This window comes from Kiloniella antarctica, assembly GCF_042682825.1.
Lineage (GTDB): Bacteria > Pseudomonadota > Alphaproteobacteria > Kiloniellales > Kiloniellaceae > Kiloniella > Kiloniella antarctica.
In genome coordinates this window covers 288,357-345,362 of record NZ_JBHUII010000004.1, presented here as the reverse complement: position 1 = coordinate 345,362, position 57,006 = coordinate 288,357, and the positions used below count along the sequence as shown (strand labels likewise).

Annotated in this window: 56 protein-coding genes (2 of these 56 running past the window's edge); 32 read left to right on the top strand and 24 right to left on the bottom strand. The window is 44.0% G+C overall.

Going from position 1 to position 57,006, the window contains the following annotated elements:
• Positions 1-661 carry the 5' portion of a LysR family transcriptional regulator gene (locus tag ACFSKO_RS08580; protein ID WP_380250489.1) on the bottom strand. 245 nt of this gene lie to the left of the window's left edge, so the window shows 661 of its 906 coding nt (coding positions 1-661); it begins with the start codon at positions 659-661; its stop codon lies beyond the left edge, outside the window.
• Positions 662-767: 106 nt separating this feature from the next.
• Between ACFSKO_RS08580 and ACFSKO_RS08575 the strand changes: the two genes are divergently transcribed.
• A complete protein-coding gene (locus ACFSKO_RS08575; RefSeq protein WP_380250487.1) occupies positions 768-1,574 on the top strand; it encodes a phytanoyl-CoA dioxygenase family protein in 807 nt (268 codons plus the stop codon).
• A gap of 128 nt (positions 1,575-1,702) precedes the next feature.
• Positions 1,703-2,824, top strand: a complete 1,122-nt coding sequence (locus ACFSKO_RS08570) for a DmpA family aminopeptidase (protein ID WP_380250485.1) — start codon at positions 1,703-1,705, stop codon at positions 2,822-2,824.
• A gap of 180 nt (positions 2,825-3,004) precedes the next feature.
• Here the strand turns inward: ACFSKO_RS08570 and ACFSKO_RS08565 are convergent, their stop codons facing one another.
• Positions 3,005-3,436, bottom strand: coding sequence for a hypothetical protein (locus tag ACFSKO_RS08565; RefSeq protein WP_380250483.1), 432 nt, complete (start codon positions 3,434-3,436; stop codon positions 3,005-3,007).
• Positions 3,437-3,686: 250 nt separating this feature from the next.
• On the opposite strand from ACFSKO_RS08565, the gene ACFSKO_RS08560 reads away from it, so the two are divergent.
• The 5 genes from ACFSKO_RS08560 (at position 3,687) to ACFSKO_RS08540 (ending at position 8,939) form a co-directional block, all read left to right on the top strand.
• Complete coding sequence (locus ACFSKO_RS08560; RefSeq protein WP_380250481.1) at positions 3,687-4,511, top strand: class I SAM-dependent methyltransferase; 825 nt, start codon at positions 3,687-3,689, stop codon at positions 4,509-4,511.
• A gap of 128 nt (positions 4,512-4,639) precedes the next feature.
• Entirely contained in the window at positions 4,640-5,128 is a 489-nt protein-coding gene (locus ACFSKO_RS08555) for a DUF1499 domain-containing protein (RefSeq protein ID WP_380250479.1), read from the top strand.
• Positions 5,129-5,298: 170 nt separating this feature from the next.
• A complete protein-coding gene (locus ACFSKO_RS08550) occupies positions 5,299-5,922 on the top strand; it encodes a hypothetical protein (RefSeq protein ID WP_380250477.1) in 624 nt (207 codons plus the stop codon).
• A gap of 50 nt (positions 5,923-5,972) precedes the next feature.
• On the top strand, positions 5,973-7,658 hold the full coding sequence (locus ACFSKO_RS08545; protein WP_380250475.1) for a methyl-accepting chemotaxis protein: 1,686 nt from the start codon (positions 5,973-5,975) through the stop codon (positions 7,656-7,658).
• A 36-nt stretch (positions 7,659-7,694) separates the two neighbouring features.
• Entirely contained in the window at positions 7,695-8,939 is a 1,245-nt protein-coding gene (locus ACFSKO_RS08540; protein WP_380250473.1) for a hypothetical protein, read from the top strand.
• Positions 8,940-8,967: 28 nt separating this feature from the next.
• Here ACFSKO_RS08540 and ACFSKO_RS08535 read toward each other — a convergent pair whose 3' ends face one another.
• Both ACFSKO_RS08535 and ACFSKO_RS08530 read right to left on the bottom strand, forming a co-directional pair.
• Positions 8,968-9,561: a DUF6151 family protein gene (locus ACFSKO_RS08535; protein WP_380250471.1), complete on the bottom strand. Its 594-nt coding sequence runs from the start codon at positions 9,559-9,561 to the stop codon at positions 8,968-8,970.
• 224 nt (positions 9,562-9,785) lie between these two features.
• Positions 9,786-11,375 (bottom strand): BCCT family transporter, encoded by a 1,590-nt coding sequence (locus ACFSKO_RS08530; protein WP_380250469.1) that lies wholly within the window; start codon positions 11,373-11,375, stop codon positions 9,786-9,788.
• A 756-nt stretch (positions 11,376-12,131) separates the two neighbouring features.
• On the opposite strand from ACFSKO_RS08530, the gene speA reads away from it, so the two are divergent.
• Positions 12,132-14,021 (top strand): biosynthetic arginine decarboxylase, encoded by a 1,890-nt coding sequence (speA, locus tag ACFSKO_RS08525; protein ID WP_380250467.1) that lies wholly within the window; start codon positions 12,132-12,134, stop codon positions 14,019-14,021.
• 107 nt (positions 14,022-14,128) lie between these two features.
• On the opposite strand, the gene ACFSKO_RS08520 is transcribed toward speA, so the two are convergent.
• The gene (locus ACFSKO_RS08520; RefSeq protein WP_380250465.1) at positions 14,129-15,343 is read right to left on the bottom strand and encodes a type II restriction endonuclease; all 1,215 of its coding nucleotides are present in this window, start codon (positions 15,341-15,343) and stop codon (positions 14,129-14,131) included.
• 68 nt (positions 15,344-15,411) lie between these two features.
• Entirely contained in the window at positions 15,412-16,671 is a 1,260-nt protein-coding gene (dcm, locus tag ACFSKO_RS08515; protein WP_380250463.1) for a DNA (cytosine-5-)-methyltransferase, read from the bottom strand.
• A 292-nt stretch (positions 16,672-16,963) separates the two neighbouring features.
• Here dcm and ACFSKO_RS08510 point away from each other — a divergent pair, with 292 nt between their 5' ends.
• Both ACFSKO_RS08510 and ACFSKO_RS08505 read left to right on the top strand, forming a co-directional pair.
• A complete protein-coding gene (locus ACFSKO_RS08510) occupies positions 16,964-18,478 on the top strand; it encodes an ABC-F family ATP-binding cassette domain-containing protein (RefSeq protein ID WP_380250461.1) in 1,515 nt (504 codons plus the stop codon).
• Between the two features lie 86 nt (positions 18,479-18,564).
• Positions 18,565-19,101 (top strand): hypothetical protein, encoded by a 537-nt coding sequence (locus ACFSKO_RS08505; protein ID WP_380250459.1) that lies wholly within the window; start codon positions 18,565-18,567, stop codon positions 19,099-19,101.
• 22 nt (positions 19,102-19,123) lie between these two features.
• On the opposite strand, the gene ACFSKO_RS08500 is transcribed toward ACFSKO_RS08505, so the two are convergent.
• Complete coding sequence (locus ACFSKO_RS08500; protein WP_380250457.1) at positions 19,124-19,564, bottom strand: VOC family protein; 441 nt, start codon at positions 19,562-19,564, stop codon at positions 19,124-19,126.
• A 200-nt stretch (positions 19,565-19,764) separates the two neighbouring features.
• Between ACFSKO_RS08500 and ACFSKO_RS08495 the strand changes: the two genes are divergently transcribed.
• Positions 19,765-20,400, top strand: a complete 636-nt coding sequence (locus ACFSKO_RS08495) for an FAD-binding oxidoreductase/lyase (protein WP_380250455.1) — start codon at positions 19,765-19,767, stop codon at positions 20,398-20,400.
• A gap of 139 nt (positions 20,401-20,539) precedes the next feature.
• A complete protein-coding gene (locus tag ACFSKO_RS08490) occupies positions 20,540-21,352 on the top strand; it encodes a substrate-binding periplasmic protein (RefSeq protein WP_380250453.1) in 813 nt (270 codons plus the stop codon).
• Positions 21,353-21,495: 143 nt separating this feature from the next.
• Here ACFSKO_RS08490 and ACFSKO_RS08485 read toward each other — a convergent pair whose 3' ends face one another.
• A complete protein-coding gene (locus ACFSKO_RS08485; RefSeq protein WP_380250451.1) occupies positions 21,496-22,401 on the bottom strand; it encodes a dihydrodipicolinate synthase family protein in 906 nt (301 codons plus the stop codon).
• Positions 22,402-22,758: 357 nt separating this feature from the next.
• On the opposite strand from ACFSKO_RS08485, the gene ACFSKO_RS08480 reads away from it, so the two are divergent.
• A complete protein-coding gene (locus ACFSKO_RS08480) occupies positions 22,759-23,292 on the top strand; it encodes a hypothetical protein (RefSeq protein ID WP_380250449.1) in 534 nt (177 codons plus the stop codon).
• Positions 23,293-23,565: 273 nt separating this feature from the next.
• Positions 23,566-24,990, top strand: a complete 1,425-nt coding sequence (locus tag ACFSKO_RS08475; RefSeq protein ID WP_380250447.1) for an HlyD family type I secretion periplasmic adaptor subunit — start codon at positions 23,566-23,568, stop codon at positions 24,988-24,990.
• Positions 24,991-25,052: 62 nt separating this feature from the next.
• Here the strand turns inward: ACFSKO_RS08475 and ACFSKO_RS08470 are convergent, their stop codons facing one another.
• On the bottom strand, positions 25,053-25,853 hold the full coding sequence (locus ACFSKO_RS08470) for an FCD domain-containing protein (RefSeq protein WP_380250445.1): 801 nt from the start codon (positions 25,851-25,853) through the stop codon (positions 25,053-25,055).
• 122 nt (positions 25,854-25,975) lie between these two features.
• Here ACFSKO_RS08470 and ACFSKO_RS08465 point away from each other — a divergent pair, with 122 nt between their 5' ends.
• The gene (locus ACFSKO_RS08465) at positions 25,976-27,109 is read left to right on the top strand and encodes an alpha-hydroxy acid oxidase (protein ID WP_380250443.1); all 1,134 of its coding nucleotides are present in this window, start codon (positions 25,976-25,978) and stop codon (positions 27,107-27,109) included.
• Positions 27,110-27,214: 105 nt separating this feature from the next.
• Here ACFSKO_RS08465 and ACFSKO_RS08460 read toward each other — a convergent pair whose 3' ends face one another.
• From ACFSKO_RS08460 to ACFSKO_RS08445, 4 genes are all read right to left on the bottom strand, one after another.
• A complete protein-coding gene (locus ACFSKO_RS08460; RefSeq protein ID WP_380250441.1) occupies positions 27,215-28,174 on the bottom strand; it encodes a tetratricopeptide repeat protein in 960 nt (319 codons plus the stop codon).
• Positions 28,175-28,342: 168 nt separating this feature from the next.
• A complete protein-coding gene (locus tag ACFSKO_RS08455; RefSeq protein WP_380250439.1) occupies positions 28,343-28,810 on the bottom strand; it encodes a GDYXXLXY domain-containing protein in 468 nt (155 codons plus the stop codon).
• Positions 28,801-29,958 (bottom strand): DUF4401 domain-containing protein, encoded by a 1,158-nt coding sequence (locus tag ACFSKO_RS08450; RefSeq protein ID WP_380250437.1) that lies wholly within the window; start codon positions 29,956-29,958, stop codon positions 28,801-28,803. Before ACFSKO_RS08450 ends, ACFSKO_RS08455 begins: the two co-directional genes overlap by 10 nt.
• Positions 29,951-30,985: a DUF2157 domain-containing protein gene (locus ACFSKO_RS08445; protein ID WP_380250435.1), complete on the bottom strand. Its 1,035-nt coding sequence runs from the start codon at positions 30,983-30,985 to the stop codon at positions 29,951-29,953. The genes ACFSKO_RS08450 and ACFSKO_RS08445 overlap by 8 nt, the downstream gene beginning before the upstream one ends.
• A gap of 214 nt (positions 30,986-31,199) precedes the next feature.
• Here ACFSKO_RS08445 and ACFSKO_RS08440 point away from each other — a divergent pair, with 214 nt between their 5' ends.
• Entirely contained in the window at positions 31,200-31,694 is a 495-nt protein-coding gene (locus tag ACFSKO_RS08440) for a P-loop nucleotide/nucleoside kinase family protein (RefSeq protein WP_380250434.1), read from the top strand.
• A gap of 8 nt (positions 31,695-31,702) precedes the next feature.
• Here the strand turns inward: ACFSKO_RS08440 and ACFSKO_RS08435 are convergent, their stop codons facing one another.
• Positions 31,703-32,503, bottom strand: a complete 801-nt coding sequence (locus tag ACFSKO_RS08435; RefSeq protein WP_380250432.1) for an RDD family protein — start codon at positions 32,501-32,503, stop codon at positions 31,703-31,705.
• A 373-nt stretch (positions 32,504-32,876) separates the two neighbouring features.
• Between ACFSKO_RS08435 and ACFSKO_RS08430 the strand changes: the two genes are divergently transcribed.
• The 3 genes from ACFSKO_RS08430 to ACFSKO_RS08420 are packed head-to-tail and all read left to right on the top strand — an operon-like array spanning position 32,877 to position 35,154.
• A complete protein-coding gene (locus ACFSKO_RS08430) occupies positions 32,877-34,268 on the top strand; it encodes a histidine kinase dimerization/phospho-acceptor domain-containing protein (protein ID WP_380250430.1) in 1,392 nt (463 codons plus the stop codon).
• Between the two features lie 15 nt (positions 34,269-34,283).
• Positions 34,284-34,427, top strand: a complete 144-nt coding sequence (locus ACFSKO_RS08425; RefSeq protein WP_380252247.1) for an ATP-binding protein — start codon at positions 34,284-34,286, stop codon at positions 34,425-34,427.
• Positions 34,375-35,154: an ATP-binding response regulator gene (locus ACFSKO_RS08420; RefSeq protein ID WP_380250428.1), complete on the top strand. Its 780-nt coding sequence runs from the start codon at positions 34,375-34,377 to the stop codon at positions 35,152-35,154. The genes ACFSKO_RS08425 and ACFSKO_RS08420 overlap by 53 nt, the downstream gene beginning before the upstream one ends.
• 195 nt (positions 35,155-35,349) lie before the next feature.
• On the opposite strand, the gene ACFSKO_RS08415 is transcribed toward ACFSKO_RS08420, so the two are convergent.
• Positions 35,350-35,982, bottom strand: a complete 633-nt coding sequence (locus ACFSKO_RS08415; RefSeq protein WP_380250426.1) for a hypothetical protein — start codon at positions 35,980-35,982, stop codon at positions 35,350-35,352.
• Between the two features lie 146 nt (positions 35,983-36,128).
• On the opposite strand from ACFSKO_RS08415, the gene ACFSKO_RS08410 reads away from it, so the two are divergent.
• Complete coding sequence (locus ACFSKO_RS08410) at positions 36,129-36,806, top strand: helix-turn-helix transcriptional regulator (RefSeq protein ID WP_380250424.1); 678 nt, start codon at positions 36,129-36,131, stop codon at positions 36,804-36,806.
• 67 nt (positions 36,807-36,873) lie between these two features.
• Here the strand turns inward: ACFSKO_RS08410 and ACFSKO_RS08405 are convergent, their stop codons facing one another.
• Complete coding sequence (locus tag ACFSKO_RS08405; protein WP_380250422.1) at positions 36,874-37,317, bottom strand: hypothetical protein; 444 nt, start codon at positions 37,315-37,317, stop codon at positions 36,874-36,876.
• 210 nt (positions 37,318-37,527) lie between these two features.
• Positions 37,528-39,030, bottom strand: coding sequence for a pyridoxal phosphate-dependent decarboxylase family protein (locus tag ACFSKO_RS08400; RefSeq protein WP_380250420.1), 1,503 nt, complete (start codon positions 39,028-39,030; stop codon positions 37,528-37,530).
• Between the two features lie 326 nt (positions 39,031-39,356).
• Here ACFSKO_RS08400 and ACFSKO_RS08395 point away from each other — a divergent pair, with 326 nt between their 5' ends.
• From ACFSKO_RS08395 to ACFSKO_RS08370, 6 genes are all read left to right on the top strand, one after another.
• Positions 39,357-39,776, top strand: a complete 420-nt coding sequence (locus tag ACFSKO_RS08395) for a VOC family protein (protein WP_380250418.1) — start codon at positions 39,357-39,359, stop codon at positions 39,774-39,776.
• A 115-nt stretch (positions 39,777-39,891) separates the two neighbouring features.
• Complete coding sequence (locus ACFSKO_RS08390; protein ID WP_380250416.1) at positions 39,892-40,578, top strand: LysE family translocator; 687 nt, start codon at positions 39,892-39,894, stop codon at positions 40,576-40,578.
• A gap of 115 nt (positions 40,579-40,693) precedes the next feature.
• Positions 40,694-40,858, top strand: coding sequence for a hypothetical protein (locus ACFSKO_RS08385; protein WP_380250414.1), 165 nt, complete (start codon positions 40,694-40,696; stop codon positions 40,856-40,858).
• Between the two features lie 252 nt (positions 40,859-41,110).
• A complete protein-coding gene (locus tag ACFSKO_RS08380) occupies positions 41,111-41,902 on the top strand; it encodes a substrate-binding periplasmic protein (RefSeq protein ID WP_380250412.1) in 792 nt (263 codons plus the stop codon).
• A gap of 317 nt (positions 41,903-42,219) precedes the next feature.
• Positions 42,220-43,146, top strand: a complete 927-nt coding sequence (locus tag ACFSKO_RS08375; RefSeq protein ID WP_380250410.1) for a pirin family protein — start codon at positions 42,220-42,222, stop codon at positions 43,144-43,146.
• Between the two features lie 34 nt (positions 43,147-43,180).
• Positions 43,181-43,627, top strand: a complete 447-nt coding sequence (locus tag ACFSKO_RS08370; RefSeq protein ID WP_380250408.1) for a PAS domain-containing protein — start codon at positions 43,181-43,183, stop codon at positions 43,625-43,627.
• A 72-nt stretch (positions 43,628-43,699) separates the two neighbouring features.
• Here ACFSKO_RS08370 and ACFSKO_RS08365 read toward each other — a convergent pair whose 3' ends face one another.
• Entirely contained in the window at positions 43,700-44,236 is a 537-nt protein-coding gene (locus ACFSKO_RS08365; protein WP_380250406.1) for a carboxymuconolactone decarboxylase family protein, read from the bottom strand.
• 420 nt (positions 44,237-44,656) lie between these two features.
• Between ACFSKO_RS08365 and ACFSKO_RS08360 the strand changes: the two genes are divergently transcribed.
• The 3 genes from ACFSKO_RS08360 to ACFSKO_RS08350 all read left to right on the top strand — a co-directional run bounded on the left by ACFSKO_RS08360 (position 44,657) and on the right by ACFSKO_RS08350 (position 49,266).
• Entirely contained in the window at positions 44,657-46,906 is a 2,250-nt protein-coding gene (locus ACFSKO_RS08360; protein WP_380250404.1) for a mechanosensitive ion channel family protein, read from the top strand.
• Between the two features lie 117 nt (positions 46,907-47,023).
• Positions 47,024-48,562, top strand: coding sequence for a hypothetical protein (locus tag ACFSKO_RS08355; protein ID WP_380250402.1), 1,539 nt, complete (start codon positions 47,024-47,026; stop codon positions 48,560-48,562).
• A 2-nt stretch (positions 48,563-48,564) separates the two neighbouring features.
• Positions 48,565-49,266 (top strand): helix-turn-helix domain-containing protein, encoded by a 702-nt coding sequence (locus ACFSKO_RS08350; protein WP_380250400.1) that lies wholly within the window; start codon positions 48,565-48,567, stop codon positions 49,264-49,266.
• A 37-nt stretch (positions 49,267-49,303) separates the two neighbouring features.
• On the opposite strand, the gene ACFSKO_RS08345 is transcribed toward ACFSKO_RS08350, so the two are convergent.
• Positions 49,304-50,077 (bottom strand): substrate-binding periplasmic protein, encoded by a 774-nt coding sequence (locus tag ACFSKO_RS08345; protein WP_380250398.1) that lies wholly within the window; start codon positions 50,075-50,077, stop codon positions 49,304-49,306.
• A gap of 101 nt (positions 50,078-50,178) precedes the next feature.
• Complete coding sequence (locus tag ACFSKO_RS08340) at positions 50,179-50,556, bottom strand: VOC family protein (protein WP_380250396.1); 378 nt, start codon at positions 50,554-50,556, stop codon at positions 50,179-50,181.
• 309 nt (positions 50,557-50,865) lie between these two features.
• Between ACFSKO_RS08340 and ACFSKO_RS08335 the strand changes: the two genes are divergently transcribed.
• Both ACFSKO_RS08335 and ACFSKO_RS08330 read left to right on the top strand, forming a co-directional pair.
• A complete protein-coding gene (locus ACFSKO_RS08335; RefSeq protein WP_380250394.1) occupies positions 50,866-51,192 on the top strand; it encodes a DUF1294 domain-containing protein in 327 nt (108 codons plus the stop codon).
• A gap of 230 nt (positions 51,193-51,422) precedes the next feature.
• Positions 51,423-52,214: a substrate-binding periplasmic protein gene (locus ACFSKO_RS08330; protein ID WP_380250392.1), complete on the top strand. Its 792-nt coding sequence runs from the start codon at positions 51,423-51,425 to the stop codon at positions 52,212-52,214.
• A gap of 165 nt (positions 52,215-52,379) precedes the next feature.
• On the opposite strand, the gene ACFSKO_RS08325 is transcribed toward ACFSKO_RS08330, so the two are convergent.
• Positions 52,380-52,973 carry a TetR/AcrR family transcriptional regulator gene (locus ACFSKO_RS08325; protein WP_380250390.1) on the bottom strand — a complete coding sequence of 198 codons (594 nt, stop codon included), beginning with the start codon at positions 52,971-52,973 and terminating at the stop codon, positions 52,380-52,382.
• Between the two features lie 200 nt (positions 52,974-53,173).
• On the opposite strand from ACFSKO_RS08325, the gene ACFSKO_RS08320 reads away from it, so the two are divergent.
• Entirely contained in the window at positions 53,174-53,914 is a 741-nt protein-coding gene (locus ACFSKO_RS08320; protein WP_380250388.1) for an SDR family oxidoreductase, read from the top strand.
• A gap of 165 nt (positions 53,915-54,079) precedes the next feature.
• Here the strand turns inward: ACFSKO_RS08320 and ACFSKO_RS08315 are convergent, their stop codons facing one another.
• The 3 genes from ACFSKO_RS08315 to ACFSKO_RS08305 all read right to left on the bottom strand — a co-directional run.
• On the bottom strand, positions 54,080-55,270 hold the full coding sequence (locus ACFSKO_RS08315; protein WP_380250386.1) for a methyl-accepting chemotaxis protein: 1,191 nt from the start codon (positions 55,268-55,270) through the stop codon (positions 54,080-54,082).
• A 276-nt stretch (positions 55,271-55,546) separates the two neighbouring features.
• Positions 55,547-56,287, bottom strand: a complete 741-nt coding sequence (locus ACFSKO_RS08310) for a 5'-methylthioadenosine/adenosylhomocysteine nucleosidase (RefSeq protein ID WP_380250384.1) — start codon at positions 56,285-56,287, stop codon at positions 55,547-55,549.
• Positions 56,288-56,433: 146 nt separating this feature from the next.
• On the bottom strand, positions 56,434-57,006 hold the 3' portion of the coding sequence (locus ACFSKO_RS08305) for a hypothetical protein (protein ID WP_380250382.1). 27 nt of this gene lie beyond the right edge of the window; the window shows 573 of its 600 coding nt (coding positions 28-600); its start codon lies off the right edge, out of view — the gene reads right to left on this strand; it ends in the stop codon at positions 56,434-56,436.

Genomic DNA, 57,006 nt, shown 5'->3' with positions numbered 1-57,006 from the left:
GAACAATGCGGGGAAGCAATCCCTGAGCACGGAACAGGTTGATCATATGGCGAATGGAAAGCCCTTGTTCCGAGAGTATAAGGGGACGGTCCGCTAGGTCTTGTAAGCTGATTTCGGCCCGTTTGGATAAAGGGTCGTCCGGTGCTAAAAAGGCATGCGGAGAAATCGTGCGCAGGAGATGTTTATTAAAAGAGGCATCCAGACCGAGATCGTAAGTGATTGCCAGATCAATCTGACCATTTTGCATATTATTGGCAAGATCTTCAAACCCGCAGACGTGTGCTGTAAACGTTATTTGGGGAAAGGTCCTGCGTAGGTGCAGCAATACGGGTGCCAGATAGGTTGGGGCCAGATCCTCAAAACAGCCAAGGGTTATGTTGTGCAAACCCCGATTGGCCTGAGCTTCCGGGTTTTCCAACCGTTCTGCGTCGACAAGAAGAGCTTCAGCGTCAGCAACAAAGGTTCGTCCAAAAGATGTCAGGGAGATCGGGGTCCCCTTGCGACGTATAAAGATCTTTTGTCCCTGCCGCTGTTCTACCTGTGTCAGGGCTACAGACAGGGCAGGCTGCGACACGTTGAGGGATTGTGCTGCATCGGTCAGGCTTTGTGCATTGGCGATGGCTACTACGTATTCGAGCTGTCGAAGTGTTGTATATAACATGAAGTTATAACTAACTTAACCAAACATTATTTGAAACTAATTTTGTGATTGTTCACACTCATTACGGAACAAAAAAATAAAACCTTATTCATCAAGGACACACATAATGTTGCACTCATTACTGACGCAGGATCACGTCGAAGCCTATCAAAAGAACGGTGCTGTTTTGATCAAGGGCCTGTTGAAAGATTACATCAGTTCTGTGCGTCGGGGAATTGATATCAATATGACGGAACCCGGCCCTTATGCCGCAGAGAATTTGAAGACAGGAGATACGGGGCGCTTTTTTGACGACTATTGTAACTGGAACCGAATTCCTGATTTTGAAGAGGTGATCCGGAAGTCACCAATGGCAGAGGTGGCAGCAGGCCTTATGCTGTCTCAAAGTGTGCAGGTTTTTCACGATCATGTGTTGGTTAAAGAACCTGGAACATCGAAAGCGACACCTTGGCACCAGGATGAACCTTATTATTTTGTCGAAGGACACCAAAACGTGAGTTTTTGGATTCCAATGGATCCGGTGAAAGAGGCCTCTTTGCGGTGTGTTGCTGGGTCCCATCTTTGGGAAAAACCCGTGCTGCCGACCCGCTGGCTTTCCGAAGAAGATTTTTATGCGGGTGAAGACATCTACATGCCAGTTCCTGATCCCGATGCGGAAGAGATGCGTATTTTAGAATGGGAGATGGAGCCGGGTGACGCGGTCGCGTTTCATTATAAAACCTTGCACGGGGCACGTGGCAATCAGGCTCTTTCACGGCGGCGGGCTTTTTCCATACGTTTACTTGGCGACGACGCCCGGTACGTTGAGCGCCCTGGTCCAACTTCACCGCCTTATCCCGGACACGCCATGAAACCGGGAGAGCGACTTCGCGAAGACTGGTTTCCTGTCATCTATAGAAATCCGGTCCTCTAAACTTTGTAAATCGGATATATAAAATAAGTAGGCATAAACGAGGGCAAAATGTTATGGAAGAGATGCGTAATTTATAAGATGTAGGCCCTCTAGTGTATGGGGGTATAAGAGAAAGTCGGGATTTTTTTATGACAGTTAGCAAGCTTTTTACCCCGTCTGGTAAAACAAGGGCGGCAGGACTTGGGCTAAAGTTTCCCGGCGTAAAAGGGGAAAACAATAGTATTACTGATGTGGCGGGGGTGTCGGTAGGTTACACGACCTTGATCGAAGGTGAGGGGCCCTTAAGAGTTGGTGCGGGGCCTGTGCGAACGGGGGTTACGGCAATTCTACCACGTCCGAGAACTGATATCTGTCGCCCGGTCTTTGCGGGGTGTTTCAGCTTGAATGGTAATGGCGAGTTGACCTCGTCGCACTATTTAGAAGAAGTCGGCCAGCTTACGCTGCCGATTACAATAACCAACACTCATGCTTGTGGCTTGAGCCGGGATGCCACCCTACGCTGGATCGTCAAGAAATTTCCCCATGAGTTTAATGATAGTTTTGGCTTGCCTGTTGCCGCGGAAACCTATGACGGATTTTTAAATGACATCAATGGTTTCCATATCACTGATGCTCATGTTTTTGACGCCATCGATAACGCGAAATTTGGCCCGATCGAAGAGGGCAGTGTTGGGGGTGGGACCGGGATGAAGTCTTTTGATTTTAAAGCTGGATCTGGCACTGCCTCAAGGGAAGTGATCTACGATGGAGCCCGTTATACCGTCGGGGCTTTTGTGCAGTCTAACTTTGGCAAACGTGCTGATCTTACTATACTTGGCCACCGACTGGGGCGGGACCTTCTTGAACCTGCCATCATACAGAATACACCTAACACAGAATTAAGCTCTATTATTGGTATTATCGCAACTGATGCGCCTCTATTGCCCCATCAACTTAAGCGCCTTGCTAGACGGGTCGCACTGGGTATGGGGCAAACCGGAGGCATCGGCGCTCATGGATCAGGAGATATTTTTTTGGCTTTTTCTACTGCAAACCTTGACGTGTTGTCTTCTAAAATATCAGGGGTACACACGGCGCACTTTATTCCTGATCCCGATCTTGACCCTTTTTTCGAAGCTGTGGTGCAGTCCACAGAAGAGGCAATTCTCAATAGTATGACGGCTAACGAAGATATGACAGGCCGCGACGGTAATTTTGTTCCGGCGCTGCCTCACAGTGCAATTAAAGCTCTGCTTGATAAATTGGGGTGAGAGAAAAATGCAGGCAAGACTTGGTTGTGGGAAGGTAACCAATACTGGGTGGGACGCACAAGTTATTGGCGCCCATAATACAGCCCTTATTATAATGCCCTTATAATAATGCCCTTATAATACTGCGCCCGTAATACTGGAATCTAGAATATGAACACTTAGGCCCTCTTGCCTAGAATGTTAATGAACGGTGGAAGATTCTGGCTCTTCGGGTAGCTCTGCGATTATTTGGTACGCCAGGTTCATCCAGTCTTCAATCAATGCCTGCCCCATAATTTCCTGACATATATTTTGCGTATCCTGATTTTGTTGTTCGTGTAAAAGCAAGGCTTCAAGAATAGCGCGGATTTGCAAAGGTCTAAGCTCAATCCTAAAGTGGTCAGAACCCAGTGCTTCGTTTTTTTTCTTACTGAAATCTTCAGGGGTGCCATTTTCCGTACTTTTGTTCGGAGCAGTATCGAGTGTGGGCAGAGGGGAGCTTTGTATAATATTTTCGATGATGCTGGCGAGCTCTGCGTTCGTTTCACGCAAGAGTTCATAGGTAAAGTTCAAACTGCCACGGCTAAAAATAGCTGCATCGCGGGTACCAGAAGAAGAGGTTTCTTTGGTCATTGCTTTACTCTCTTAAGTTTTTTGCATTACTTTCTTAAACTTTATTGACAATACTTTTTTAAGGTTTTCCCATCTTCTGACGGTCGGGAATATACTAGTAAAACATTTTTTTACTGATTTGTTAAAAGGAAATTCTACGACGCGTGATTTTGTGTGGTGCGCGTACCTCTTTGTTATCTCCCAAATTGGGAACATTTATGACTTTTCATAAGGTTCATACTAAGGAGATAAAACTTTAGGAGCAGCAGGTATGATATCACAAGCAAGCCAGTTTGTTGGAACAATTCCTGAAAATTATGATCAGGGGCTAGGTCCTCATATTTTTCATGACTACGCGCAAAATTTGGTTGATAGAGCAACAAAAGCTTGCTCTCATCTCACAACGGGTAGTGTTCTTGAAATAGCATCAGGTACGGGGATCGTGACCCGCAAGCTCAGAAATGCGTTGCCTCCTGATATTAATATGGTGGCCAGTGATTTAAACCCTCCGATGTTGAAGGTTGCGCAAAGTAAATTTTCGGCTGATGAAAAAGTCACTTTCAAGCCCGCAGATGCAATGGCGCTTCCCTTTGGTGATGCTGAGTTTGATTTGTTGCTTTGTCAATTTGGGGTTATGTTTTTCCCAGATAAAATCCAAGCTTTTCGTGAGGCTGCGCGAGTTTTAAAATCGGATGGTCGCTATATTTTTAATGTTTGGGGCACGATGGAGGATAATCCCTTCTCGGCACTTACACATGCTGCTGTCGAGAATTATTTTCGAAATGATCCGCCGGGGTTTTATAAAGTACCGTTCAGCTATACCAATCAGGGTCAGGTGATGTTTGAGTTAGAAGCGGGTGGTTTTAAGGATATCAAATGCGAAACCATCCGTTTAGATAAACACGTGTCTGATTGGGCCTTATTCGCACGAGGCCTTGTGTATGGCAATCCATTAATCGATGAAATTAAGTCCCGCGGTGGGGTTGATCCTGATGTGATCATGCAATCAATTTTAGATGCCTTGCACGGAGCCTTCGGACCTGAACCCGGATCTATGCCCTTACTCGCAAATGTATATAGTGGATCAGTGGCTTGATATTATTGCGTAATTGGGGTTTAGTTCTTTTAATTGGATTATCAAATCTGGTAATTGGATTATGAAATCTGACTAAACGAGAAATCACTGCTTTGGCAGAAAGATGGTTGATGGGAACATTTCTAAGTATGATCGCCAAACTTTTACTTTTGCTGGTTGTCGGCATCGCCTTGTATGTTGCCTATATCGGTCGTGATCGTGTTTTGGAAATCGTTTTTGGCCCTGTTGTCGTGGAAAAAATTGACTTCCCCAGTCTCGTTCTTGGGCCCAAGCCGAACCAGTTTTTGGTATGTCCAAAGGGATATTGTATTTCACCACCCGATTTCGTCAGTCCTCGTTTTGCTCAATCAGCAACAGATCTCAAAAATAGTTGGATGGCAATAATCGCTGCGGAACCCCGTATTGAAAGGGGAGCGGTTGATGATACAGCTTTGCAATATGAGTTTATACAACGCACAAAGTGGATTGGATATCCCGATAGCATCACGGTGCGCTTTATTTCCTTGAGTGAAACCAGTTCTACTTTGGCAATTTATAGCCGTTCCCACTATGGAAAAAGTGATTTTGGGGTTAACGAGCAGCGTATTCGCGCGTGGTTGGTTGCGTTGGGTACCTAAAGATACCTTCTATTTCCGGATCTTTTCTTGGAAGAGAGAATACTCAGAGGAACTCTTAAGTGATCTTTAATGGGATCGCTCATAAGATTGGCAACATAATAGTGCCGTGTCGTTTATATCAAAAGTTACAAACGATTAATTCAAGGGTTCTCACTCGAGGTAATAGTGTCATGCGAATTTTATTTGAAAAGACCAAAACTCATTTGGCTGGTGTCTTTATTTTGAGTGCGTTTTGCCTTGGGCTTGGCGGTGCCGTACAGGCAGAAACCTCTTCTCCTCCAAAGACTTTGGTGGATGAAGCTGCAATCGATACCATACGGGATTGGTTGAAAAATGCTGTTGTTGAAATCTCAATTGTAGCTCAAAACAAAAAATATGGATCTATAGCCCAGAGTGAGGTCGATACGCTTGATAAGCAGTGGCGGGCAGAGCGAGACAAGGAAGATCAACCTTTGATCGCAACCACTCTCAGTAGCCCGCTTTCTAATTACCTTACTCAGATCCAAGCCGCTTCTGGTGGCCTTTTCACTGAAATTTTTATAATGGATGCGAAGGGTTTGAATGTTGGGCAATCGGCTATTACGTCCGATTTTTGGCAAGGGGATGAAGCAAAGTTTCAACAAACTTTCCCCAATGGGGCTGGCGCTTTTTTTGTTGATGATCCTGAATTTCATGAGGCAACGAAGACTTGGCGTACTCAGGTCAATCTAACAGTATCAAATACGGATAATCTTCCTATTGGTGCAGTTACAGTTGAATACAATCTAACCGAGTTGGCCCGTCGCCGGGAATGAAATTGAACCCGAGTAGTTTCAATTTCAATTCGAATTAAAGGACAATCGTTATGCAATTTTTTCGGCATCTAAAAATAGCCCATAAATTGGTTGCTAGTTTTACACTTCTCGTCGCGGTGACTTTACTGATGGCCATCGTTTCTTTTTCTGCGATTAACGATATTAAATCGGCTGATCAAGAAAGCGAAACCGCCCGTAATTTAGAGGGCGCTTATCAACTTTACAAACAGTCGTTTGCCAGTCAACGCCAAGGTTTGTTGTATTACTTACTAACTGGCGACAGAACCGGACTAAACCAATATAATGATTATTCGGTAACAACCGCAGAACATTACAAAAAATTAGAAGAACTTTCTCAAGGACAGAAAAAACTCTCTCAGTTGATCGGTGCGTTGTCGGGACATTATCAGGTTTGGATGACGGATTTTGCGAGCACACAAATCAACTTGATGAGAAATTATCTTACCGTAAATCAGGCTCGTGCTATTGAAGTTTCGGGCCAGCCTCAAGCCGCTATTGCACAGTTTGATATGGCCGCAGCTGATCTTAGCGCCGAATTAAACATGATATTGCAACAGTCTGTCGAAGTGAAGGAAAGTGCGAGCAATCGCTTTACAATTACGATTATCGCATCGATTTCCCTGTTGGCCTTCGCAGCGATCTTTCTTGCCATTGCATTAACGCGTGCCCTGGCGACGCCACTTAGCCGTATTACAAGTAAAATGAGTGACTTGGCTAATGGTGAGTTGGATATTGATATTCAGGGCAGTGAGCGCCGGGATGAAATCGGTGGCATGGTCCGCGCTGTTGAAGTTTTCAAACAAAACGCTCTTGAACAACGTGCGATGAGGGCGCAAGAGGCTGAAAAACAAGAAGTAGAAAGACAACGTCACGAAGGTATGGAGCGTTTAACAAGAGACTTCGATAAAACCATGACGGAAGGTTTAAAGGTTGTTTCAAACTCGGTCTTTGAGGTGTCTGAATCTGCGAAAACGATGGTTGGTAATGCAACGGAAACTGGTGCTCTTTCGCAAGATGCTTCTGCCGCGATTGAGGAAGCTTCTGCAAACATTCAAACAGTATCGGCTGCGACTACGGAATTGACGTCTTCCATCAGTGAAATTTCTCGTCAGATGAACCAAACTTCAGAGGTGTCTCAAGCCGCTGTTGATGAAATTGCACACGCTAATTCCAGAGTTGTTGCCCTGAACGAAGCAGCGAAAAGTATTGGACAGGTTGTTCAGATTATCAGCGATATTGCTGAACAAACGAACCTGTTGGCGCTTAATGCCACCATTGAAGCAGCACGCGCTGGCGATGCTGGTAAGGGGTTTGCGGTTGTGGCCAGTGAAGTTAAGCATCTGGCAACACAAACAGGGAAAGCCACAGAAGAAATCGGTGTTAAAGTCAGTGAAATCCAGAACGAAACTGAGTCTGCCGCCGCAGCTGTATTGGGGATTGGGGACACCATTCGAAAAATTGATGAGCTCACGGCCGCTGTCGCAGGTGCTGTTGAAGAACAGGGCGCGGCAACCAGTGAGATTGCCCGGAATGTAGAAGAAGCCGCACAAGGGGCCAATCAGGTAGCTGGGGTTGTTCTTCAGGTTGCTAAGGCCGCTGATGATACCGGAAAACTGGCTGAAACTCAGCAAACTGTGGTTGGTGAAATGGGACGTAACAACGATAGTTTGAAGAAGGATATTTCTGTGTTCTTAAATGAAGTAAAAGCTTTATGAGGAAGTTCTGCCTGTAAAAAGACTGAAAGGAAATAGATGGCGAACAAGGAACTCTGCCTCCTCTCTTTACTGGCTATTGGTTTAAGTCTTGGGCCCTCTTATGCGTTTTCAGGGGAGCATGATGATGTCGTGCGTTTACGTACGCATCTTCATCCACCCTATCAGGTTCTAGAAGGAAGAGAATTACAGGGCTCTGGAATAAAAGCTTTAAAGTGTGTGTTTTCCAAACTTAACCGAAAATATAAAATCGACCTGTCTCCCCCAAATAGAAATCGTTATCTATTGGACAATGAGCAGGCCGACGGTATTTTCTTAAGCCTTCCTGACAGTGAATTGAACAGTATCGCAGTTGCCACACAACCTCTTGCAATTGAACGCTGGAAGTTCTTTAGTTTTGAGGATCGCCCCCTTCATCCCAAGCGTTATAAGGATAATATCGGCGCTGTGTTGGGATCGAGTGAAAGGGTGTGGCTTACCCGGCACGATTTTACCAAGGTTGGGTCTTCGACAAGTATGGAAAACCTGGTGAGGGTTCTTTCTAACAGACGGGTTGATTATGCCTTGGCGGATGAAAATGCTTTTCATATAGCCTCCCGAAAAGCAGATATTTTACCCGATGCTTTCCATTCTTCTTTTGTTCGTTATGTTCCTTTGGTTGCCTATTTTTCTAATGAATTTGTTGCGCGCAATCCTGAGTTTATTCCACAGTTTAATCGACAAATAGATTTCTGCCTTGCTGATTCAAAGCATCCGACAATCCAAGAGAAGGAAAAATTACAGATAATGGTACAATCCTATCTTGATGAAGGGGGATGGAAGGTAAAGCTAATTAAATTGATCAAAAACCTAGCCGCGGCGCCAACAAATGAAATGGAGAAACGGAAACAGGATGTCTTGTGGGTGAAAGCTCAAAAACAAAGAGGCAAGACCGTTTTAATGGAAGGGATTTTGAGTAACGAAATATCAAAAAAATTGGCCGAACGACGTGATTTTTCAGAGGGAAATATATCTGAAATTTTTGTATTTGACCCACAAGGTTTTATACTTGGTCTCAGCCAGATTACATCTGATTACTGGCAGGGAGATGAAGAAAAATACAGTCGCATTTTTGTCGAAAAATTGCCGATGAATTTTTCTAACATCATATTTGACCATTCGACCCGAAAGTTTCAAGTTTCGATCACGGTTCCTTTGCATGATCCAGATACAGGCAGAATACTTGCTGGGATAACCTTTGGTCTTGATACGGATCTTGCGCTTAGCGAATACCGTCTGGAATAAGTCTTATCTACTACGATTTCCTTTTAAATTAAGATTGCACGGGTTGTATAAAGGGGGGAGAAACGGGTGTGCCATCAGGTTGAAAAAAGGCATTGGGTTGGTTTCTACCACGGATCTTATTGAGGATCATACGCGGGATGATGGTCAAGAGCAGTCCAGGGGGGAATTTATTCGAAGATATTTTTGCTTTTGGCAAGTTCGATTTTGGAGAAGCGTCTTTTTCCATTACGGAATATTTGACAGGCCCTAAATACTTATCACGATTGTCCCCATCATCCATAAAGGTATGAACTACACCGATAAAGGGCAGGCCAGGTCCGGCCATATTGCCAACAGGTGTTTTGCAACAATCCGTATACCAGCGATAGGTTCCTTTTTCAGAAAGGCGTAGGCAACGCAATTGAGCCCGTCCATGTGTAATTTCGACCTGAGCTGGGGTAATTTGAAAAATATCTGTTCCACCGTGATCGTTGAGGGTGGTTTTGTTGTTCTCAAGGCTGTTGGCAAAATCCTGACAACTTTTGCAATAACACACCACACGGGTTCCGTTGTCTGGGGAAACATTATAGGCGGTTCCTTTGACCTTTCCACAAGAACATTTTAGCGGAACTTCAACCATCATGGTTTCCTTTGTGACTTCTAAAGATCAGTTAAATGTGAACACAAATATTACGCGAAAAATATGACAGGACAATGCAATTTTTAAAATCAAAAGTGAAAACAGCATTGCACATAAAAAAGCCCCTGATGCCAATATAAGGGGGAGGCATCAGGGGCAGTTAGCAAGTTGACAAGCGGGTAAACTTGCTCAGGGAGGTACCACAATAAAATCGTTAGCTTCTGAAATCATTTTAATCCTTTGCTTTCAGCACTCAGGCCTTTCCAAATACTCACGCACATCAAAAGAAGGACGGCAGCAAAGGGGAAACCCGTTGTTACAGCCATAGCCTGAAGAGCGGCCAGTCCGCCACCCAAGAGCAGAGCGATGGCAACAAGCCCTTCGAATGCACACCAAAATACACGTTGAGGCATGGGGCCGTCTGTTTTACCCCCGGCTGTGATCGTGTCGATGACCAGTGACCCTGAATCAGAAGAGGTCACAAAGAAAACCACAACCAGTATAATCCCAATTCCAGATGTAATCTGTGTAAGAGGGAGCTCAGCCAGCATGGCAAAGAGACGCAACTCTGTAGCGGCCTCTTGGGCACCAGTATATCCATCGTTGATGATTTGGTTCAGTGCGGTGCCACCAAAGACTGTCATCCAGAGCACGCAAACGAGTGAGGGAATCAGCAAGACGCATATGATAAATTCGCGCACTGTCCGCCCACGAGAGACCCGTGCGATGAACATACCGACAAAGGGTGACCAGGAAATCCACCAAGCCCAATAAAACGATGTCCATCCCTGACTGAAGTTTGCGTCTGTGCGACCAAAAGGGTTTGAGAGGGCGGGAAGGTTGGTGATATAGGCACCAAGTCCTGAGAAAAATCCCATAAGAAGGTCTGATGTTGGCCCGACAAAAAGAACAAACATCAATAATAAAAACGCCAGCACCATATTGATCTCAGAGGCGCGTTTAACGCCACCATCAAGTCCGCGCATAACTGAAACCAAGGCCACAGCGGTGATTGAGACAATCAGAATAATTTTTGTGCCATCACTATCGCTAACCCCGAACAGGAAATTGAGGCCGGCATTGGCCTGTGATGCCCCAAACCCGAGAGAAGTTGCCAATCCAAAGAGTGTCGCAAGCACAGCGACCACATCGATAAAGTGACCAAACCAGCCCCAGACGGCTTCACCGACCAGAGGGTAAAAGGCAGATCTGAGGGAAAGTGGTAGGCCTTTGTTGTAGCTGAAAAATGCCAGAGCTAGGCCAACAATTGCATACATTGCCCAAGGGTGTAATCCCCAGTGATAAATGGTGGCAGCCATACCAAGCTTCGCTGCGGCTTGTGGATCGCCCGGTGCGCCAGCAAGCGGAGCCCAGCTTTCGGGTGACCCCGCATTTTCTGCGATGGAGCTTCCGAAATGAGAAATTGGTTCTGATACCCCGAAGAACATCAGTCCAATGCCCATACCAGCGGCAAAAAGCATGGCAAACCAGCCCGCATACCCATAGTCCGGCGTGGCATCTACGCCGCCAAGTCTTATTTTTCCTAAGGGGGTGAGGATTAATAAAAAACAAAAGAGTACGAAAATATTACCACTGAGTATAAAGAACCAATCAAAGTTAACTGTCACCCAGTTGCGCATGGCCTTAAAGGTATCTGTTGCCAGTTCCGGCACCATCAATGTACCCATAACAAAGACGAAGATCGCAAGACCGGAAATAAGAAAAACGGGATTGTGGATATCTAGCCCAAAGGGGCCTATGTTGGCGGAAATGTTATCTTGACCGACTTCATATTCGGTTTCTGTCTCATCAGACATCTGTTTAGCCCCCCCAGTTGTTGAATTTACGTTTGTTTAATAAACAATTTCGTTCATTAATTAATCGGAATTCTACGGGCACCTCACGCTCAAATGACATCTCAGTTGTTACGGACTGATTGCATTTTCATGACAACGTTACCCCATAAACGTTATTTTAGCGAAGGCTTAATTCACCAGTATGTCATAGGGGTTGTGTGGTTTGATGATAAATGGGGCTATATTTTGTGGATATTCAAGCCTTTGGGAGTGTGTGGAAGTTTGTAGAAAAATGACGTGTTTATTCGAGCGGAGCTTTGAATTCATCTGTTCAAGAGCAAACGCGGTTCCGATTCAACCCCCGTCCGGCCTGTCTTTCCAAAGAAATGGAACACACGTTCTAAGATTGAGATTAACGAGATGCATTTTCCTTGTTTGGTTATGGCTGTAAAATGACTGCCACAATGTTCACGTAGAAATCTGTCGAAGGGTATAATTAATAGGCCTTGCCGACAGAAATTTTCCAGTGTTTTTTTTAAGTAGAATCTTTAGGTTGCTGGGAAGTTTCTTTATTTCTCTTGCGATAAATGAGTGATAAATATTAGAGATCATAATAAAGTTGGTGTTCTTTAAAATTTTGTAATAATAGCCTCTTCGTGGAATGGAAAAATAACTTTTCTCAAGGCCGTAATACTTAATAAAGAACGATTTAACACAGTAAGCTAACAGCCCTAAAGCTGCGCAAAAAAAACTGAATTGATAAAGTGGATTGATGACATGGTTGAAGCCGATAATAGTGTTGATTCTGTCTATGGGGTCGATAAATGGGGAATGGGTTTGGTTTCCGTTTTACCTAATGGTGATCTGGGCTTGAAAAATCCGTTGAAACCTGACGCTGTGGTAACCAGTTTGCCCGATATTATCAGCAATTTAAGCGAGCGTGGCATTCAGACGCCGTTGTTAGTTCGGGTGAGTTCATTTCTTGAGCAATCTATTATTGGGATCAATCAGAGTTTCGCAGAAGCGATTGAACGTTACAAATATCGTGGCGTCTATCGCGGCGTGTTTCCGATCAAGGTCAATCAGCAAGCACAGGTGATCCAACGTATTGTTGAGTTTGGACGGCCGTTCTCTCACGGGTTGGAAGCTGGATCAAAGCCTGAGTTGGCGATTGCTTTGGCGCACGATCTCGCCAAGGATGCGATGATTATCTGCAACGGGGTCAAAGATGCTGATTTTGTCCGTTTGGCTGTCTTGTCACGCAAATTGGGCTTCAACACTGTTATCGTTCTTGAGAGCCCGAAAGAACTGGAAACCGTTTTACAAGTTGTGAAGGAAACCGGGCAAGAGCCTTTGTTGGGGGTTCGCGTTAAACTCACCAATGAAATCAGTGGTAACTGGGCCAAAAGTTCTGGTGATCGTTCGACCTTTGGCATGCACACGGATCAGCTTGTATCTGTGATTGATCGATTAAAGGGCGAGGGGCTTTTACATTGTCTGAAGTTGCAGCACTCACATTTGGGATCGCAAATTCCAGATGTTAATGATGTGCGCCGTGCTGTGGGCGAGGCTTCACGCTATTTTGTTGAACTCATCCGCGAAGGTGTACCGTTGAGCCATTTGGATCTCGGGGGCGGTCTGGGTATCGACTATACGGGCGAAAAGGCCGTTAATGAGAACTCCATGAATTATTCCATGGCTGAATACTGTTCCAACGTGGTGGAGACAGTGTCCTACGTGATGGATGAGGCGGGGATTGATCATCCGATCCTGGTGACCGAAAGTGGTCGCGCGGTGACTGGATCTTCGTCCATGCTGGTCTTTAATGTCCTTGAGGCCACATTGTATGATGCCCAGTCCGCACCAGAACCAGAGGCCGAGGATCATCACCTGGTGTCTGATTTGGCAAAAATTGCAGATTATCTCAATTTGGATCGCTTGCAGGAATCCCTCAATGATGCGTCGTTTTATCGGACAGAGTTACGTGCGCTTTTCCGTCGGGGGTATATCGGCCTGCGCGAAATGGCCCGGGCTGAGCGCATTTATCTACATGTGATGTCAAAGATCAAACAGCTGGCCCCGGCCTTTGGGGAAGATCCGGTCATTGATGAGCAGATGGAAAAGCTGGTTGATATTTATCACTGTAACTTCTCATTATTCCAATCCTTGCCGGATACTTGGGCCATTGATCAGCTTCACCCGGTGGCGCCTTTGCAGCGTTTGAACGAGCAACCGGATCGTCGGGCTGTGTTGTCGGATATCACCTGCGATTCAGATGGTAAGATTGATAAGTTCATTCTGGCAAACGGGGTTTCGTCTGCCTTACCTGTTCATTCTCTTGATGAAGAAACGCCTTATTACGTCGGGGTGTTTTTTATTGGTGCCTATCAGGAAACCCTTGGTGATCTGCATAATCTGTTCGGTGATACCAATATTGCGACCATCGAACTGCGCAAGGATGGCGGCTTTGATCTCTTGCATGAACAAGAGGGGGATTCCGTCGGCGAAGTGCTGTCCTATGTTGAATACGATCCGCGCGACTGTATCGATGCTTTCCGCCAATTGGTCGACCGCGCCACGTCTGAAAACAATCTGCCAGCCTCTGACCGCAAAAACCTTATGTCGGCTTACCGCGCTATCATCAGCGGATCGACTTATTATGTGTAAGCGGGGATGGAGCTACAGCATCTGATCGTAGATTATGATAGGGAAGTTATGGGGTTTCCCTATTATTTCAACGCGATAACTAATTTGGTTAGGTCGTTGTAATAGGATCAGGGTGATTGTTTCTTTGAGTGAATGTATTGAATAAAACTCTCAAGATTTATCAACCAGCTTTGTTGTGTTTGATTGTAACTTTGATGAATCTCTTGGGGTAAAACGAGCTGGAGATTTGCCATTTCCATTTGGTTGGTCTGATGTTCTGATATTGCAGGCTCAAGTGTAACAAGATGTTTAAAATTCACTTTCTTTGCTTCTGTTAACACTTGCCTCCATCGGTCTTTACAGGTGGTTTTTACGCCAAGCATGGATAATGATTCAGAAGGGAATGTTGATGATCGATATTCTTCAATTCCGGGGAAAATGAAATCTGGTTTTTCTCTGTTTTCAGTAATGGCACCACGAGTATATTTGATATTCGATTGAATGAATATTTCTTCCAAATGATTTTCAAAGGCAAGGCCAACACGAGATTTTCTTCGATTTTGTACGCTGAGAGAAAAGGAAATGAAACCGTCAACATCGATATCTGTTTCAGATACAAAACCTTCTTTTAGCCTTTCAGATACAATGTATTTTTCAAGTTGGCGAAATAGAAGTTCTTCTCTGTTCATCCATGATATTAAGGCAGAATCAGAATCTGGGTAGTCAGTAATAGAGGGCGTATTTTCTCGTGCAAATTCAGAAAATTGGCGGGTTGTGGGGAACTTGTCGCCAAATCGGGATAATATCAATTCTATATCATTAGGATCTTCAGCGATTACTATTCCGAGTGCGTCAAAAATAAGTCGGGTAATAAAGTCACTTCTTTGAAGCTGTTTGGTCTCTTCAAAAGAGAATTGCGTACCCAAGTCTGGAGGTAATCCAAAAAGCCATAATAGCTGTCGTTCAATAGTTGACCCCGAGGCGGCAATAATCGCGAAAATTTCTCCATTCTTTTCTCTGGCAAGAATTAGAGTGTCACCTGCACTTGCTGATTTTGTCGCAATTGTTGAGCGGTAGTAAAGGCGATACTCTGAACGGGTTAAGTTATTACGTCGAGAGTCATACCAAGTCATAATCTCGGATGCTTTAATCGGATCATTTTCATCGTCAAGATAGAGAAAACTGGTTTGAAACTTAACAGGTTCGGCCTTACCCAATAGCTTTTTCAGATCACGAGTGACATTGAATTCATGCTGGTTGGAGCTGGATGATTCTATTTCTACGCGGCTCAAACGTTTGGCGCAAATGCCGGTAAAGTAGTTGGCAAGTAAGCCTTGGCTCATCTATTTTCCTCGTATTTCCAGTGTGGGACGTGACAAACGGTATCTGACATAATTATGGATTATTTCTTTTATTCAGCTGCTTTTTTTCTTTCTATCGATAGTAGGCTCATTATATGAGGCTTCATGTAGCGGGCAATATCTTCAATAACGGGTACGACAACCGAGTTTCCAAACTGCTGATAGGCCCGTGTATCGGAAACAGGAATTTCCATTGGCTTTTGATTTTTTTTATCGAATCCCATCAAACGTGCACATTCACGAGGGGTTAACCTTCGGGGGTTTTTTCCTTCCTGAGCAATCAGGATTTCACTTCCATCCTTATGGTAACGGGCAGAGAGGGTTCTGGCTTTTTGATTTGGAGTATTAAGGCTGTACCCAAAACCGTTACCCTTGGCTTCGTGTTTGGCCCTGTATGCTTTTAGATAATTCCAAAGTTTGTCTGAGAGAGTGTATTTACTGTTAACGACCGAGTTAACGTTTGAACCGGAATTGGAAGGGCTAATAGTGTAATGAGCATCTGTTGCTTCGGACACCTGGTGAAGGATTGTTTCAAGAACAGGGCCTTTATTCGGTGCTGCAAAAGATAAATCTTTAAATTCGAAGTTGGTATCTTCTCTAAACCCGGCGATGAATATACGCTCTCTGTGCTGAGGTACATACCCTTTTCCATCAATTATTTGGTGGCTGATTTTGTAACCAAGTTCATTTTCAAGCGCACCGATGATTGTTTCAAAGGTATCGCCCTTATTGTGACTTTTAAGATTTTTTACATTCTCAAGTAAAAATGCGGCAGGTCGGTGATATTTCAAAATTCTGAGAACATCGAAAAAAAGTGTACCTTGGGCTTTATCCATAAATCCGTGTTCTCTTCCCAAGGAATTTTTTTTAGAAACTCCGGCAAGAGAAAATGGTTGGCAGGGAAAACCTGCAAGCAGTACGTCGTGGACGGGAATATCCGAGGGTTCTAATTGAGTAATGTCGCCGACAATATTATGATCATCAGGAAAGTTGGCTTTATAGGTTTTTTGTGCGTACTCATTCCATTCAGATGTAAAAATACATTTGCCGCCAACAGATTCAAATCCCTTTCGAATACCCCCTATTCCTGCGAATAAATCAATAAAGGTAAAGTCGACGTTTTTTGTTTTGGTTTTCTCTTTTTTCCTGTCAATCATAACTTCCAAAATAAATAGGTCTGAAGGGCGAGGAGTAGTTTCTCCATTTTCCCAGCGACGAACAGTTTTTGAACATACTCCAACTACATTAGCAGCCTCTTCTATGGACAAACCGTTCTTTTCTCTTAGTTCTTGAAAGTTAAGATCGCTCATGATTGGTCTCTCTGGGAAAAATTTTGACTTATTGTTTGTTATAGTCCCTAGATAAAGTTGATGCAATTAATTTTTGTTCCTTATTTGTTCTTAATTTTGTTTTGTAGCTTTGTTATTATTTAAAAGTCACAGTGTTTCACATTGCCGTTAAAGACACGCGATGATCATGCGCTTAATTACTTGATAATATTGGGCGCAGGTTGCAGTCTGTGCACATTATTCTCTTCTACGATGCCTGTATGTGGCGGCGTGGAAAAGCTGATCTATTATCGTTCCGTACCAAGAGAAAATCATGACAGTTTTAAATACCAAGGACCTCGGCATTACCCTTGGGGCACCGCTCTTTCGCAAGCTGAACTTCAGTATGAACAAGGGTGATCATATCGGTCTGATTGCGGCCAATGGGCGGGGTAAGTCAACGCTTTTGAACTGTCTGGCCGGGACGGTGGAGCCAACAGAAGGGGATGTGACCCGGGCGCGTGGATTGCAGGTTGGGTACGTGGAACAGAACGTGCCGGAAGAGCTTTTAAGCCTGTCGCTCTACGATGCGGTGCTTTCGGCTTTACCAACCGAACAGGCCGAGTATGAAAGCTGGCGTGTTGATGTGGTCCTCAATGATCTTGCTGTTCCCATAGAGTTATATGAAAAACGGCTCAACGAACTGTCTGGCGGTTGGCAGCGGGTGACTTTACTGGCGCGGGTTTGGGTGGTTGAGCCTGATCTATTGTTGATGGATGAGCCGACCAACCATCTGGATCTGACGCGGATCGTATTTTTGCAAAACTGGCTCAAGACCGTTGCCCGCGACGTGCCTGTACTGGTCGCCAGCCATGACCGTGCTTTTTTGGACGCAGTGACCAATCGCACGCTGTTCTTGCGTGAAGATCATTCCCAGGATTTTGCATTGCCCTATAGCCAAGCGCGTGCGGCATTGGATGAAAGCGATGCAGCCAAGGAGCGGCAGTTTGAAAATGACAGCCGCAAAGCACAACAATTGCGTCGTCAGGCGGCAAAGCTCAAGAACATTGGGATTAACTCCGGCAGTGATCTCTTGATCACCAAGACCAAGCAATTGAAAGAACGCGCGGACAAAATAGAACAACAGTCCCAGTCTGCCTATAAAGATAAATCCGCCGGGGCAATTCGTCTGGTTAACTCGGACACCCACGCCAAGGCCTTGATTACTTTGAATGATGTTCAGGTTACCACACCGGATGGAAAGCTATTGTTCAAGACGGGTAAGCTCTGGATCAAAAAGGGGGATCGTGTGGTCTTACTGGGGCCAAACGGTACCGGGAAAACCCGATTAATTCGCATGGTGTTGCAAGCCTTGACAGAGGGACACCCGGAAATAAAAGCTGCGCCCACTGTGGTGCTGGGCTATTCGGATCAAAATCTTTCTCAACTGGACGAAAAAAGCACGCCCAGCGAAATCATTACAGATAAGTTTGACGTCGGAGATCAGCGCGCCATTGGCCTGTTGGCCAGCGCGGGCATTGGGATTGACCTGCAAAGCAAGCCGATATCAGCTTTGTCGGGCGGGCAAAAATCACGTTTGGCGATGTTGGATCTGAGACTATCCAACCCGAATTTCTATCTGCTGGATGAGCCGACCAACCATCTGGACATTGAGGGGCAGGAAGATCTAGAAGCAGAACTGCAAGCGCATAATGCCAGTTGTCTGTTGGTCAGCCACGACAGGACATTCGTGCGCAATACCGGGACCCGGTTCTGGATGATCGAGGGCAAACGCCTGATTGAAGTCGAAGACTCCGAAACCTTCTTTGCAGCATCTGTAAGCGAATAAGATTATAACTAACTGAGAGTAGCAGTATTTTTCGTAATCCTAGCCGTTGGAATTATCTCGAATTAGTATCGTTGAAAGCCATACATATGAAATTATCGAAACACTTTGTTGTCCTTTTAGTTGCCTTGGTTCTATGGGCTTGTGAAGAAAAAGCCGACCTTTCCCATAGTGAACAATATTCATACAAGGGTGTAGAATTTGTTTTACCCGGCAACTGGACCGTGACTGAGGATAGTGAAAGTGACGGATTTCGTTATATCGGAATTGAAACACCGGGGGACGCTGTTACCGGGATCTCAATTTTGGAAAAAGATGTCACAATTTCTCTAGAGGAATATGTCGATCTGATCATTAATAATTTTAACGATGAACTCCCGGTGGGATCCCGAAACCGTGGGGAAGTTTTTGAACTTTCACAAAACGCCAATAGCAACGCGGCTCAAGGGATACGAAATCAATTTTCTATCAAGGTCGCGAGCATCGAAGTTCCCCATACCGCTGATTTTTTTGAAATGAACTCCGCGATGAAACTGGTATTCATTTTCACCCAGGTTGCGGACGAAGACAGGGACATGGTTGCAGAAGGCTTTGTCAAAGTGGTGGATAGCTTTTCTTTGGAATAGGAAACGAGTTGGTTGAGGAATGTTATTGCGGCGCTGAACCGTCCGGTATGCCGAGGCAGATAACATAACCATCGGGATCTCTGAGATAGAGTTCTTTCATGCCGTACCACTGTACCAATGGGCCTTTGATTATCAGGTCTGGTGAGATTTTGTCGGCTAATTCATCAGGTGAAAATCCACGAAAATAGATGGTGCCAGACGCCGTGGGGCTTGAGCTTGGCGCGTAGCAGTCAAGCTCGCTTGCGAGGCTATCAGGGGTTTGTAACATTAACTGTCCCCCGGACGCAGGATCGCCCTCAACTCCTTTCCATTCAAGGGTGGCAAAGGCGACACCTTGACCGCTTCCTTCGAATGATACGTTGTTGGCAGGGGAAACAAATACAACGATTTTCATGCCGAGCAGGTCCCGGTAGAAGCCGAGAGACTGTTGAATGTCACGTACCATAAGGTTTGGAATAATCATCTGTTTTTCCCCTGTAAGAACGAATGTTAAGGCATCATAAGGTTGTTTTTTGCACCAGACAATTTGAAAACAAAACTGTTAAAGTATTATGATTTCAGTGAATAGTTACGTAATGCCCATTATGTAAGCTTATTTATCATAACTGTTCCGTCATGGATTAATTAGTTTCTGACTGGCACCTTACGACACCAAAAGGAACGGTGACATCGCCTAAGATTGTTGTCGCCAACAACGGGCATTTGGAGAGTTTTGGTTTTGCGCGCGGTCGCTTGATGCATATCTTTCTCTACGCTTCCATGACGCCTGAGCTGGATGCCAATGCCGTTACATTACTGGGCGGGCAATCCCGCTTGGGCATAACACCTGCTGATCCTATGGGCACAACTGTTCGTCGGATTGATTCACCACTCGGTGGAAACCGAATTGTTACGCGAACCTGTGCGAGTTTCCTGCCCGACATGAAAGCATCAAAAGCAGGCCTTGCCAGGGCTGTAGGGGTGCAGGAGCAAAAATTTAATGCCCGCTTTCCTGTGCTTGCCGGAATGAAAATGGAATATAGTTGGGCAGGGCATCTTTGCCTGAGTAAAAACAATGTGTCGGTCATGCGCGAAATTGATCAGAACGTCTTTTCCGCCTGCTGCCAAAACGGCCTCGGCACCGCGCGGGGGACCATGACAGGCATGGGTGCTACAGAACTGGCCAGTGGCCATCGTAGCGAAATTACGCAAGCTTTTGTGAGCGAGGCAGCGCCTCAAAAACTTCCGCCACGGTCGCTTTCTACGATTGGTGCAAATGTTTTTCTGCGTTGGAAAGAATGGTGCGCAGGGCGTGAGTAGGGATAATTTCTATAGCTAAGATATTGATTTGATGGTTATAGATTAATTGTACAATGCTGTTATAAGCGGTAGGGAAGTATTAATAAATCCTCGCTATCGTAATTTTTTTGTAAGTGCTGGTCCTTTTCGTATGGTGTTCTTGAGAAATATTAAATTTGTTTTCGGTGTCAGTTTTGTTTTCCTCTCAGTTTTTTATCCTCAGATATCAAATGCAAAAGAAAAATTGATCAAAGCTTGCCACGATGGGTGGCCGCCATTTTATTACGCGACATCAGAATATGAAGCAGGGGGTGTTGTCGTTTCGTTGTTAAACGAAATTGCAGCTGAGACGGGCTATGAAATTCAATACCGCCTTTTACCATTTAAACGATGCCTAAAACAGGTAGAGGAGGGGGAAATAGACTTCATCATGGCGACGAGTAATGATGGCGATAATGTATTAATGGGACGGACATCACTCGCGACATGGCAAGTTGGTGCAATTGTTCATCAAAACTATTCACAAGAACAGTTTTTTGGTCTCGAAGATTTTTCGGGTGAGAAAGTTTTGCTAATTCAGGAATATGTTTATCCCGAAATAATCAGAAAATTTGCACCTAATTGGATCATATCTGACGTTGGGTATTTCAACTCGGATGATTTGGATAGTATCCCGCATCCGTTTACAATGATTGAGAATGGGCAAGCAACGGTTTTTTTTGAAGATATCGTTTATTCTCAAAAAATAATTACTGACAATAAACTGAAACTCAAAGTATTAAAGCCTGCCGTTGCTTTTGAAAATCACTATATCGGGTATGCATTGGGGCGAGAAGAACTGTACAGAAAGTTCGAAAATGGTCTTAAAGAAAGAGCGGAAGACGGACGTTTGGATCAACTCTATAAAGACTTGCTGGGGCAAAGCTGGTCAGAGTTTGGCAACAAAGTAGGTCAGAACGTTAAGCTGTTTTAAGACTAAATAAAAAAGACAAAAAAGTCGGAGGTTATTAATAAAAGTAACTGCCCAACACTTTTTGGCGCCAGGCAGTTGTGAGATTCATCATTCTAAGATTTCAGATTAAAGTAGCTGACCAAATCAAATCATTACATGGTGTGTTATTCGTCAGGACCCAATCTGTCTAGGGCTTGGATCGCCATTGCAACACGCTGTTGGTCTGCGGGACGCAAAGGTAAAATTGGCAGGTGTGGTGACGCATCTGATAGCGACAGAATATTGACCGCGGCATAAACAACCCTCACGCTTCCAAATTCTTTGAAAAGAGTCCATAACGGTTGAAAAAAGCTGTCAATTCGTTGAGCTTCATCAACGTTGCCAGCTTGTGCGGCCTTAGCCAGTTTCATAGTCGGAACAGGGAAAAGGCCGCCGACCACGCTGTACCAAGTGCTTGCTCCTGCAAGAAGACCTGCCGCACAGCCCCAGTCGCCACTGTACCCAATGGTAAAGCCATCTTGTGTATTTTGATGCAGCCGTGCCAAATCAGATTCAAAAGCATCATCTTTGGGTAACGGCATCTTGGCGGCGGCGATGTTGGTTATTTTTGAGAGGCGTTCCAATAGAGCTAAAGAAAATGTGAAGTGGGTCGCGCCTGGATTATTATAGATACAAAGCGGCAAGTCTGTTGCTCCGGCAACCGCTACAAAATGCTGATAGACTTCTTCTTGAGTTAAGGGAGCATAAGAGACCGGGGCCAACAACAAACCATCTGCACCGCCATCGCGGGCGTCTCGGGCTAAATTCTGTGCTTCATCGGTTCTTAGTGCACCGATACCTACGATTATTGGTGTGTGTCCGCCTAGGAAATCAACAGCTGCTTTAATGGCACGCTGTCTCTCTGTCCGTGTCAGATAAACATAACCGCCTGTGCTCCCCAGAAGACCAATTGAGTTAACCTTAGCTTTAGCCAGGCGATCCAGTAGATGGCAAAGAGTTGTTGTATCAACTCGCCCCTGTGTGTCGGTCGGGGTGATTGGGAAGGCAGAGAGCCCGTGGAACAATGTCATGGTAATTTCCTAGTTTCGTGATGGAGGAGAGGCTGGAACCTCTTTGGCCTAAATAATGTCCTCTTGTATTGCGTACTTTGTAGTACGTTCTTTTTTTTAATTGGTATAGAGCCATTAAATTTTCTGGAATAGAGCCATTAGGAGATTTAGATGAAGACAGGAGAAATTTTAGATCTCACTTTATTTTAGTCCTTTAAAAAGGAAAGTCTAAATCTTGTGATGTGCGGGAACAAAGGGGCAGGATAAAGCTGTGGTCTGGATTTCTACACCGTGTTTTGTCATAATGAGCATCTATTGTTCCTGTCAGCCGACAATCAAACGGGATAGCCTCGCGCCCAAAACTGTAAAGGAGCCGTCATGTTTAAATTAGAAAAATTTGTTGAAGATTGTTGTACGGCTGTGCGTAAGGACCGTACACATCAATACGTATCTGAAATATTTGAACGGGCTTTTCGAGATCCTGTATCCATTGCTGCTGCTTTGGGGGAACCCGAAAAAGCGGGCTTAACGCCGATTTATTGTTCCCCGGATGTCACAATTCTCAATTTGGTCTGGAAGCCATCTATGATTATTCCACCTCATAACCATAATATGTGGGCAATGATCGGCGTTTATGGAGGACGTGAAGACAATATTTTCTGGCGTCGTATCAAAGATGATCCGGATGGCCGGATCGAAGCTGCTGGAGCTAAGGCATTGGGAACGGGAGATTATGCCCCTCTTGGCAGTGATATTATCCATTCTGTTTCCAACCCGATACCTAAGTTGACTGGCTCAATTCACGTTTATGGTGGAGATTTTTTTGAAGAAGAACGTAGTGAATGGGAGCCAGAAACCCTCGCCGAACAACCCATCGATTTGGATAAAATAAAGGCGCTTTTCAACGATTAAAATTAGTGTGACGTGGTTTTATTCTACTTCGCGGCAGGATCTATAGTTAATGTTTGGTTGTCAGTGAAAAAGTTAGCCTTTCATTTATTGATCATAACAACCCTAATATATTAAAATACCTCGCTATTCTAATATAAGGGGTATACGCTCGTAATATATTTAAGATGACTTTAAATATATCCACTGCGTATTTTAAAATACATTATTTAAAAGTCGTAGCAGATCTTCTCTAATATCGTTAGATGACTGAAGGAAAAGGCTCTTATGTCTTCCATGTCGAGAAAAGAGGAAGATCTGCTTTTTATGCCAGATTTACTCGCTGCCGAGTATCGTAAAGGGCGTAATATTGCCTACATTCTGACGTTTATGACCTTTATGTTTTTTGTCGTCTTTGGAATTTGGGCATCGTTGACTGAACTTGATGAGGTCACGCGTGGAGAGGGTACATTTACACCGGCCCAGAAAACTCAGATTATTCAAAATCTTGAGGGAGGAATTATTTCCGAAATCCTGGTTAATGAAGGAGATATTGTTAACAAAGGCGATATCCTAGTACGGATTAACAATTCATCTGCAAAGGCCAGTGCAGACGAATTGGAAAGCCAGCGTAAAATACTCTCAATTTCTGTTATACGAATGACCGCAGAATTATATGACACACCGCTGGAGTATTCTCAGGATGAAATTGAAAGATCTCCAGATGAAGTCGGGGACCAAACGGCACTCTATACAGCCCGAAAGAATCAACAGGCTTCTCAAATTCAAGTAATTGAAAATCAGACCGGGCAACGCCAGCAGGAAATATCAGAGGTCAACAGTCGTATTGGACAACTTAAAAACTCCCTGGGGCTCGCCAAACAAGAATATAACATCACGAAACCTTTGGTTGATAAGGGGGTTTTACCACGTCTACAGCTTATCCGTATCAATCGTGAAATTGTTGATCTTCAAGGGGAAATTAAAACACTTGGTGTTGGATTACCCCGATTACAAAACGCGGTACTTGAATCAAAACTACGCATTGAAGAAATGATTCTGACAACCAAAGCTGAGCTTTCTGACGAATTGAACCGGGCGCGCTCCGAACTGAAATCCATAACTGAAAGTATGGAGGCCGGGGCTGATACTGTGAGGCGTACAGATGTTAAATCACCTGTATACGGTACTGTCAAAGAACTTAAGCGAAACACAGTTGGTGGTGTGATTCGTGGTGGTGAAGATATTGTCGAGATTGTTCCCCTTGATGATACGCTGGTTGTCGAAGCAAAGATCCGCCCCTCTGACAGAGCATTTCTGCTTCCGGGGCAAGAAGCGACAATCAAGGTGTCAGCTTATGATTTCTCTAAATATGGCGGATTAAAAGCAAAGCTGGAGAGAATATCGGCAAGTACTATCAAAGATGAAGAAGGTGAAAATTTTTATCGGATCTATCTGCGTACTGACGATAATAAAATTGTCAGTAAGGGGAAAGATCTTGAAATTATTCCTGGGATGACTGCGACTGTTGAAATTATGACAGGTAAGAAAACCATCATTGATTATCTGCTGAAACCAATATTCAAAGCCAGAAATTCAGGAGAGCAAAAGAAAATAGAAAGCCCTGAGGAAAAAGTTAACCTTGAGGAAAAAGATAACCCTGAGGAAAAAGAAAATTTCGAGAAAGTGTCAGTGAATATACCAGAAAAAGCAGCGGAATGATTTTGGCTAGCCCTTTAGCAATCTTTCTGTTTTGGTGGGATATCTTTTGAAGAGTTTCTGTCTTAGGCCTTCTTACTGACTTTCGCATCTTTACGCTGTTTATCCATGTAGCGTTCTAAACGCCGTTTGGAGACTTCGATGCGGTGGTCTTCACGCTCCAGATCACGGATGGCTTTTTGTACGTAGGCGAGATGGTCACAGGCCGCATCGTGAGCTTGGTCAGGGTTACCCGCCATAATCGCGTCGTAAATGGTGTGATGCTGAGCAAGCAGAAGGTCGCGTGATCCTTGATGGGTGTAGAGTTGTTTTCTACTCAGGAATACGCCTTGTTTGAGAACTTCGACCATGGATCGGATGACGTGGAGTAAAACCACGTTGTGGGCGGCTTCGGCGATGTTCATGTGGAAGTCGGCGTCAATACTGGCTTCCAGTTCCAAATCTCCTTTTTCATGAGCTGCATCCATGGCCTCTATACAGGCAGTAAGGATGGCACGATCGGCATCGGTGGCACGCTCAGCTGCGAAGTAGGCGGCGTTGCCTTCGGAGATGGAACGAAATTCCATAAAATCATCGACAGTATCGGGATGATTTTGAAAGATCGCGGTGAGGGGGGTCGTAAGAGACGGTCCGAGGAAATTTTTAACCAAAGTCCCTCCACCCTTTTGGGTTTCTAGCAAGCCTTGGGCCTCGAGTTTCTGCAAAGCTTCACGTAGAGAGGGTCTTGAGACATCCAGTTGTAGAGCTAAATCGCGTTCTGCTGGAAGATATTCACCGGGAGGTAACACGCCCTCAAGGATGTAGCTTTCAAGTTGTTTGGCGACGGTATCGGATAGTTTTTCGGATCGGATTTTTTTGAGTGCCATCTCTGGTTTCTTATGTAATTCGAATTTTGGTAATAATTTTTTACCACTTTACATTATTGGTAAAATTATTTATCCAATATGTCAATGTTTCATCTGATGTGAATTAAGAGGGATCGCTTGTTATGGCGCAGGTACTGGAAATTGCAGATTTAAAAAAGTTGGCCCGACGTCGGGTGCCAAAAATGTTTTTTGACTATGCTGATTCCGGCTCCTGGACCGAAGGGACGTACCGCGCCAATGAAAGTGATTTTGAGAAAATAAAGTTCCGCCAGCGTGTCGCCGTAGATATGACGAACAGAACACTGGCCAGTCAGATGGTTGGCCAAGACATTTCCATGCCAGTTGCTATCGCACCAACGGGATTGACGGGTATGCAGCACGCTGATGGTGAAATTCTCGCGGCTCAGGCCTGTGAAGAAGCGGGGGTGCCCTTCACGCTTTCGACTATGTCGGTATGTTCTATCGAGGCTGTGGTAGAAAAGACCACCAAGCCTTTCTGGTTTCAGCTTTATGTGATGCAAGACAAGGATTTTGCCGGACGTTTGATCGACCGGGCCAAGGCGGCGGGGTGTTCTGCGTTGGTACTTACCCTTGATCTTCAAATTTTAGGTCAACGGCACAAAGATTTACGCAATGGTCTCTCAACACCGCCAAAATTTACGCCGCACCACATTTGGCAGATGGCAACACGTCCGCGTTGGTGTCTTGGTATGCTCGGTACCAAGAACCGAAGCTTTGGTAATATTGTCGGTCATGCCAAAGGGGTAAAAGATCTAAGTTCTTTGTCTTCATGGACTGCAGAACAATTTGACCCAAAACTATCATGGGATGATGTTGCGTGGATTAAAGAGCGTTGGGGAGGCAAGCTCATTCTCAAGGGTATTCTTGATCCTGAAGATGCAGTTATGTCGCTCAAAACCGGAGCTGATGCGATTATTGTTTCCAACCATGGCGGTCGACAACTTGATGGTGCTATTTCTTCCATTGAAGCGCTGCCTGAAATTGTCGAGGCGGTCGGTGATAAGATAGAAGTTCATATGGATGGCGGTATTCGTTCAGGCCAAGATGTACTCAAAGCCTTAGCTCTGGGGGCCAAGGGGACTTATATTGGACGCCCGTTCCTTTATGGGTTGGGGGCAATGGGCAAAGCTGGTGTTGCCAAGTCAATCGATATCATCCGTAATGAAATGGACATTACCATGGCCCTGTGCGGAAAGCGTGATATCAAAGACGTGGATCGATCCATCTTAAGATAATTGATGGAGAAAAACGATTTTTGATATGTGTAAAAAAATAAAGGGTTATGCTCTAGACATAACCCTTTGTCGGTAAAGTAATGGAATTTGAAACAGGTTTGTTCTCTAGGTCGGTTTATGTTCTTTGATCCAGATCAGAGATAAATTTTTGGCTTCGGTTATGTCTTCTGGAGCCATTTTTTCGATCAGTGGTCTGAGACGCTCTGCATTATGGTCAATGTATACGAAGCCCTGTGTAATCATTTCGGGCGTAGGTTTGTAAGTATCACCTGCGACTTCCGATGCTGTGTGATACCACATGTAAGCATGTAAATCGCTTTGTTCTACGCCATACCCGTTGAGATAGTTATCACCGACCATCGTCATTGAGTCTGTATTACCAAGTACAGCAGTTTTTAAAAGCCATTTATGTGATTGAGCCAAATCAATGGAAATACCGTTCTCCCCTTTTTTGTAAATCCGAACCAGTTTACTTATTGCGCATATGTTGTCTTGCTCTGCAGCCGAGAATAGCAGCTCGAGTGCCTTGACGTTATCTGGTTCAATGACCTTATCGACGGGCGTTCCTGAGTCGACATCATCTTTTATCCCTTCAAAGTAGATGTCAGCCAGTTGGCATTTTGCAAAGGCATGGTCTTGGGCAACAGCCTTTTCCAGCCATGCTACTGCTTCTGTTGCCTTTATTGGGTTTTCAAAAAACAAAAGAATATAATCAGCCAACTGGACCTGCGCATCAGGGTTGCCTTGTTTGGCTGCGGCAGTAAACCAGTCTTTTGCTTTTTCTTTATGTGCAATAGAGGCTTCGCCGTTATTCAAGTTAATGCCTTCACTAAAATAATACATGAGACCAATTTGGTGCTGGGCGCGTGGATCCCCCTGTTCGGCGAGAGGAAGTAACAATTCGAAGGCGGTTTCATAGTCTTCGTCGTCATATGCCTGAATGCCTTGCTGATATATCTGTTCTAGCTTTGACGTGTCTGCAAAAACGGGGGAGGTTGTCATAAGGGTAAATCCGATAAGGCAGGTACGCAGAACGTTTCTCGTAAATATTTTAGAATGTTTCATTCGCTGTGGCCTTGATGAAATGGAATGTTGGATATTCATTGAGTGGGCCGACGTGAAACAAAGTTCAAAATTAAAAACAGAAATGTCGACAGGCACAAAAAACCATGACCCAAGAATGGTTTGAATATTCTTTGGTTATAGGAAAGCGATTGAATAGGTGGCTGTTTTCTACGGCTGATCAACCAACCCAACCAGAATGTGATTGCCTTTATCGTCGAACTTAAAGACACCGTATTTGGCATTGTTGTATTTGTCGGCGTGACCTTCTTGGAAAAAGAAAGAGTCTGGGACAATACGGATACGACCATATTTGAGGTGGTAGTAGAGCCGTTTTTCATCATCACTCAAAGGCGTACCATCATCAAAACGTTGGAAGACGGCGATCCTTTGCGTATTGGGCTTGATGATCAAATGACTGCTTTTTGCCTCAGGAATAGTTGTATTGCCTGTAAATATTCTTTCAATCTCATAACGCAGGCGCATGTAATCGCCCTGGATCAGGGATCGGGGATCAGCCGGGGCGAGTTCAAGCAGAACGGTTTCACCGTTTTCAATGATCTGTTCTTTGTCATAAACGGCATAGTTCAGGATGACGAGAACGATTACGGAGAGGGCAATCATGATCTTTACACGCATTTTGCATCTCCTTGCTGACGCTCAATTAATCGTTTGGGATCTTGGTCCCAACCTTTGAGTGTCAGATAGAATTTACCTGCCAGTAGGACCAAGCCACTGCTGATTAGAACGATCGATTTTTGCAACAATGTGATATCGAGGTTGTAGTAATAGAGACATAAGAACACTGGAAGCAACAAGGTCCCCAAGAGCGTGTATAATCGCTCGTGACGGGCATAACCAAAGATCATCAAGCAAATGGCCAAGATTGCACCAGGGGCGGAGAGCAACCCCAAGAGTACGGCGCCAGTAATACTGAGTAGAACGGGTTCACGTTTAAGGTTCTCTCTTCCGCCAGCCGCCCAGGCGATGAGAGCAATTAAAGCAAGCCCCAAGAGAACATTCACAACAAATGGCATAATGATAATCCGGTCGTCCAGATAGCCAAATTCCGCATGAGAACTAAGAAAAATCACTGATGCGCACAGAGAAATAACAAGTGCTTGTGCAATCGGTATAAAGCCGGGTCGAACTTTCGGATTGATTAGTAAAAAGGCTGCGGCCCCTAACTGAAGGGCGAAAAAGCTATTGTAGAGAATATCTTTGGAGAGACCATGATGATCATTCCAGAGAATGTTCAGTAAAATAGAGATCAAAACGAAGCAAGAAGACAGGAAGCGCTCAATTGATAGGCGGTATATGGGATAAGTTACAGCTGTGATTACGAATGCAGCAAAATTGATGCCCCAGCTATCTCCACCGAGCCATTCTGTCGCACCAAATAGAAAGAGCAATTTTCCTGTTGCTATCAAAGCAAAGGATGCCTGAAGGAAAAAACTCTGTTTCAGAGAGTGGTTGGTCCCCATTACCCGGTATATGCTCATGGCAGCACCGATAAAGACTGCGCCCCAAACCATGGCTTCTATTTCATTATTAAAGCTGATGATATCTGTCACAACCAAAAACCCGATGAAACAGATAGAAGCTATGAAGGCCCCGATCCCAGCCAAAATCTTTTGGTAAAAGGGAAGGTCAGGATCTTGGTGTTGTTTCAAAATAAAATTCTTTGGGGATGTCTCTGGTTTAAGAAGTCCTTTTTCTCTAAGAATCTGGAGAAGGTCATTTGCAGTATAATCCTGTCGTTGAGCATGGTTGTGGAGATCAGGCATTTTCAATCTCCAACTGCTCGGTTAATCGTCGTAAGAACAAGGTCAGGCCTGTTACCACACCAATTGTCATCAACCCCATCATAAGGAACATGGCAGCTTCTTCTCTGTTTAGGATCTCTGAAATGGATTTGATAACAACGACTTCGATAAGGATACTGGTTGAAATCACAACCGCAGCCAGCGACCACATATCTTTGATACGGGTGCGATAATAAAAATAGATCGCAACATGTCCAATAGCTCCCAGAAGAGCTCCCAATAGAAGAGAGGTGTTGGCTTCGTCAGGCTCAACGATCAGGATGAGCATAGGGGCAAGCATTAGGATAAGGCTGGCAACCAAAAGAACCCAGCGGGTCCATCCAAAATTTAACCAGTGGAACTTAGGCTTAGGCGCGCAATACTCTCGGCCCACAAGGGCGGTGGTGTTAAACAAGATCATCAAAACAAGAATGAAAGGCTCGTTTTCTCGCTCTGGTAATACGGCTTGATCCCACCAAAGAACGATAAAGATATTGGTAATACTGAGCCAAAATATCCAATGAGTCGCAAAATTAGATATTATGGTCCAGCCCAATGTGAGTAAGGCCCACATCATGAAAAGTTGATAGGCATCGGCTCCGGTTTGATAAATTTGCCCAAAAACCGCCAGAAAAACCCCGACAAGGACACTGGCCGATAGCAGAGATAACTGTCCCGATAGTTTGCTCAAAGAGCAAAAGTAAGCTGATATCAAACTGGTGATGAGGCCAAATTCGATAAGGCCCAGCTTGAAATGCGGTGGCATTTTTGCCCAGTTAAAGGCAAAGAAATAAACAATACCGGAAAGCACAAAGCAAACGCCCAGTCCAAGTAATAACCGTGCAACCCAAAGTCCCCAGTGATTATGTGGGATCAAGATTTTCAAAGCTTCGTCTCTGGCCTGTCGGGTGATTTGACCGTGGCTGAAAAGTTGATCTATCAAAGCCCTGTTTGCAGGAATATGGTCGAGGCCCAAAGTGTTTTTTTTGTTTGAATTCAACGCTGTCATTAATTATACCAGCTTAATATCATTTGGTTGCGTACTTCTGATCCGAGAACAGTTCGGTTGTTTTTTATAAGCACGTATGAAAGAAGGTTTATATCATCTGCGGTTGCAGATGATAGGTCAATTTTCTTTTTGTATCAATGGTATCGGCGTGAACACTAAGCTTTAGCTTGTCGTATTTTTATATCAGGTTAAAAATATTAATAAGGGAATCAAATTGGCTAAAGTCTTTTTAATCGTGGGCAATACCGGGGCTGGTAAAAGCACCTATTCAACGCAGTTGTCTGAGCGTGAAAATGCGATCATCTTTTCTGTTGATGCGTGGATGAAGACGTTGTTTTTTATGGATATGCCCGATCCGCCGTCCTATTCCTGGGCGCTAGAGCGCACGCAACGTTGTGAAATTCAGCAATTGAGCGAGAGCCTTAAAATACTGGACAAGGGGATTTCGGTTATCCTCGATATCGGTTTTTTTGCGAAAAGTCAGCGCGCACGGGTGCAGGATTTTTTAACCGATCAGGGTGTGGTGTTTGAAACCCATTTTCTCGACGTTAATAAAGCCACCCGTTGGGAACGCGTCAATCACCGCAACCAAGCCCAAACGGAAACCTATCAATTTGAAGTCTCTCGCGAGAATTTTGAGTTCTGCGAGACTATTTTTGAACCTTTGGATGATGTAGAACGTACGCAAGCGGTGGTCGTTTCCGAGTAGGATTTGATTTAAATAGGTATTACGTAAGGCAGATAAAAGCTGTACCCAAGGTAGAAATATACTGTAATTCCGAATAAACAGAGTATTAATTGCTTGGTATTACTCTTTCTATGTACCACCACTGTATTTAAATGCTGATCCCAGTATGTTGTTTGCTGCATCGTTAAATCAAGATAACCATAAATTTGAGTGATCAGAGATATTATAGGAATTCCAAAGGCTAAGCCCTTTAGTAAAATAAGCCACTCACGTTTGAAAGCTATGGATAGGTTTAGTGCTTTATACTTATGATCAAGAACTTTTATCCCGAATAAGAATTTGCCAACCGTATTACCAGCGATAGCCATACATATCGTATTAAGAGTTAAGACAAGTGCAATAAGGCTTATTTGGCCGAGGAAAAGGGCTGTGGCAAATTCCAAGTGTGAAGATTGATCAAGGAAACCATAGAAAAAGTCTGGGCTTACAACTAAAGCCGAAGAATAAATAATTAGATTTGAATAAATAAAAATATCAACCCAACTCGCAAAATATCGTCTCCAGGGATGAACAGTTTCGTCACGCCAATTACTTGCTTCTTGCTGGCCGGTAATCGTTTTTTCTTTAATTGGGGGGATGTGTTCCAACTCTTTTTGTGAAAAATCATCTTGGCGGATATCCAGGTCTTTATATGAGGTCCACTCTTCTGATCCTTCGGGTCTAACGAAATTATAGCCCGCAATTTGTTTTTTTTGGTACAGGGTAAAGAGCTGTAATTTTGTAATGGGACCGAATTCAGTATTGTTAGACCAATAATACCAAGCTTGCATTGTTAACCTGATTTTTGAAGTGTTCTGACGATGATGGATGATACCCCCAGCTATAGTATTGATCTTATTTATTCACAAGTTTTAACACTAAATATTACAAAGCTGGGTTGGTTTTTCAAATATTAAATTTAATGTAATTTTAAATAATAATACCTATGGTTGCTAAATGATGCCGCTGATAAGTTAAGGAATGTTGGCTGTAAAGCGCATAAGAAACTGTCTTAAGGGATGTAAAGGTCAGGTATGCTAAGGTTCTTACAAGTCCTTTGATCGTAGGAATGTATATCGGATTGAGCTTGAGGCTAAAGAACCAGGAAGAAGCGGTTTAATAATCAGGTTGAATCTTATTGATTCTTGAGGGATTTGTAATCCGATGCGAGTGTTTTATAAGATATTGATATCAGGCATATTTTTCTTACTGATATTTTTTAGCATCATGATTTATGCTGGACGGTTTTTTTATAATGAAGGAGTAATTCTGGATGCTTCTTTAACACGTTTGAAAGATACGGAAGGCAAGCTCAATACTCTTATCAAAGCGCAACATACCATCGAAGTGGCAATTTTATCCTATAAAGGGTATCCGGGAGAAGGGTATTTAAAAAAGCTCGCTAAAGCGGAAAAGGAAATTGAAAAATCCCTTGTTGATCTTAGAGAAATTCTACCTTCCCTCAAAGGGCGTCGGTTATTAAGTGATTATATTGAACAACGATATGGCATTAAGATTATTCGTGCTGAATTTTTAGGTGTGATCAAATTAAAAGATCGTGAAGCTATTAATACCTCTTTTATCCGTTGGTCTAATAAGCGCGATGAAATGCACACCGTACTTGATCAGATCGTGGCTTATAACATTAACCAGATGGAATTAACCTTAAAAGAATTTTCTGCCTCTCGAGATACTTTTTTTAACGTTGTTATTGGATTGTTTTTTGTTGGTATAACATTGATATTACTATTTTTTCATCTCTATAGGCGGATTGTATTAGAGCCGATAAATGCTTTGAAAAACATGGCAAATAGTTATGCTCAAGGAAATTTCTCCGTGGAAGTTCCTGACTTTCTGCTCCATAAAAATGGCGATTTCTATTCTCTGTCACAATCCTTTTTGGAAATGGCAAAGGAATTCAATAAAACCACCAGTTCACGCGATGAAGCGCAAAGAATGGCGCAAAAACTTGACGATGCCCGGCATAGCATAGAGGCAAAAGCTCGGCGGCATATTTCAGTATCGGAAGCTCTGTCTCTTGCCCGAGACGAAGCAGAAATGGCAAATAATGCTAAGTCGGAGTTTTTGACTTCTATGAGCCATGAGATCAGAACGCCCATGACTGGGGTAATGGGGCTTGCTGATATGTTGCTAGACCAAAATCTGGACGAAAAAAGTAAGGATATGGTTTTCAAGATCAAAGATTCAACCCGGTCTTTGATGCGAATCATTAATGATATTCTTGACATGTCAAAGATGGAAGCTGGCAAAATGGAATTGGAAAATATTGATTTCCATCTCCCATCTTTGATACAGGAAACGTTAGATCTTTTTGCCGATGAAAAAAACAGGCAACAGATAAAAACTTTATATTTCAAGACAAATTTTGATGACAAATTTCCGGTTGGTATCAAGTGTGATCCGATCCGAATTCGCCAAATATTGGTCAACCTGATTGGTAATGCGATAAAATTTACCCGAGAGGGAGGTATTACTGTTGAATGTGAGGTAATCCGTACTCTTGATGGGAACCCTTTATTACGTATTGCCGTATGAGATACAGGACTTGGTATTCGTCCAGGAGCTATTCCAAAACTGTTTACCGAATTTACCCAGGCAGATGCTTCAATTACCCGGCGTTTTGAAGGTACAGGTCTTGGTCTTGCGATTTGTAAGCGGCTGGTTGAACTTATGGGGGGGGGAAATAGGTGTTGAAAGTAAGTTTGGTAAAGGCTCTGTCTTTTGGTTTACGTTACCTTATATTCCTGCAACGACAGAGGTGCATGATAATAACAAAGTGAGCCATTCACAGGGACTGGGGTTTAAAGTTTTAAGGACTTTATCCATTTTGTTGGTCGAAGATAATAGTATTAATCAGCAAATCATTACATCGATGATGGATAGCTTAGGACATAAAACGGATGTGGCTGAAAATGGAGCGGAAGCAACAGAAAAGCATATGGAGCATGACTATGACCTGATTTTGATGGATGTACGTATGCCTTTGATGTCCGGCCCAGAGGCTACACAGGTTATTCGTCAAATGAAGGGTGAGAAGGCACTAATCCCTATTATTGCTCTGACTGCAGATGCTATGGAGGAAAGTAAAAAGGGATACTATGAGGCGGGTATGAATGATGTGGTGACCAAACCCATTGATCGCGACGTTTTCCTTTTTACGATTGACAAAGTCCTCGGAGAAAAAATTCACATATCTCTTGCAGAAACAGAAGAACCGGTCTTGTTACATAAAAAACCAGAGACAGAGATTACGGATGTGATAGATGGGGAGAATAGAATTCGTAAAGGGGAGGGGCATAATGCGGAGCAGTATGGCCAAGGCGTTCTCGATGATCTTGAAAATCTGTTACTGGAAATTGATCAAATCGAAGAAACCGAGGTAAATTCAAGCAGCAACAAAGTCGCTCGATTAAGAAGATAGGGGCAGAAGTGGTTGATTTTTTTTGGTAATCAAGCGTTGCTATAAGGAATGTATCACCAAAGAATAACGCCCAGAAAATATTCTCAGTACAAAATGCAGGCTTTTGGCGTTGATGAAAATCCATATGAGGATGTCAGCTCAAGACGTTATTCTGGGCGTCGGTTTATTCGGAACTAAGGGGTATAAGCGTGGAAGTTATGCCAATTTGTACCAAAAATCGAGATCGACACTTTCCGGGGCAAACATACCTAGGAGTTCCAAGCACGTGTCGTCTTGAATGTAACCGTTACAGATCCTTCGTGCCATGCCAAGGTTTTCGACAAAGGCAATCTCCGAATAGGTAGTGTCGTCTATCTGCCCCATAAAATGTGCTTTGGATTCAGAAAATCTTGAAAGGTACTTCTCTTCAATCTTTGTTGAGATATCGAGCATGGTTCTTCGAGTGAAATGGGTGTTGGGGCTAAAGGTACCAAATTCGATGCAGGAGAAATCTTCAGGTATACGAACATCTTCTTTGAGAATTCTATTGGGCGTCAACCGGATCGTTTCCGGCTTGAGCAGGGCCATAAATTCCTGAGAGCTTTCAGCAGTGGGATGATTTTCTGACATTGCCATAAATGATGCTTCGTCTACCGCCATAATTGCGTCGGCAAACTGGCCTTTGTTATTGCCTAGAAAGCAGTGCATGGCGATGCCATTTTGTGTGTTGAGAAAATCTCTCTGCCACTTCAGGGCTGCTTCGATTAGGTCTTCTGTTGCGACATCGGTACGTTTTTCATAACGCGCAAACCCTAACATTTTGAGCGGACCTAAATTTTTTTTTAGCATAACAGGTGTCTCCGTTTTGTATGTATTACAGTATTTAAAGGGATAATCGTGGGGCTTTTAAATTCACGATCTTTCCCGATGCGCAGGGTTATACTGGATACCCCTGACAGTTTGTGTCAGGGTGATTTTGTTAACTTGGAAAAATCATGCGAATACAGAGACTCTTTTCAATTTTGGATCGCCTACGCGCGCTCAGACACCCAGTATCGGCTGAAACCTTGGCCGAGGATCTTGGGGTGTCCTTACGCACGATTTACCGGGATATGGTGACCCTGCAATCCATGGGCGCGCCGATCCGTGGAGAAGGGGGTGTTGGATATCAGATTGAAAAAGGGTACTTTCTACCACCTTTACATTTTGACGCAGATGAACTGGATGCGATTATCATCGGCATGCGTCTGGTGGCTGCACGGGGAGACAAGCCTCTGGCGGATGCGGCAACCCGGGCTTCAGCAAAGATTTCTGCCGTTTTACCTGAAGATATGGAAGACAGCTATTACGATACGCCTTTATTGGCCTATTCGGTCCAGCCAAAATCAGAAGAGGAAACCATCGATTTTCTCAGCCCCTTGCGTACAGCCCTGCGTGATCGCGCTCTGTTGCATATTGAGTATCTGGATTTGAAGGATCAATTGAGTAAACGCGATATTCGGCCTTTGGGGTTAACTGCTTTTGACAAGGTATGGCTCTTGACCTCCTGGTGCGAAAAAAGCAACGACTTCAGAAGCTTTCGGGTCGATCGCCTCAAGGCCGTCGAGCGCACGGGACAAACCTTCCGCCGCGAACCCGGTAAAGAATTCAGGGATTACCTCAAAAGATTGTAGAGGTTTTGTATTAAGCAAAAACTTTAAGTATCAGAATTATAAGGTACTTCTAATATTTTTGCAGTGATTATATAAAATAGAAACTGCCCTGAAAGATAAAGTGGATGATCCCGGCGGCAAGTGCTGAAAGGCCGATGACTTCAGCAAGAGGGGCTAGTCGATCAAGCGTGTCAGATAATGATTTACTCCATGATGCTTTTTTCAGAACATCGTCTTTTTTCTCATTTATACTTTTTTGGGCAAGGATAATCCCAACCAATAGTGCTGTGACTTGTGGGATAATGCCAGCAAAGAGGTTGAGGCTCAACGACGTAAGAATAAAGCTGATAATACCGATTGCGGCGGCTGTTAAACCAATAGCATTTTTGTGAGGAGACAGTCTCTCGATCAGATTATGAACTTGTTTTATGGGGACCAGACGCGCCTGAGCCAACATTAGGCCACCAAGCAAATTAATCAGAATAAGGGCAACCCACAATAAACTACCGAGTATCTCACCATTAACGCTCATATTTAATCATCCCCCACAATATGCTCACTCTTGGATTAGCCAAGAGCATATATAGCTTGCCGTCTTACCAAGTGAAAAGGGTCGTTGTAAGACAGTATCTCATTCGAAAGGGATGGTAGCATTTTTTCCTATTAAAAACTATCGGTTTAAAAAGGTGTTAATATAACAAGTCCTGTCGGTTTTATTTGATAAAGGTTGAGAACACAAAACTTATTTATTCAATCCCTTGTCAAGAATTTCTGTCCCTATTCTAAGGGTTTCATCGACAAGAAAATCAAGATCGCTTTGACGGGTACGGTGGTTTGTAATGGCAACACGAAGACAGTGCGCGCCATGAACCGTGGTATCAGAAAGTGCTGCACTACCTTCTTCTTGTAGGCGGAGCATGATCTCTATGTTGATTTCTTTTAGTTTGTCGTGATTTAACCCACCCGGATTATACCGATAACAAACAATGTTGATATTTGTTGGGGCAATGAGTTCCAAATCAGTTTCTTGCTTTATCAGATCGTTTAAATATTGGCCTTGAGCGATGTTTTGATCAATTAACCGTCCAAATTTTTCTACCCCGTGTTCTTGCAACGACATCCAGACTTTTAAAGCTCTGAACCCGCGTGAGGTCTGCAAACCAAAGTCGTGTAACCATCTTGCTGCGGCGATGCCACGTTTCGTCATCTCTAGATATTCGGGCGTTAGAGAAAATGTTTTGAGATGTTTTTGTTCGCTTTTGATTAGAACACAGCCGACTTCAAAGGGAGTATGCAGCCACTTATGTGGGTCCATTGCTATGGAATCAGCCTTTTCTATGCCTGCAACTCTGTCTTTGTTATTTGGGGCAATGGCTATCAGAGCGCCAATACAACCATCCACATGGAACCATAATCCTTCGGCGTGGCAGAGGGCTGATATTTTTTGTAAATCGTCAATAGCACCTGTATTCACCGTGCCGGCTGTGGCAATGACGCAGGCTGGTTGAAAACCTGCTTCGCGATCTTCTTGGATTGCTTTGTTCAAAGCTTCAATATCTATGGTTAAATCATCATTTGTTGAAATACGGCGCAATGATGAATTACCGAGCCCCAAGGTTTCGAGGGCGAGTTGGTGACAGCTGTGAACCTGATCTGAAGTGTAATAACGCATTGGCTTCTTTAGAGCTGCCAAACCATGTTCGCGTAGATCAACTCCCGCCACGCTCGCCATCGTATTACGTGCAACCGTCAGGCCTAAGAGGTTAGCCATGGATCCGCCGCTAACAAGGCTTCCACTGGCCTCTGGCGGGAAGCCTATCATTTCTTTAAACCAATTGATGACTTGATTGTCGATGTGTGCCGCGGAATGGTTCCCTCCGCCGAGGTTTGATCCTATGATCGCGGCCAAAAAATCGCCCAAAGCTCCCGTGAAATTACTTGAGCCCATATACCACATCCAAAATCGGGGATGGATATTGCCCATTGGAAACGGCAGGACATTTTTGGTGATGGATTTATATATTTTCTTGAGGGAGGTAGGAGATTTCGGCAGGGGTGTCTCAAATGCAGCTTGTGTGTCTTTTGGCATTTGCTGCCAGACAGGACGCTCTCTTACATCTCGTGTATAGGATAGGCTGTCATCGATGATTTCATGGGCGAGATCACGAACAGTTTCCCAATTTTCAGGATCGAGTGTTTCTTCTGTAATCGTCGAATTTTGATCTGTTTTGGAATTAGGAGACATTTGTTTGACCTTATTAATACAGGAAATTGTTATTCACCTAATTCCTAGACAAGGGGTGATCTCATGATGGAACAGATCTGGAGCAAATAGGAACAAAGTATTACGAAGACCAATTCTGGGTCTGAATAAGTATGAAAGTTTATCGTTTTAGAGTTTGGAAATCAAGGACGACGCCCTTTGAGATCGTTTCATCCGGAGTGATTCCGGCGGGACTAAGCTTGTGTAATAACAATTTTTCGTTCTGCAATAGATTTCCATGTGAGGGAAACTTGGCTAGGATCACTTAACGCAACACAATATCTATTTACCAACAGAAAGCAGCAGACATGAAGTATCTACACACCATGGTTCGGGTGACCGATCTAGACGCCTCTATGGATTTTTATTGTAACAAACTCGGCCTTGTTGAGAGCAAACGTTATGACAACCCTGAAGGCCGTTTTACCCTCGTGATGCTTGCCGCACCGGGTCAGTCCGAAGTGGAGCTGGAGCTGACGTACAATTATGATCCTGAAGAAATGAATGGGGGGCGTAATTTTGGTCACCTCGCTTATGCCGTGGATAATATTTATGATTTTTGCCAAAGACTGATGGATCAAGGTATCACAATCAACCGTCCACCCCGTGACGGACGCATGGCTTTCTTGAAATCACCCGACGGTATTTCTATTGAACTGTTGCAAGCAGAGGGTTCACTTCCTGTTCAAGAACCATGGGCCTCTATGGAAAATATTGGCAGTTGGTAATTTAAAGAGTGCCCTGGCTTGACTCCCATCACTTTTGAGAGCTTTGGTTTTAAAACGAATAATAGAGAGTAAGTCACGTTAAGTTTGGTGGTGTAAGTCCAATGGACGACATTTTATGCAGTATCTTGCGGGGCGGGCTGACAAATTTTATGAAACGAGAGTAGTGATGATGATGGACCTTGCGATAAACTTTAATCTCTGGCTGGCATTCGTGGCGGCGACTGCCGTGCTGGCGATTATACCGGGACCAATTGTAACTTTGGTGATCGCAAACAGTCTCAATCAAGGCGCTCGTGCTGGTGCCGCAAATGTTTTGGGAACTGTTTGCGGTAACATTTTATTATTTATGATCGGTGGGCTGGGCATGGCCTGGGTGCTGACGGCGCTTTCAGACTGGTTTGATGTTCTGCGGTTGGCGGGGGCGCTTTATCTGGTTTACCTCGGATTGAAGTCTTGGTTTGCCAAGGGAGAGGGATTGGAAAGTCAAAAAGCAAGTAAGCCGGGGAAGTCGTTGTTTCTTCAAGGCGCTGTGGTTGCGGTTACCAATCCAAAAACCATTATCTTTTATGCAGCCTTCTTCCCACAGTTTATGGACCCGAACCTTTCTACCGGAGGGCAGCTTTTTGTTCTCAGTTTGACATTTTTGGTAGTGGCGAGCCTTCTCGATCTCAGTTATGCGATCCTGGCTGGAAAGCTCCGTCCCTATCTGCTTGGCGAACGCCGTGGGCGCATTCGTAATAAGGTGACAGGTTTGTTGTTAATCTTCACAGGCGTTGCGTTAGCCTTCACAAGGCGGGTTTAATGCTGACAATTTTACACTTACATTTACGTATGACGAAGTGTGAGTGAAGTGTCCTGTTATCGTTCGTATTTTTTATCCAATAGCCCCGATGCAAGCGCATTGGGGCTATTTGTTCATGAGCTTTGAATTGCGAACATCTCTGAATGCAGTTTTAGGTTTTACGGAAACCTTGGTCAATGATAATGGAAATTCTTTCTCAGGCGACCGAATGGAATTATGGCTTTTGAATTATTTAACTGGCTGGATAAACACCGTTGGTAAACACAGGGGGCGGGCATAGAGCCAACGATCAGCAAAGGCTTAGTTGAAACCAGAATTACTCCCGAAATTGCCCCGAAATTGCCCGTCCAGCAAGTAACCCAGTTTGTCCAAAGGCAATATAGCCCGAGAACTCTGAGATTAATGTTAGATCCAGCTACGTATTATTTGATTGTCAGATGAAAGGGCAACAATCTCTGTAAACCAATCTTTAATGAGGAAATGTTAGCTTCATCCATGGAGTTTTTAAATTAGGTGAATGGGTATCAGAGGTATGCGATATTTAAATCAAATCGTTTTTATCGTATTACTAACTCTGCTTCCTTCGGTCTCAGTCTTATCCAAAGTAAACGCAAAAGAGCTCAGGCTTGTAACAGGAGAATACCCTCCCTATACCTCAAATGAAATACCGGGTGGGGGGTATGTATCAGAGATTATAAAGAAGGTGTTTTCCATAATGGAATATGACCTGACACTTGATTACCTTCCCTGGAAGCGAGGTTATGTTCTCACAAAGCAGAAGGAATATGTGGCCAGTTACCCTTATTTGAAAACGGAAGAACGGTCTTTAGAATTTCTTTATAGTGAACCAATTGTTGAATGGGAGAGCAAGGTTTATGTCCGAGAAGATTCCGGGATCGATTACAAGAGCCCCTTGGATTTAGCCGGATTGACAGAGTGCATACCCCACCACTTTGGTAGTTTAGAGATCTTTAGCAAAATGCATGCGGCAGGATCAATCAAACGAGTTAGGCCACCGTATATAAAGAGTTGCTGGTTAATGGTCTTGAACGGACGTGCAGATTTTTTTATCGAAGATGTTTTTGTTGCGGAAATTTATCGCAGAGAAATCCTAGATGATCGATTTGGGGAGATTATCGAGTTGAGTAAAACAGTAAGTATTGATTCCGGATATATTATTTTTCCCCGAAATTCATTCAGATCAGAAATGTTGGTTTCACAATTTAATCAGACTCTAAGAGGTTTGAAAAATAGAAAAGAAATCGCAATTTTAAAAGAAGAGTTTATAATTAAAAATGCTGGAATTATAGAGCAGTTGAATTGACTTTTATTTCGGTTTCATCTCTAGGATTACTCAGAATTGTATCTCAAAAATCCTTATTCCAATAGCATCACAAAGGGGATTGATCGGGCTATTGTGGAAGGCAGGTGTGTGTGATGTATGTCTGCAATCATTTTATCAAAGGCATTTTTATCAAAGGAATGTTATTAGAGCCAATATTTTGTTCTAATTTTGTTAGAGTAGGCCCAAATCAGAGAGTTTTTTTATGGGCTGTGAGCCGCTTCACGATCATGGCAGTTGTAAACAAAGAACATGACGTGTTTTAGTCTATAGCTTGAACTTTTACTGAGGAGGAATACATGAGTTGGAACCCCGAACTCGACATAGACTTCCCTACCGGAAACCAGGTTGACCAAATAGAAACACTTATCGTTCCCACAGCACATGATCTGGGAGGATTTGAAGTGATGCGTGCTCTGCCGTCGGCAAAGCGAAAAATGGTAGGGCCGTTTGTTTTCTTTGACCATCTTGGTCCGGCAGAATTTATCAAAGGAACCGGGGTTGATGTGCGTCCCCACCCTCACATCGGTTTATCCACCGTGACTTATCTGTATCAAGGATCCATGTGGCACAAGGATAGTCTTGGGACGTCGGCATTGGTTGCTGCTGGAGAAGTCAATCTCATGACAGCGGGTAGTGGGATCACGCATTCCGAACGAACTGCTCCTGACGTGCGTGAAAAGACCCATTCTCTCTTTGGGATACAGACATGGCTTGCCTTGCCGGAAAATAAGGAAGAAATAGCGCCGACCTTTGAAAATCAGAACGAGCAAGCGCTTCCTGTTATTGAGGGCGAGGGCAAGAAAGTAAAACTTATCCTTGGGTCTCTCTATGGAGAACGTTCCCCCGTTAAAGTGCATTCAGAAATGTTTTATGCCGACGCTGCTTTGACCGCAGGGGCAAAAATTCCCTTAAGGCCGGATCATGAAGAACGTGGATTATATGTGGTACAAGGTGAAATCATCATTTCGGGACAGAGCTTTAAACAAGGGCATATGATGACCTTCCGGATTGGCGATGAGATTACCATCGAAGCTAAAACTGATACACGATTAATGCTTCTTGGAGGGACATCCCTAGGCAAACGTTATGTGTGGTGGAACTTTGTGGCTTCATCACGAGAAAAGATTGAATCCGCCAAGCAAGCATGGCGTGAAGGAGATTGGCAGCACGGGCGTTTTCAGCTGCCACTTGATGATAATCAGGAGTTTATACCTTTACCATAGGGCATTGCTGTTAGGGTACGGATAAGGACTATCAATGGATTTTTTCCGAGACGCAGATAGAACAACCAATCACAGAGATATTCTGCAATTCTTGTCTGATTGTGATGATGTTTCTAAAGACAAGGTGCTGGATTTTTCTTTCCTTCAGCAAACGCCGCTCATTCGCTACTCGGCTTCTTTTATGATTTTGCAATGGCAGGAAGAGAAGCAGGATTTTCTCATCAAATATTGGGGATCTCATATAACGGAGGTTTTTGGTCTGGATTTGACGGGACGTTTTCTTGCTATTGGGGAACACGTCGAAGATGAACGCTATCTTATTATGGCACACTATGAAGCCATGAAAGATCAGAAAAAGGTTTTTCTTGGGGGCGCGATTGATTGGGGAGATAAAAGCCATAAACAGTGGAATGAAGTAATACAGCCTCTTTCACGAGACGGAAATATCGGCGAAACCTTGACCTATGTGACTTTCAAGTAATCCTAGGCTGATGAATCTGTAAATAAGAAAAGGCTTGGATGAGATACACCCAAGCCTTTTCTTTTGTCTTAACTAGATGAATTTTTTAAAGGCATCATCCACAGGGGTATCTGCCAAGTGGTTGACATAGTTGCTCATAACCTTTTGGGCGAGACCCAAGATGATTTCCAAAATTTGTTGGTTACCGTAACCAACTGCAACAAAAGCTTTTAAATCCTCGGCATCAACGTGGCCACGGTTCCGAACAATAGCCAATGTTGTATTGCGTAGTACTTCTAGTTTCTCAGAAGGAAGCTCTGTTTTGTTACGAAGAGCTTCTATTATGCTGTTATCTACCTTCATCATATGTGCAATACCCGTGTGTGCGGGGATGCAATAATGGCAGTCGTGCTCGACATTAATGCTCTGCCAGACAACCGTTAGTTCATCAGCATTAAAACTCGTATTCTGGAAAAGAGTATGAAGGTTTTGATATGCTTCCAGCGCTGTCGGAGCTTCAGCCATTACAGCATGCAAATTGGGAATCATGCCAAAGGCTTTAAGAGAATTTTCCAAAAGAGGTTGGCTATCTGCAGGAGCGGTCTCTTGAGTGTGTAATTTAAAATCCATAGTATTTTCCTATTTTTTAAATCAAAGCGCATACGATTTGTTTATGGGGACTAGGTGGTCTTAAACAAATATGGACCAAATGGTCCTAAATTCAAGAAAAATTTATCAACTTATATGATCGAAGCACTCACAAGCTTGTGATATGCAGACCATTTGAGAAATAATGAGGCGTTGTGAAGCGCGCCAGAGCGTTATAACTGAAACGTGTCTTTGCTTTCGCAGGAAAGCAGTATTAGAGTTCTCTTTAATTATAAAAATAAATAAAACAGTATGATTTATCGCATTTTATCTGTTGAAAAGAACGGCTAATTCCCGATAGCACAAACTCTGAAGACTTTTAAAAGTGGGCACATGATCTATCGTTTTCCAAAGTTTCTCATTCTTAGCTTAACCCTTGTGGCCTTAATGTTTGGCCCACTTATGTCTAATAAACATTCGGCCCAAGCCCAAACCATCTTCTCAAGTGATGATGACGGAGTGGACGGAAAAGAGATCCCGGAAAATCTGACACCGGAATTGATCGACAGCTTGCTTGCACGCTTGAGCGATGAAGAGTTACGTGAACTCTTTCGTGAAGAACTGGTTCGTCAATCAAATGAGAAAGTTGCAGACGAAGTCTTTGATGGCACTGTCCTTGCCGCGATTGAACTCCGTTTGAGCGAAATGGCCGAACGTATTGAAACCCGTGTCAGCCGATGGTTGGGAGACATAGCCAACCTGAGTTCGAGAGGTGCTCAAGTCCAAGAACGGTTTGCATTGGCCAAAGATGGCCTTTTCGGCATGATCCTTTCCGGAGGATTTTTAGTTGTCTTGGGTATTTTTGTCTCTTTGGTGGTCAAGCGGCTAAGTCGAAAATGGCGAAGCTGGCTCTCGACAACAGCGCACTGTGGATATTGGGAAAAGGTTCTTCGTACTCTTGCTCTTGGCGTTCTTGAAGTTTTACCTATCCTCGGCTTTGTTGCTGCTACCCGGATTATTGCGCTGGTGCCTGCTATCGAGAATGCCCTTGGGCCTCTTACGGGGATGGTTTGGATCTATTATGCGGGTGTTGGTTATAGTTGGCTTTTCATTGTGGTATCCAGACGTGCCTTTGCTCCGGATGCACCTCAAATCAGGATAGCCTCTCTTCAAGATAAAGCGGCACAGGGAACACATCAATTGTTACAACGCGTTGTTTGTGTTGGCGCCGCGGGATGGTTGTTTGCGGGATTTTTCCCAACCCTCGGTCTGGGGTTTCCACCTGCTTTGATTACTGTTGCCCTGGCCGGGACAATTGTCGCGGGACTTTTATTGATTGCCTTATTTAAAAACTTTGAACGTATTCAGGAAATTAGCGTTCTTGTTCTGGAGAATCAGCGCCGGGAAGATTTTAACTTTGATGATGATGATGATGATGATTTGGAGCTGAGTGTTTCTAAAAATGAGATTACACCTTTTGCCCGAATTGTATCAAGTGCTGCTCCCCTTCTGTTGGGTGGATATGTTCTTTTCGCCTGGCTTTTTTGGCTCGCGCACTGGTTAGAACGTGGTCAACATTACCTTGAAGGACCCGTTGGCACGTTGATTGTCTTTTTCTCGATGCCAATTTTTGACCGTCTTGGTCGTGAGGTGGTTAGATCTCTACTACACAATGAAAGTGAAATGGCTGAACGTTTCCGCCGTGTGTTTAATAGTGCCTGGCGTGTGGTAATTTCAATTGTTGGATTTTTGATGATTACCAATCTTTGGGGACTGGACCTCTTGTCCTTTGCCAAAGGCGAGGGCGCGCCAATTTGGGCCAGTACAGGGTTCGATATTCTTATAACTTTACTGATCGGCGTTTTGATTTGGAATATGATCGGTGCGGCTCTTCATCTTGAAAAGCGTGTCAGTGGTGCGTCTGAAGACGTTGATCCTTTGGACATACCAGCAGCTTCTCGTCTCGATACTTTGACACCTTTGTTTCGTAACACTTTATTGGGTTTTCTTGGCATCATTGTGATTATGACGGTACTTTCCTCTGTTGGGGTTGATATTGCACCACTTATTGCCTCTGCAGGGGTTGTCGGTATCGCGGTTGGTTTTGGAGCACAAACGCTTGTGAAGGATATTTTCTCCGGGATCTTTTTTCTGGTCGATGATGCCTTTCGCATTGGTGAATATATTGAACTCGATAACGAAACCCGAGGGGAAGTCGAATCAATTTCGATCCGCTCGTTACAACTACGACATCACCGTGGATCAGTCATTACAGTTCCTTTTGGCGAATTGAAGAAGATTACTAATCACAACCGTGATTGGGTGATTTACAAAATGCCTTTCCGTCTGGAGCCGGATACGGATCCAAAGCATGTGAAAAAAGTGGTCAAACTTGTGGGGAAAGAGTTCCTGAAAGATCCTGAACACGGACCAAAGTTTCTTGAACCATTAAAGTCGCAGGGTATTTTGAGTATTGATGATGATTCCGCTTTGATCATGCGGGTAAAGTTCAAGTGTAAACCGCGTGCACAGTTTGTTTTAAGACGTGAGATCTACCACAAGATACGCGCTGTGTTTGCAGCAGAAGGTATCGAGTTTGCCCGCCGTAAGGTTGAAGTGGTTGGTCCTGATGGTGAGAAGGTCGATAGTGCAATGGCGGCAGCTGTACCAGTCGATCAGTTGGTTGAGAAAAGTGCTGTACCAGATCGTTAGGCCAAAATTTCTTTGTTTAAATCGCTTACCTAAAGAGATCAATTAGGGTGAGCCTAAATTGATAGGTCCAAATTGATAGGTCCAAATTAATAGGTAATGGGCGCAAGGTGGAGTGTCATGCAACAAATCATCGTCACACCTAAAACGGTTAAAAAGATACTCAGAGAGCTGACACCTGGAAAAGAAGTGATTTTCAAAGCCGGTCGTTATCTGGATGTCTTGAAGATCAAGCTCAGAAATGGCCAAGATAGTCCCATGACGATTTTACGGGGCGAGCCGGGCGCGATCATTACTATGAACTTGAGCGCTGATGATTACCGGGAACAAGGCAATGAAATAGCCCGACAGGTTCAAGATGGAGAAATTGACACGGCGAACAGGTATCCCGGTCTTTATCCCCTGAAGATGGATGGGCGTCTTAAAATTAAGAAGTCAGCTAATATTCTAATTCAGGGACTAACCTTTGAAGAAAGCTGGCCCACTCATATCGCGATCAAAAAGTGTCAGAACCTAACATTTCGGGATTGTGATTTTCGCGATGCAACCTTTGCTATCGCGGCGACGGGGAAAAGTACATATGGTTTGCGCTTTGAACGTTGTCGTTGGATACAGGATCGGGTTGCAGGACGGATATGGAAAGAAATTCCGTGGGGTCGTATCCACGGTGATTATCGCGATGATCCCCAAAAATACGGCAAGGTGGACGTTAAAGAAGATTGGCGTCTATTCGATGGTGATTTTATTCGCGGCGAAGATATCGCTGGTGGTCTAACTCTCGAACACTGTGAAATCGGTCAGGCTTTTAACGCTATACACCTTTATAATCCCAAAAAAAAATTGGATCGCTGTGTGGATATCAATGTCCACGACTGTCATTTTTTTGAAATCCGCGACAATGTCCTTGAACCTGAGAGCTGTGCTTATAACTGGTGGTTTTGGAACAACACCATCAAGAACGCACACAAACCTTTTTCCTTAAACATTGTTAAGGGCGGGGCCTTTTATATCTTTTCCAATCGGTGGTGGTTTGATTCTATTCAGGGACCTGACTGTCCAACAGAAAGTCGGGGCGGCGGGATGTTTAAATTCCATAGCAATAACAAACAGGACCAGCTGGCCCCGAATTATGTCTTCCACAATAGTATCGCCACCCGGAGCGACTATGCCCGAAAGGGACAATTTTCAGGGCTTCAGCATTTTAATAATGCGATCTGGGTTGCCCACAAGGGGGAGAGTTATGACCGGTTCATTCTTGATGAGGCCGACTTTTTCGGGGAGTTAAGCATACCGACATCAGAACCGGGATATCTAAAAAAGCGCTTTATTACCAATTGGGGGCTTTATAATATCCGGTTTGAAAATGATGTAATTTATGATCCGTCCTGGCCGGAGGAACTCCTTGCCGCGGGATATGACGGTGTTACCAAGTCCTATGCGGAAGACCCCAGGTTTCATGATGTCCTCGAAGGAGATTTTGAGTTGGGAACGCGTTCGCCTTGTTATGCCAAAGGTATGGCTAAGAAAGTCATCATGCCGATTGGCGATGACTGGATACTTCCGGGAGGCCAGGATATCGGGGCTTTGCAGCGGGAAGGCTTAACCCGTGGGCCAGAGTTTCGCCCTGTATTCCAATCGACCCATTCTGAGGTACGTTAAGTATGAGCTTAGATAATATGGGTGTCGGTGATAAAGGGATCGTTGAAAGCCTTCTGTCCTATTGGAAATTGGATGCGGAACGTGATGAAAAATCACTCGTGATCCCGGATGGCTGCCGTGACCTGATTTTCAAAATCTGTCCGGGAAAGCGCCCGATATGGTTCCTGTCTGATCTCGAAGATAGTACCTATCAGGTTCCTATCGCCAAGGGGGATCGCTTTCGTGGTTATCGATTGAAGCCGGGGACAAACGTACAGGATCAACAGTTACTCCAAAGTTTGAACGGGCTGTGGGACGACAGTAAGGCGATGCCTGCATTGTCAGGAGATGATATCTCGTCCCGGCTGGAAGCTTTTACAGGTTTGAAAAGGGAATTGGATCAGGCTTTGAGCTGTCTGGCTTCCGGGGTTTTAAATGTTGATCAGGCCGCAAAACTGTTGGGCGTCAGCGTGAGAACTTTACATAGGCATATCAGGAAAGAAACAGGGAAACCGCCTTTGTTTTGGATCCGATTGGCAAGAATCAGAAAGACAGGGCGGGCTTTAAAGTGTTCTCGTTCATTGGCTGAAATTTCTTATGATTATGGGTTTTCTGATCAAGCTCATATGAGCCGAGAGTTTCAAAAATGGTTGTCGATTTCTCCTTCGGCGTTGCGACTTGGTGGTGTGCAAGGCAAACAGTTGCTCGAACTGGGATATGACTGATTTCAAGGTGTTTCTTGAACTTTAAAGGGCAATCGAGCTACTGGTATTGGGCATGGATTGCCTCTAAGGTGCCGTCGGCTTTGATTTGAGCGAGGCCATTGTTGAATTTTTCATGTAGTACTTCTGAGTTTGGCCACGCCCGACTGAAACACAGGTGGTAATCTACTTGATGATTTGTGTTGAAATACTGGAGCTTGTCCGAAATTTTCAAACCAACAGCGATATGTTGTATGAACTCGCGGGTGGAATAGAAAAAATCAAATTTCCGTTTGAACAAAATATTTAAAGCGGCCTTGTCATTCGTGGCAGTGAGATAAGGGATACCGGCTTCTTTGAGTTCGAGTTCGTTAATATAACCTCCGACGACAACGACTTTGTGATTTTTACCATCAGCCAATATTAGGGGAATTCTGCCTTTGAAATCCTTTCTGGCGACATAGACATTGGTGGATGAACTTATGGGGTCTGAGTAATGAAAATAATGATCTCGGCTTTCTGCTTTGGCACAGGAAAGTGCGGCAACTGTGGTTCCACGCTCTGCCATGGATAACACCCTGTTCCATGGAAGGAATACCACACGTGCCGATAGATCGACCCTTTTAAAAGCTTCGACCACGACCTCAACGTCAAATCCGTGAAGTCCGTCTTCGCCGGGATTTTCTATCTCGTAAGGAGGGTAATTTACGGCGTGAATGACCAGTTCTGTTTCATCAGCAGCAACGGGCCAGACAAATTGCATCATCCCAGCAAGGATGGATAAAGAACAAAGAGTAGGTCTAAGTGTATCGTATATATTCGATAACAAAATCATAGGGTCCTTCCATCCATCATAAATAGATGGAAAACCCTAATAATTCGTTTTGGCTGCATAAGTATTTTAGCGGTTACTTAATCTATTGGCAGGTTTTAGGTTCAAATCGGTGAGCAGAGCTCCACCAAAAATCCATTAAGATCTGTAACATATGCGGTTGTCTGCCCCCACGGCATGTCCTGCGCCTCTTGAACCAGCGTCGCCCCCGCGCGGACTGCTGTGCTTAGGGCCACGGGCACGTCATCGGTGGTAAAGGCAATTTCAAAACAAGGTTTACCATCGGTTGGTCGACCGGGGTTTTTGCCAATCTGTTCCATTAGAGTGTGGGACGAAAATGACAACGTTGTCGCCCCCGTATCAAGTTCACCATAATCTCCACTTTCGTGTAACATCTTTTGCTCAAACCCAAATGCGACCTGATAAAATTCCAAAGTTTTCATGACGTTCTCAACGTAAAGAATAGTGTAAGCCAGCTGCATGGTGTGTTTCTTTTCCTGTAGGTTTTATTTCCGAGGTTTCAAATGATGATCTGCACCCTAAGCGACATCCAAAAACCTGTCTTGAAGATTTCGGACAGGGATATAGGTATGTCGTTTGTTCAAACTATGAGGGCATTTTTCTTGTTAAGATCGTGATTGCATATTGTTAAGTCGTCGTTGTTAAATGGATTTGATTTTCGTTTGAAACCAATAGAGAAATACCAAGCTGATAATGGTAGAATTTTATTGGAATATGTACTTTTTTTAAGTTCAGAATGACTTATTTTGAAACGGTAAGAGATTAATATAATGCTGTTTGGTAATTATGACATTGCCTTTATCGCCACTGCTTATATCTGTTGTGTGAGTGTTTTTAGTTATTTGTGTTTTGCGTGGGATAAACGTTGTTCCATTCGGGGGGAATGGCGTATTTCTGAAAGCACATTACTTTTAATCGCGCTTGCAGGGGGATCTATAGGTTCAGTCATTGGTCAATATGTACTGCGTCATAAAACCTGCAAACAGCCTTTTAAGTTCTATCTTCATTGTGTCGTGGTTTTACAACTGGTTTTAGTTTTGTCACTTTGTTTTGAAGAGGGGCTGCCTTTTATAAGGCAGCTATTTATATCGGTATGATTAATATTCGCGATTAAAGTGCTTAAAAAAACAGATGCAACTCTTGGAAATAGTAACCTTGTTTTGGCAAAGCTGTTATTGCCACATCACCATAAAATATCAAGATTTCGATGGTAGAGTTTCTACGATATATCGGCAATAAAATTGCGTATTAAAAAAAATATGATCATATAATTTAATTTGTGTATACTAACCATAGGTTGCGATTTTTTGTTGCCGTGGAGACCGTTATGGTTAGAAAACGTATATCCAAATGCACAGTATTGGTTTTGTTCGTTTATTTTGTTTCTCTATGCATGATGGAATCAATTGCTTTATCTGATGATAAAGCTTGCACTTCGATACGGATCAATGGGGCGTCAGACTGGTATCCTGTTTTGATGCACTCAAAAGATACAAATAAACATCATGGAATTGCAATGGATGTTGCCCGTGAAGTCTTTAGGCGTCTGGATGTCCCGATATCAGATGAACCCCTTGTTCCTTGGAAGCGTATGATACGCCAATTGAATAAAGGGGAACTCGATATTTTGCTTGGTGCGTATTGGACACAGAAACGTTCCTCTATTTATGGCTACACAGAACCACTGATTAAAGATGAGGTCGCCGTTTTTGTGCGAAAAGGTGAAGAGTTTTCATTGAATAAGCTCGAAGATCTCATTGGGTTTGTAGGGCTTCGTCCTATGGGGGGATCTTATGGTGAAGAATTTGATCTCTTCGCTAAAAAATCCTTGGTTATTCACGGCGTCAAAGAGGACGGTACTCTTGAGTTATTACTTTCTGGGCGGGCAAATTATGCTGTCTTAGGGCGATACGATGGAATTGCAGACCTACGAGAAATGGGGAGTTTGGAACGTATAACAGACCTTCCCTGGCCGGTGGCTTCGAATAATGTTCATTTTATGATGAGCAGGCTCTCCCCCTGCTATTACCTTCTGGATGATATTAATAGAGTTATCCGTGATCTCCACAAAGAAAAATTTATCGAACAACTTGAAGCTCAATATCTCGAGGTCAATTAAGGACCTGTTTGATTTGCAATCGTTTTGTGAGGTTTTTGGGGATGCCTACAGATCGTTTCAAGCAGTGATACCAGCTAAATACATCTGGTTCGCTGAATTTTTTAATTTCCCACAAGCAACAAACCGGGGCGTAAAGGCTAAGGCCTTTGTTCTTTCTTTAGGATGCTATTCAGGCAGAACGGTCAACGCGATATCAACAATAGACGTTATGGTTTCTCTGCTGGCGTTTGCGCGACCAAGAACGCCGAGGGCGAGGGATTGAGCCGAGAAAAACTCAGCAAGTGCCTTTGCATCGACCTCAGGGGGAAGTTCCCCTTTTTGCTGGGATTTTTCAAAAATTTCAATAAAGGCAGATCGGCGATTTTGATCATACTTTTGGCCGATTGCTTCCATTTCCGTGTGCTGTGAAGCGCCTTGAACCAAGCTGTTGACCACAAAACAACCGCTTGGGTTATTTTTATCAAGCATAGAGTGGGCGACATTATTTAGAAAGTTCCGGACACGGACTTTTAAGGGGTCGTTTGAGTTGCGTAATTCATCGATAGCCGGTGAGCCAAAGCTATTATTGTAATGGGATAAGGCTTTCTTATAGAGAGATTCCTTATCGCCAAAACAGGCGTATAATCCCGGTTTGGCCATCCCTGTTTCATTGACAAGATCAGTCATGGAGGTGCCATCAAAGCCTTTGTTCCAAAAGACTTTCATCGCAGTTTCAAGAACTGTTTCCGGGTCCATTTTCCGAGGGCGACCGCGTCCCATGGTTTCACCAACGTATTTTATTTTTACCGATCGGTATTTTAACAACTTCCTGTAATCCCACAAGCATCAAGTTGTGGGTGGGTCGAGAGGAGAAGCATTTGAATATTAAAATACCATACGGTATTTTAATATTGACAATAATGTTGTTCTTCTTATTTTAATACCTATCGGTATTTTAATGTAATTTTGAGGAAAAGATAATGAGCAGAATTAAAGGTAAAGTTGCTTTGGTTACGGGTGCAAATCGTGGAATTGGTCGTGCATTTGTCGAAGAACTGTTGGCTGCGGGGGCTGCAAAAATTTATGCTACGGCCCGGAACACAGAAAACCTGGCGGCTTTGGTTGAAGGGAATGAAGACAAAGTTATTCCTGTTGCGCTGGATGTTAACAAATTGGAAGCGATCGAAGCCTTGGCCGTTGAATTTAAAGACATTGCGCTTTTGATCAACAATGCTGGTATAGCTCGGTTTGCTGGTTTAATTTCAGCAAAGTCTGTTCAGGATGCGCGTGATGAAATGGAAACCAACTATTTCGCGCCACTAAATATTATCCGTGCTTTTGCCCCGACTTTGAAAGAAAACGGGGGCGGTGCGATTGTAAATATCTCTTCGGTGGCAGCGTATGTTAATTTCCCGATGTTGGGATCTTATTCGGCCTCTAAAGCTGCTGTACATTCCCTCACGCAAGGGGTGCGCGCTGAGCTTGCAGCACAAGGTACTCACGTTGTCGGTGTTTATCCCGGCCCGATTGATACAGATATGACGGCCAATATCCCACTCGACAAGACGTCACCCAACGTTGTCGCCAAAGAGGTTCTGAACGCTGTTGAACTAGGCCTAGAAGATGTGAACCCGGATCCTATGTCTGTTGAGTTTTCTGCGAATTATTTCAGTGATGTGAAAGCACTGGAGAAAAATGTGGCGACAATGCTTCCAGAGTAAATCAGGCCCAGAGTAAGTATAGCCAAGATGTAGGTTAAGCTCTGGTGGATCTTGGGTTTCCCTTTGATATTCTGCTAATAAGGTCCTGTCATACAAAGATATAGGTTAAAACATATATATATATGTGACAGGACCTCTTAGTACTCGATAGCAAGATTTCTGATGTTACTTTTGATCTATGGCATGGCTTATTATCGATAGCTCATCAAGAAGGCCTGATGCTAAAGAGATATTTTGCGCTGACCCGGAGATGGCAGCTTCTGTGTTGGCTTTGATTTCACGAATATCATCCGTAAGACTGTTAAATTTTTGCAACTCAGTATTAAAGTCGGAAAGTTGAGCACGGGTCCCGCTCACAAGAGATGACATCTGCCCACTGGTTTGTTGTGATCTTTGGGCGTCTTTCTGGGTTTCTTGCTCAGTATTTGTCATGGTTGTTTCAAGAGACCGGATCCCTTGCGTTAAATCCTTGAGGCCTTCGTTTAAATTTTCGACCAACGCATTTACTTGCGTAGCTGACTTTGAAACATTTGTTGCCAAATCCTTGACTTCGTTAGCTACAACGGCAAAACCTTTACCGGATTCACCAGCCCGAGCGGCTTCGATTGTTGCGTTAAGGGCAAGCAGATTTGTTTGTCTGGCAACTGTAGCAATATCATCTGCAATGGCATTGATTTCATTAAAACTTGCATTGAATGTAGCGATGTTGTCTGCCAGTTGTGAGCTGTTTTCACGACCAACAGTCATTTCATGATGGATGGTGGAGAAAGTATTGCTCATGGCGGCAATAGTTTCACCCATACTCTCGAGGCTAGCCTCGCTGCTTTGCATTTGCTGGATCAGACCGTCAATGTTGCCTGCGAAATCTTCAGCTTTTCCAATAAGCTCTCCGATAAATTGGGTTCGTTCTATAGATGTGATATTTACCTTTTCGGCGTTACTTTTGATATTTGTACCTTTGGTGATTGCAGAAGACAGGGGAGTGGTTAAACCATTACCTTGATCAATTGCATTACTCAGGATGGTCGTGTTCTTGATGCTGTCCAGCTGGTCATCATGGCCAGAGTTGATAGTCGTCATTGAGCGCTCGATTTCAACCGTCTGAGCTTGTAACTCATCCAAGGTGGCCTGGTGATGTTTTGTATGAGCCACAGTCGTTATCAAACTGGATACACTGGAAACAATATAGGGGACGCAATAGGTGAGAATGACTTTTGGAATATCTAAAAGGTTTTCACCAAACAGAGCTTCCCATTGATTGATCACGGTTAATATTGATCCTGCGGTCAAAGCCACGAGGAGGGCACGATGCACCAGATCTTTTTTGCAAAGAATTCGAATATAAGAAAGTTGCATGTATCACCCAAAGTTATAGAACAGCCTATGAAGCTAAGTTAGTTATTATTGTTAGAGAAAGCTTGATTGAGAAACATTTTACGACGTTTTTTTATGAAAAATTTCAAAACGGCTAGCAATATCAAACCCCAATATACTCTCAGGGTAAATTATGCAGGAACGCGGAGATCTTACTAATAAAAAGGTTGTGAAGGATAATTATTAAGCTAACGAAGTTGAGGGGTGGGGGGATACCAAGTCCTTGACAGGGTTAATTCCTGCCGGAGTGACATTAAGTTAATCCCGGTTGCGTCGATCGACCTGATCCCAGCCGGAAAGAGCGCTCGGGATCATCAGGTCCATAAGTTGGAAAGAGTTTTGACAGGCACGGTGCAGGTTGGCTTCGAAGTCTTCGCTGGCGCTGTCAGAGGATGAGTCGGACAGGGCGCGGATTACGACAAAGGGGACATCGTTGAGATGACAGGTGTGGCCAAAGGCGGCGCCTTCCATCTCGGTGGCGAGGGCGGCAAACTCGCGCTGCAACCAGCGGAGTTTTTCCTTGTCCTGTACAAAGGTATCGCCCGAGGCAATGGTACCGAGCATCAGGTTGGGCGCACCTTCTACGCCTTCAAAGGCTTGGTCAAAAGCAGTGGTGGCTTTGCCTACCAGGTCGGGTTCGCATTCTATCAAGCGATCCCGGCCGGGGGTTTCGCCGTGGCGGCGGCCAAAGGCGGTGAGGTCCATATCGTATTCGACCACATGGCTGGCAACGATGATGTCTCCGGCCTGCATATTGGGCAGCAATCCCCCGGCGACACCGCTGAAAACCATTTTTTGAGGTTTGAAAAGATCAATCAGCATTTGAGTGCAGATGGTGGCATTGACCTTACCGATACCAGATTGAGCAAGTGCGATTTTTGCGCCCTTATAGTTCCCTTGGGTTACTATGATGCCCGCGTGGGTACTTTCGGTAGTGTCTGTTAACTCTCCTAGCAAAAGCTGAACTTCTTCGCTCATTGCGCCGATAACGCCTAGCATCTGCTTCTCCTTAACTGGCAGGTTTCCTTGTACTGTACATTATTGAGGTTAAGGGAATAATAAATTAAGCCTTTCAGCGGAGCGCACAAGGCGACAGGTGCTTTATTTAAAGCGACTTAAGAGGAGATTAGAGAGACGCCGGGTAGTTAACTCTTGGGTTTACCTTCAATCTTTATGACTTTATCAAAATTTTTGATGGCATGAGACGTACGTTTCCCATCGACACTAAAAAAGGCGATTACAGTGAAATGTAATTCTTGTTGGCCAGCCTGTTTAGGTCTGATCTCCCATTTCCATTCAGTATTCTGGTTTTTAAAAACGGGTTGTTCTGCTGGGCCACGAGGGGTGATTTTAAAAGCATCACCAGAAAGAAGTACGGCCATTGTATCGTTGATTTTCACTTTTGATCCGGTCTTTAGGGCTTCATTCGCTATAGATAGTTTTAGAAGTTCTATCGTACCAGCCAAACGCAAAGACACTTTTACCTGTGCAGTGTCATTGGTTTTTTGTTTGGGTGGAACCTGGACGTTGACTTTGTCGAGTTCCATGGTGCTCATAAGCTGATCTATTTGGCGAAGGTGTTCTGGTCTGTTTTCTTCGCCGATGCTTATTTCGACTTCAATTGATTTTTTCTTATCTTTGGTGGGCTTTGTTGATTCAAGGTAAAAGAAAAGCAATAAGGCTGCCATAACAAGGGCAAGGAACCCGCCCCCGGCGCT

Coding starts and splice junctions, on each gene's coding strand:
- ACFSKO_RS08405 (WP_380250422.1), bottom strand. CDS start 37,317: ATGAGCGTTAATGGTGAGATACTCGGTAGTTTATTGTGGGTTGCCCTT.
- ACFSKO_RS08455 (WP_380250439.1), bottom strand. CDS start 28,810: ATGCGTGTAAAGATCATGATTGCCCTCTCCGTAATCGTTCTCGTCATC.
- ACFSKO_RS08450 (WP_380250437.1), bottom strand. CDS start 29,958: ATGCCTGATCTCCACAACCATGCTCAACGACAGGATTATACTGCAAAT.
- ACFSKO_RS08545 (WP_380250475.1), top strand. CDS start 5,973: ATGCAATTTTTTCGGCATCTAAAAATAGCCCATAAATTGGTTGCTAGT.
- ACFSKO_RS08570 (WP_380250485.1), top strand. CDS start 1,703: ATGACAGTTAGCAAGCTTTTTACCCCGTCTGGTAAAACAAGGGCGGCA.
- ACFSKO_RS08550 (WP_380250477.1), top strand. CDS start 5,299: ATGCGAATTTTATTTGAAAAGACCAAAACTCATTTGGCTGGTGTCTTT.
- ACFSKO_RS08565 (WP_380250483.1), bottom strand. CDS start 3,436: ATGACCAAAGAAACCTCTTCTTCTGGTACCCGCGATGCAGCTATTTTT.
- ACFSKO_RS08375 (WP_380250410.1), top strand. CDS start 42,220: ATGAGTTGGAACCCCGAACTCGACATAGACTTCCCTACCGGAAACCAG.
- ACFSKO_RS08325 (WP_380250390.1), bottom strand. CDS start 52,973: ATGGGACGCGGTCGCCCTCGGAAAATGGACCCGGAAACAGTTCTTGAA.
- ACFSKO_RS08475 (WP_380250447.1), top strand. CDS start 23,566: ATGTCGAGAAAAGAGGAAGATCTGCTTTTTATGCCAGATTTACTCGCT.
- ACFSKO_RS08480 (WP_380250449.1), top strand. CDS start 22,759: ATGTTTAAATTAGAAAAATTTGTTGAAGATTGTTGTACGGCTGTGCGT.
- ACFSKO_RS08505 (WP_380250459.1), top strand. CDS start 18,565: ATGAAATTATCGAAACACTTTGTTGTCCTTTTAGTTGCCTTGGTTCTA.
- ACFSKO_RS08485 (WP_380250451.1), bottom strand. CDS start 22,401: ATGACATTGTTCCACGGGCTCTCTGCCTTCCCAATCACCCCGACCGAC.
- ACFSKO_RS08380 (WP_380250412.1), top strand. CDS start 41,111: ATGCGATATTTAAATCAAATCGTTTTTATCGTATTACTAACTCTGCTT.
- ACFSKO_RS08555 (WP_380250479.1), top strand. CDS start 4,640: ATGATCGCCAAACTTTTACTTTTGCTGGTTGTCGGCATCGCCTTGTAT.
- ACFSKO_RS08350 (WP_380250400.1), top strand. CDS start 48,565: ATGAGCTTAGATAATATGGGTGTCGGTGATAAAGGGATCGTTGAAAGC.
- ACFSKO_RS08330 (WP_380250392.1), top strand. CDS start 51,423: ATGGTTAGAAAACGTATATCCAAATGCACAGTATTGGTTTTGTTCGTT.
- ACFSKO_RS08470 (WP_380250445.1), bottom strand. CDS start 25,853: ATGGCACTCAAAAAAATCCGATCCGAAAAACTATCCGATACCGTCGCC.
- ACFSKO_RS08560 (WP_380250481.1), top strand. CDS start 3,687: ATGATATCACAAGCAAGCCAGTTTGTTGGAACAATTCCTGAAAATTAT.
- ACFSKO_RS08530 (WP_380250469.1), bottom strand. CDS start 11,375: ATGTCTGATGAGACAGAAACCGAATATGAAGTCGGTCAAGATAACATT.
- ACFSKO_RS08310 (WP_380250384.1), bottom strand. CDS start 56,287: ATGCTAGGCGTTATCGGCGCAATGAGCGAAGAAGTTCAGCTTTTGCTA.
- speA (WP_380250467.1), top strand. CDS start 12,132: ATGGTTGAAGCCGATAATAGTGTTGATTCTGTCTATGGGGTCGATAAA.
- ACFSKO_RS08340 (WP_380250396.1), bottom strand. CDS start 50,556: ATGCAGCTGGCTTACACTATTCTTTACGTTGAGAACGTCATGAAAACT.
- ACFSKO_RS08355 (WP_380250402.1), top strand. CDS start 47,024: ATGCAACAAATCATCGTCACACCTAAAACGGTTAAAAAGATACTCAGA.
- ACFSKO_RS08430 (WP_380250430.1), top strand. CDS start 32,877: ATGCGAGTGTTTTATAAGATATTGATATCAGGCATATTTTTCTTACTG.
- ACFSKO_RS08335 (WP_380250394.1), top strand. CDS start 50,866: ATGCTGTTTGGTAATTATGACATTGCCTTTATCGCCACTGCTTATATC.
- ACFSKO_RS08365 (WP_380250406.1), bottom strand. CDS start 44,236: ATGGATTTTAAATTACACACTCAAGAGACCGCTCCTGCAGATAGCCAA.
- ACFSKO_RS08360 (WP_380250404.1), top strand. CDS start 44,657: ATGTCTAATAAACATTCGGCCCAAGCCCAAACCATCTTCTCAAGTGAT.
- ACFSKO_RS08500 (WP_380250457.1), bottom strand. CDS start 19,564: ATGATTATTCCAAACCTTATGGTACGTGACATTCAACAGTCTCTCGGC.
- ACFSKO_RS08460 (WP_380250441.1), bottom strand. CDS start 28,174: ATGAAACATTCTAAAATATTTACGAGAAACGTTCTGCGTACCTGCCTT.
- ACFSKO_RS08345 (WP_380250398.1), bottom strand. CDS start 50,077: ATGATTTTGTTATCGAATATATACGATACACTTAGACCTACTCTTTGT.
- ACFSKO_RS08465 (WP_380250443.1), top strand. CDS start 25,976: ATGGCGCAGGTACTGGAAATTGCAGATTTAAAAAAGTTGGCCCGACGT.
- ACFSKO_RS08370 (WP_380250408.1), top strand. CDS start 43,181: ATGGATTTTTTCCGAGACGCAGATAGAACAACCAATCACAGAGATATT.
- ACFSKO_RS08540 (WP_380250473.1), top strand. CDS start 7,695: ATGGCGAACAAGGAACTCTGCCTCCTCTCTTTACTGGCTATTGGTTTA.
- ACFSKO_RS08315 (WP_380250386.1), bottom strand. CDS start 55,270: ATGCAACTTTCTTATATTCGAATTCTTTGCAAAAAAGATCTGGTGCAT.
- dcm (WP_380250463.1), bottom strand. CDS start 16,671: ATGAGCGATCTTAACTTTCAAGAACTAAGAGAAAAGAACGGTTTGTCC.
- ACFSKO_RS08400 (WP_380250420.1), bottom strand. CDS start 39,030: ATGTCTCCTAATTCCAAAACAGATCAAAATTCGACGATTACAGAAGAA.
- ACFSKO_RS08395 (WP_380250418.1), top strand. CDS start 39,357: ATGAAGTATCTACACACCATGGTTCGGGTGACCGATCTAGACGCCTCT.
- ACFSKO_RS08410 (WP_380250424.1), top strand. CDS start 36,129: ATGCGAATACAGAGACTCTTTTCAATTTTGGATCGCCTACGCGCGCTC.
- ACFSKO_RS08385 (WP_380250414.1), top strand. CDS start 40,694: ATGAGCTTTGAATTGCGAACATCTCTGAATGCAGTTTTAGGTTTTACG.
- ACFSKO_RS08575 (WP_380250487.1), top strand. CDS start 768: ATGTTGCACTCATTACTGACGCAGGATCACGTCGAAGCCTATCAAAAG.
- ACFSKO_RS08320 (WP_380250388.1), top strand. CDS start 53,174: ATGAGCAGAATTAAAGGTAAAGTTGCTTTGGTTACGGGTGCAAATCGT.
- ACFSKO_RS08445 (WP_380250435.1), bottom strand. CDS start 30,985: ATGACAGCGTTGAATTCAAACAAAAAAAACACTTTGGGCCTCGACCAT.
- ACFSKO_RS08435 (WP_380250432.1), bottom strand. CDS start 32,503: ATGCAAGCTTGGTATTATTGGTCTAACAATACTGAATTCGGTCCCATT.
- ACFSKO_RS08535 (WP_380250471.1), bottom strand. CDS start 9,561: ATGATGGTTGAAGTTCCGCTAAAATGTTCTTGTGGAAAGGTCAAAGGA.
- ACFSKO_RS08390 (WP_380250416.1), top strand. CDS start 39,892: ATGCAGTATCTTGCGGGGCGGGCTGACAAATTTTATGAAACGAGAGTA.
- ACFSKO_RS08520 (WP_380250465.1), bottom strand. CDS start 15,343: ATGAGCCAAGGCTTACTTGCCAACTACTTTACCGGCATTTGCGCCAAA.
- ACFSKO_RS08510 (WP_380250461.1), top strand. CDS start 16,964: ATGACAGTTTTAAATACCAAGGACCTCGGCATTACCCTTGGGGCACCG.
- ACFSKO_RS08415 (WP_380250426.1), bottom strand. CDS start 35,982: ATGCTAAAAAAAAATTTAGGTCCGCTCAAAATGTTAGGGTTTGCGCGT.